This is a genomic window from Streptomyces atratus (genome assembly GCF_014648655.1).
GTDB classification, from domain to species: Bacteria; Actinomycetota; Actinomycetes; order Streptomycetales; family Streptomycetaceae; genus Streptomyces; species Streptomyces atratus.
In genome coordinates, this window is record NZ_BMRN01000010.1 from 228,007 (window position 1) to 272,436 (window position 44,430).

Annotated in this window: 40 protein-coding genes (1 of these 40 only partly in view); 18 read left to right on the plus strand and 22 right to left on the minus strand. The window is 70.2% G+C overall.

The window, feature by feature from the left end:
- A protein-coding gene (locus IEZ15_RS19565) for a DUF6973 domain-containing protein (RefSeq protein WP_189278455.1) crosses the window boundary here: on the plus strand, positions 1–50 show its end. 457 nt of this gene lie to the left of the window's left edge; only the last 50 of its 507 coding nucleotides appear in the window; the start codon falls outside the window, past its left edge; the stop codon is at positions 48–50.
- On the plus strand, positions 47–493 hold the full coding sequence (locus IEZ15_RS19570) for a hypothetical protein (protein WP_189278457.1): 447 nt from the start codon (positions 47–49) through the stop codon (positions 491–493). Before IEZ15_RS19565 ends, IEZ15_RS19570 begins: the two co-directional genes overlap by 4 nt.
- Before the next feature lie 231 nt (positions 494–724).
- Here IEZ15_RS19570 and IEZ15_RS19575 read toward each other — a convergent pair whose 3' ends face one another.
- Positions 725–3,307, minus strand: coding sequence for a bifunctional FO biosynthesis protein CofGH (locus tag IEZ15_RS19575; protein WP_189278458.1), 2,583 nt, complete (start codon positions 3,305–3,307; stop codon positions 725–727).
- A 71-nt stretch (positions 3,308–3,378) separates the two neighbouring features.
- Between IEZ15_RS19575 and IEZ15_RS19580 the strand changes: the two genes are divergently transcribed.
- Entirely contained in the window at positions 3,379–3,663 is a 285-nt protein-coding gene (locus tag IEZ15_RS19580) for a hypothetical protein (RefSeq protein ID WP_189278560.1), read from the plus strand.
- An 87-nt stretch (positions 3,664–3,750) separates the two neighbouring features.
- Here the strand turns inward: IEZ15_RS19580 and IEZ15_RS19585 are convergent, their stop codons facing one another.
- A complete protein-coding gene (locus tag IEZ15_RS19585) occupies positions 3,751–5,289 on the minus strand; it encodes an IPT/TIG domain-containing protein (RefSeq protein ID WP_229845979.1) in 1,539 nt (512 codons plus the stop codon).
- Positions 5,290–6,352: 1,063 nt separating this feature from the next.
- Here IEZ15_RS19585 and IEZ15_RS19590 point away from each other — a divergent pair.
- Complete coding sequence (locus tag IEZ15_RS19590) at positions 6,353–6,754, plus strand: RNHCP domain-containing protein (RefSeq protein ID WP_189278462.1); 402 nt, start codon at positions 6,353–6,355, stop codon at positions 6,752–6,754.
- A gap of 39 nt (positions 6,755–6,793) precedes the next feature.
- Entirely contained in the window at positions 6,794–7,210 is a 417-nt protein-coding gene (locus tag IEZ15_RS19595; RefSeq protein WP_189278464.1) for an RNHCP domain-containing protein, read from the plus strand.
- Between the two features lie 288 nt (positions 7,211–7,498).
- Here IEZ15_RS19595 and IEZ15_RS19600 read toward each other — a convergent pair whose 3' ends face one another.
- From IEZ15_RS19600 to IEZ15_RS19610, 3 genes are all read right to left on the minus strand, one after another.
- A complete protein-coding gene (locus tag IEZ15_RS19600) occupies positions 7,499–8,041 on the minus strand; it encodes a DUF4232 domain-containing protein (protein ID WP_189278466.1) in 543 nt (180 codons plus the stop codon).
- Positions 8,042–8,344: 303 nt separating this feature from the next.
- A complete protein-coding gene (locus IEZ15_RS19605; protein ID WP_189278468.1) occupies positions 8,345–9,070 on the minus strand; it encodes a class I SAM-dependent methyltransferase in 726 nt (241 codons plus the stop codon).
- Positions 9,071–9,513: 443 nt separating this feature from the next.
- The gene (locus tag IEZ15_RS19610; RefSeq protein WP_189278470.1) at positions 9,514–9,858 is read right to left on the minus strand and encodes a MerR family transcriptional regulator; all 345 of its coding nucleotides are present in this window, start codon (positions 9,856–9,858) and stop codon (positions 9,514–9,516) included.
- 192 nt (positions 9,859–10,050) lie between these two features.
- On the opposite strand from IEZ15_RS19610, the gene IEZ15_RS19615 reads away from it, so the two are divergent.
- Positions 10,051–11,151 carry an alkene reductase gene (locus IEZ15_RS19615; RefSeq protein ID WP_189278471.1) on the plus strand — a complete coding sequence of 367 codons (1,101 nt, stop codon included), beginning with the start codon at positions 10,051–10,053 and terminating at the stop codon, positions 11,149–11,151.
- A 40-nt stretch (positions 11,152–11,191) separates the two neighbouring features.
- Here IEZ15_RS19615 and IEZ15_RS19620 read toward each other — a convergent pair whose 3' ends face one another.
- Together IEZ15_RS19620 and IEZ15_RS19625 are read right to left on the minus strand one after the other, a co-directional pair.
- On the minus strand, positions 11,192–12,046 hold the full coding sequence (locus IEZ15_RS19620; protein WP_189278474.1) for an NmrA family NAD(P)-binding protein: 855 nt from the start codon (positions 12,044–12,046) through the stop codon (positions 11,192–11,194).
- A gap of 106 nt (positions 12,047–12,152) precedes the next feature.
- Complete coding sequence (locus tag IEZ15_RS19625) at positions 12,153–12,320, minus strand: ATP-binding protein (protein WP_373302586.1); 168 nt, start codon at positions 12,318–12,320, stop codon at positions 12,153–12,155.
- Here IEZ15_RS19625 and IEZ15_RS19630 point away from each other — a divergent pair.
- From IEZ15_RS19630 to IEZ15_RS19650, 5 genes are all read left to right on the plus strand, one after another.
- Entirely contained in the window at positions 12,301–12,492 is a 192-nt protein-coding gene (locus IEZ15_RS19630) for a hypothetical protein (protein ID WP_373302587.1), read from the plus strand. The two genes, IEZ15_RS19625 and IEZ15_RS19630, sit on opposite strands and share 20 nt — an antisense overlap.
- Before the next feature lie 330 nt (positions 12,493–12,822).
- Positions 12,823–13,776, plus strand: coding sequence for a helix-turn-helix domain-containing protein (locus tag IEZ15_RS19635; protein ID WP_189278477.1), 954 nt, complete (start codon positions 12,823–12,825; stop codon positions 13,774–13,776).
- A 66-nt stretch (positions 13,777–13,842) separates the two neighbouring features.
- A complete protein-coding gene (locus IEZ15_RS19640) occupies positions 13,843–14,610 on the plus strand; it encodes a CDP-alcohol phosphatidyltransferase family protein (protein WP_189278479.1) in 768 nt (255 codons plus the stop codon).
- Between the two features lie 26 nt (positions 14,611–14,636).
- Positions 14,637–15,284: an HAD family hydrolase gene (locus IEZ15_RS19645; protein ID WP_189278481.1), complete on the plus strand. Its 648-nt coding sequence runs from the start codon at positions 14,637–14,639 to the stop codon at positions 15,282–15,284.
- Between the two features lie 96 nt (positions 15,285–15,380).
- Positions 15,381–16,166 (plus strand): hypothetical protein, encoded by a 786-nt coding sequence (locus IEZ15_RS19650; RefSeq protein ID WP_114249096.1) that lies wholly within the window; start codon positions 15,381–15,383, stop codon positions 16,164–16,166.
- A gap of 103 nt (positions 16,167–16,269) precedes the next feature.
- Here IEZ15_RS19650 and IEZ15_RS19655 read toward each other — a convergent pair whose 3' ends face one another.
- Together IEZ15_RS19655 and IEZ15_RS19660 are read right to left on the minus strand one after the other, a co-directional pair.
- Entirely contained in the window at positions 16,270–19,770 is a 3,501-nt protein-coding gene (locus IEZ15_RS19655; protein WP_189278483.1) for a hypothetical protein, read from the minus strand.
- Between the two features lie 234 nt (positions 19,771–20,004).
- A complete protein-coding gene (locus IEZ15_RS19660) occupies positions 20,005–20,850 on the minus strand; it encodes an LLM class F420-dependent oxidoreductase (RefSeq protein ID WP_189278485.1) in 846 nt (281 codons plus the stop codon).
- Positions 20,851–21,066: 216 nt separating this feature from the next.
- Between IEZ15_RS19660 and IEZ15_RS19665 the strand changes: the two genes are divergently transcribed.
- Positions 21,067–22,560 carry a CehA/McbA family metallohydrolase gene (locus tag IEZ15_RS19665; RefSeq protein WP_373302588.1) on the plus strand — a complete coding sequence of 498 codons (1,494 nt, stop codon included), beginning with the start codon at positions 21,067–21,069 and terminating at the stop codon, positions 22,558–22,560.
- Between the two features lie 198 nt (positions 22,561–22,758).
- Here IEZ15_RS19665 and IEZ15_RS19670 read toward each other — a convergent pair whose 3' ends face one another.
- On the minus strand, positions 22,759–24,324 hold the full coding sequence (locus IEZ15_RS19670; protein ID WP_189278489.1) for a serine protease: 1,566 nt from the start codon (positions 24,322–24,324) through the stop codon (positions 22,759–22,761).
- A gap of 142 nt (positions 24,325–24,466) precedes the next feature.
- Here IEZ15_RS19670 and IEZ15_RS19675 point away from each other — a divergent pair, with 142 nt between their 5' ends.
- From IEZ15_RS19675 to IEZ15_RS19690, 4 genes are all read left to right on the plus strand, one after another.
- A complete protein-coding gene (locus IEZ15_RS19675; protein WP_229845980.1) occupies positions 24,467–25,117 on the plus strand; it encodes an RNA polymerase sigma factor in 651 nt (216 codons plus the stop codon).
- 16 nt (positions 25,118–25,133) lie between these two features.
- A complete protein-coding gene (locus IEZ15_RS19680; RefSeq protein WP_189278491.1) occupies positions 25,134–26,228 on the plus strand; it encodes a CU044_5270 family protein in 1,095 nt (364 codons plus the stop codon).
- 269 nt (positions 26,229–26,497) lie between these two features.
- The gene (locus tag IEZ15_RS19685; protein WP_189278493.1) at positions 26,498–27,142 is read left to right on the plus strand and encodes a DNA polymerase ligase N-terminal domain-containing protein; all 645 of its coding nucleotides are present in this window, start codon (positions 26,498–26,500) and stop codon (positions 27,140–27,142) included.
- Positions 27,139–27,807 (plus strand): endonuclease, encoded by a 669-nt coding sequence (locus tag IEZ15_RS19690; protein ID WP_189278495.1) that lies wholly within the window; start codon positions 27,139–27,141, stop codon positions 27,805–27,807. Before IEZ15_RS19685 ends, IEZ15_RS19690 begins: the two co-directional genes overlap by 4 nt.
- 53 nt (positions 27,808–27,860) lie before the next feature.
- Here IEZ15_RS19690 and IEZ15_RS19695 read toward each other — a convergent pair whose 3' ends face one another.
- Complete coding sequence (locus IEZ15_RS19695; RefSeq protein ID WP_189278497.1) at positions 27,861–30,581, minus strand: GNAT family N-acetyltransferase; 2,721 nt, start codon at positions 30,579–30,581, stop codon at positions 27,861–27,863.
- A gap of 99 nt (positions 30,582–30,680) precedes the next feature.
- On the opposite strand from IEZ15_RS19695, the gene IEZ15_RS19700 reads away from it, so the two are divergent.
- Positions 30,681–31,412 carry a siderophore-interacting protein gene (locus IEZ15_RS19700; RefSeq protein ID WP_189278499.1) on the plus strand — a complete coding sequence of 244 codons (732 nt, stop codon included), beginning with the start codon at positions 30,681–30,683 and terminating at the stop codon, positions 31,410–31,412.
- A 269-nt stretch (positions 31,413–31,681) separates the two neighbouring features.
- On the opposite strand, the gene IEZ15_RS19705 is transcribed toward IEZ15_RS19700, so the two are convergent.
- From IEZ15_RS19705 to IEZ15_RS19745, 9 genes are all read right to left on the minus strand, one after another.
- Complete coding sequence (locus IEZ15_RS19705; RefSeq protein ID WP_189278501.1) at positions 31,682–33,247, minus strand: APC family permease; 1,566 nt, start codon at positions 33,245–33,247, stop codon at positions 31,682–31,684.
- A 247-nt stretch (positions 33,248–33,494) separates the two neighbouring features.
- Positions 33,495–34,958 (minus strand): aldehyde dehydrogenase family protein, encoded by a 1,464-nt coding sequence (locus IEZ15_RS19710; RefSeq protein ID WP_189278503.1) that lies wholly within the window; start codon positions 34,956–34,958, stop codon positions 33,495–33,497.
- Positions 34,955–36,694, minus strand: a complete 1,740-nt coding sequence (locus IEZ15_RS19715; protein ID WP_189278505.1) for an N-acyl-D-amino-acid deacylase family protein — start codon at positions 36,692–36,694, stop codon at positions 34,955–34,957. The genes IEZ15_RS19710 and IEZ15_RS19715 overlap by 4 nt, the downstream gene beginning before the upstream one ends.
- Positions 36,695–36,993: 299 nt before the next feature.
- Complete coding sequence (locus tag IEZ15_RS19720) at positions 36,994–38,121, minus strand: LLM class flavin-dependent oxidoreductase (RefSeq protein ID WP_189278508.1); 1,128 nt, start codon at positions 38,119–38,121, stop codon at positions 36,994–36,996.
- A gap of 108 nt (positions 38,122–38,229) precedes the next feature.
- Complete coding sequence (locus tag IEZ15_RS19725; protein WP_189278510.1) at positions 38,230–39,015, minus strand: SDR family NAD(P)-dependent oxidoreductase; 786 nt, start codon at positions 39,013–39,015, stop codon at positions 38,230–38,232.
- Between the two features lie 10 nt (positions 39,016–39,025).
- Positions 39,026–39,970 (minus strand): TIGR03619 family F420-dependent LLM class oxidoreductase, encoded by a 945-nt coding sequence (locus IEZ15_RS19730; RefSeq protein WP_229845981.1) that lies wholly within the window; start codon positions 39,968–39,970, stop codon positions 39,026–39,028.
- 74 nt (positions 39,971–40,044) lie between these two features.
- Positions 40,045–40,278 (minus strand): hypothetical protein, encoded by a 234-nt coding sequence (locus IEZ15_RS19735; RefSeq protein WP_189278512.1) that lies wholly within the window; start codon positions 40,276–40,278, stop codon positions 40,045–40,047.
- A gap of 206 nt (positions 40,279–40,484) precedes the next feature.
- A complete protein-coding gene (locus IEZ15_RS19740; RefSeq protein WP_189278514.1) occupies positions 40,485–41,348 on the minus strand; it encodes an isocitrate lyase/PEP mutase family protein in 864 nt (287 codons plus the stop codon).
- A 484-nt stretch (positions 41,349–41,832) separates the two neighbouring features.
- A complete protein-coding gene (locus tag IEZ15_RS19745; RefSeq protein WP_189278562.1) occupies positions 41,833–41,976 on the minus strand; it encodes a hypothetical protein in 144 nt (47 codons plus the stop codon).
- A 195-nt stretch (positions 41,977–42,171) separates the two neighbouring features.
- Here IEZ15_RS19745 and IEZ15_RS19750 point away from each other — a divergent pair, with 195 nt between their 5' ends.
- Positions 42,172–42,663 carry a hypothetical protein gene (locus tag IEZ15_RS19750; RefSeq protein ID WP_189278558.1) on the plus strand — a complete coding sequence of 164 codons (492 nt, stop codon included), beginning with the start codon at positions 42,172–42,174 and terminating at the stop codon, positions 42,661–42,663.
- A gap of 155 nt (positions 42,664–42,818) precedes the next feature.
- Here IEZ15_RS19750 and IEZ15_RS19755 read toward each other — a convergent pair whose 3' ends face one another.
- Together IEZ15_RS19755 and IEZ15_RS44845 are read right to left on the minus strand one after the other, a co-directional pair.
- The gene (locus IEZ15_RS19755) at positions 42,819–43,640 is read right to left on the minus strand and encodes a M23 family metallopeptidase (protein WP_189278515.1); all 822 of its coding nucleotides are present in this window, start codon (positions 43,638–43,640) and stop codon (positions 42,819–42,821) included.
- A gap of 326 nt (positions 43,641–43,966) precedes the next feature.
- Complete coding sequence (locus tag IEZ15_RS44845) at positions 43,967–44,119, minus strand: hypothetical protein (protein ID WP_229845982.1); 153 nt, start codon at positions 44,117–44,119, stop codon at positions 43,967–43,969.
- Between the last annotated feature and the right edge of the window lie 311 nt (positions 44,120–44,430).

A 44,430-nucleotide genomic window follows, 5' to 3' on the forward strand; every position in this document is an offset into this window, starting at 1 on the left:
GGAAGCTGTGGATCACCAAGAGCGGCAAGCTCGTGAGGAGCAACGCATGACATCCGCGCTCAGCCGGCGAGTAGTGCCCGTCCTTCTCCTCCTCCAGGTCACCTACCTCGCCCTGATGAACGTAGCGTTCACCGTTCTCCCGCCGGACACGGCGGAACTCGACCACACCGACGCCCCGGCCGTGGACGCGATGCTCTACGTCGCCGTCACGCTCGGAGTCGTGGTCGCGCTGGCGGGTGCGGCGGCGCTGCTCGGGCTGGAGAAGGCACGCACCCGCAGCCCGCGGGCCCTGCGCGTCGTCTGGCTGACGGTCGTCGGACTGGGACAGGTCGCCATCGCCGCGAAGGCGCTGGTCACCGTCCTCGGCCAGAATCCCGGCCCGGACACCGTGATCGGCTCGGGCATGGTGGCGGTCGCCTTGTGCGTCGCCGCGGCCTGCGCGGTCGAGGTGCGCAGTGCGTTCCACGTGATGGGACGCAACGCGCACGCCTGAGGCTGCCGGCCTGAGGAGCGTGGCGCCCCCTGGTACGACCGGGGGCGCCACATCTCGTTGTTCTCCCCCGCGGCTGAGCGGCCATCCATTTTCCGGACACCGGTTGTGGGTGTTTTCCATGCCGCGAGCTTCATCTCCACGTATTCGGCATGAACTTCGGCCGGGGACTTGTAGCCGAGGCCCGCTGGGCCCGCGGACCGTACGCATGGCCGGTCGGTGAGGGCAGACGGCTCAGTCCGGCAGCACGGGAAGCAGCTCCGGAAGGTGTCCGTCGGACGCGGCAGCCGCCGCCACCCGCTCCTGCGGCACTTCCCCGTACAGCGTCGTACGCGGCTTCGCCGGGCGGCCCGCGAGTTCCGCGATCGCCACGAGGTCCTGGATGGAACGGTACGAGCCGTAACCGGAGCCCGCCATCCGGGAGATGGTCTCCTCCATCAGCGTGCCGCCCAGGTCGTTGGCGCCCGAGCGCAGCATCTCGGCCGCGCCCTCCGTGCCGAGCTTCACCCAGCTGGTCTGGATGTTGGTGATGTGCGGGTGGAGCAGGAGCCGGGCCATGGCGGTGACGGCGCGGTTGTCGCGGTCGGTCGGGCCGGGGCGGGCGATGCCTGCCAGGTAGACCGGGGCGTTGGTGTGGATGAAGGGAAGGGTGACGAACTCCGTGAAGCCGCCGGTCTCCTGCTGGAGGTTCGCCAGGGTCCTCAGGTGGCCGAGCCAGTGGCGGGGCTGGTCGACGTGGCCGTACATCATCGTCGACGACGATCGCAGGCCCACCTCGTGGGCGGTCCTGATGACCTCCAGCCAGGTCGCCGTGGGCAGCTTGCCCTTGGTGAGGACCCAGCGGACCTCGTCGTCCAGGATCTCGGCCGCCGTACCGGGGATCGAACCGAGCCCGGCCTCCTTCGCGGCGATCAGCCAGTCGCGGATGGACATGCCGGTGCGGGTCGCCCCGTTGACGACCTCCATCGGGGAGAAGGCGTGCACATGCATGCCGGGTACGCGTTCCTTCACCGCCCGCGCGATGTCGAAATACGCGGTGCCGGGCAGGTCCGGGTGGATGCCGCCCTGCATGCAGACCTCGACCGCGCCGACGTCCCACGCCTGCGCGGCCCGGTCGGCGACCTGGTCCAGGGAGAGGGTGTACGCGTCGGCGTCGGTGCGCCGCTGGGCGAAGGCGCAGAAGCGGCAGCCGGTGTAGCAGACGTTGGTGAAGTTGATGTTCCTGGTGACGATGTACGTGACGTCGTCACCGACCACGTCGCGGCGCAGCGTGTCCGCGATCCGGCACAGTTCGTCGAGCGCCGGGCCGTCCGCGTGGAGCAGGGCGAGCGCCTGGTCGTCGGTGAGTCCCGTCGGATCGTCGGCGGCCTGGCCGAGCGCCTGGCGTACGTCGGCGTCGATGCGGGACGGGACCATGCCGGGGGCCGCCGCCTCACGCAGCGCCTCCCAGTCCCCGTACACCTCGTCGAAGTCCTCGCGGCGGTCGCCGGTGCGGCCCTCCGTGTCGATGGTGCGGTGCAGATCGGTGCGGCCGGTGGCGCCGAACTCCTCGTCGGGCTCCTGCCAGGGCAGGCCGACGGGGATCGCGCCCTCCTTCGCGAGACCCGTCTCCGGGTCGGCGAGGGCGCGGACGTGCGGGAGCAGGCGGGGGTCGAGCCAGGGCTCGCCGCGCTGGATGAACTCCGGGTAGATGGTGAGGCGTTCGCGGAGCGTGAAGCCGGACTCGGCTGTCCTGGCGGCCAGTTCGTCGATGTGGGGCCAGGGGCGTTCGGGGTTCACATGGTCGGGGGTGAGCGGGGAGACGCCGCCCCAGTCGTCGATGCCCGCGCCGATGAGCAGCGCGTACTCGGCGTCGACGAGGTTCGGCGGGGCCTGGATGCGGGCGGACGGGCCGAGGATGTGCCGGGCCACGGCGATGGCCGCGGCCAGTTCCTCCAGCTCGGCGTCCGGCATGCCGCGCATCGCGGTGTCCGGCTTGGCACGGAAGTTCTGGACGATGACTTCCTGGATGCCGTGGTAGGCGCGGGCGGTCTTGCGCAGCTCGAAGAGGGAGTCGGCGCGCTCCTCGTACGATTCGCCGATCCCGATCAGGATGCCGGTCGTGAACGGGACGTTGGAGCGGCCCGCGTCTTCGAGGACGCGCAGGCGTACGGCCGGTTCCTTGTCCGGGGAGCCGTGGTGCGGGCCGCCCGGTTCGGACCACAGGCGGGTCGCCGTCGTCTCCAGCATCATGCCCATGGAGGGGGCGACGGGCTTGAGCCGCTGGAGGTCGGTCCAGGTCAGCACGCCCGGGTTGAGGTGCGGGAGGAGGCCGGTCTCCTCCAGGACGCGGATCGCCATGGCGCGTACGTACGCGAGGGTGTCGTCGTACCCCTCGGCCTCCAGCCACTCCCGCGCCTCGGGCCAGCGGTCCTCGGGCCGGTCGCCGAGGGTGAACAGCGCTTCCTTGCAGCCCATGGCCGCGCCCTTGCGGGCGATGTCCAGCACCTCGTCGGGCGACAGGAACATCCCGTGGCCCGCGCGCCGGAGCTTGCCGGGGACGGTGACGAAGGTGCAGTAGTGGCACTTGTCGCGGCAGAGCCGGGTCAGCGGGATGAAGACCTTGCGGGAGTACGTGATGACACCAGGCCGGCCGGCGGCTTCGAGGCCGGCGTCACGCACCCGGGCGGCCGAGGCTGCGAGATCCGTCAGATCGTCACCTCGCGCCTGGAGCAGCACGGCGGCCTCGGTCACATCGAGAGCGACACCGTCGCGGGCCCGCTTGAGGGCGCGCCGCATGGAATTGGTGGTCGGACGTCCGCGCTGAGGATCGGTCATGAAGCGAGCATACGAGCGAGGCGCACGCCCCGGACCAGGGCCTCCGCCAGGCGTGACCGTGGCCGCCGGGCATGACCGGGGCCGGGGGAAACCGTCGCCGCCCATACGGGCGCCCCGCACGAGGCAGCTGGCGGTCCACCGGTCGGCGCGGCCGCGAACTGACCGACGGTGCCGAGGCCGCCGCACAGGCCGGCGTCGTGATCCTCACCGTGCCGGACGTCGTCGTCACCCACGACCGCCGCATGCGAGCCCGCTTCACCGGCAACCACCTGGAGCTGAGCGCAGGGCGCATCACACAGCCGGTCACTCGCCAGGAGACTGACCCGCGGCTGCCCGTCGCGCGCGACCGGCTGTGACGGCGGCCTCGCTCAGGTCGGCAGCCTGACAATCCCGTCCGCGCCGGACGTCGTCCCGGACCGACTGCTGCCGGGCAGCCGTGGGTGTCAGATGGCGGGGCCGTCTTCGTAGGTGTAGATGCTCCAGGGGTAGCTGCCGCCGAGGGTGTTGACCGCGATGGTGATGCCCTGTCCGGCGGGGTGGGGCGGGGCGGTGGCGCTGATCTGCTGGTCGGAGATGGCGGTGAAAGGGACGGGGGTGCCGTCGAAGGTGACCTCGTGGGTGGTGGCGAGGTTGGTGCCGGTGATGGTGACGTCGGTGCCGCCGCCGGTGGGTCCGGCGGCGGGGCTGACACCGGTCAGGGCGGGTACGTTGAGGTAGGTGAAGGTGAGGCCGCCTGCGCTGCCGCCGGGGGTGAGGACGGTGACTGGTACCGGGCCGGGGGCCGGGACGCCGGGGATGCCGAGGGTGATGGCGGTGTCGGTCACCGACTGGATGACGGCCTGCCTTGTCGGGCCGAAGCGCACCGCCGTGGCGCCGGAAAGGTTGACTCCGGTGATGACCGCGGTGCCTCCACCTCCGAGCGGGCCCATGGCGGGGCCCGCGCCGCCGTAGGGGTTGCTGATGGTGGTGATGCCGGTCAGGAGGGGGGCGGGGCGGTAGTAGAAGGTGCCGAGAACGCCGGTGCCCCCGGGAGTGGTGGCCGTGACCGGAACCGCGCCCGATCCGGGTGGGATTCTCACGGTGACCGAGGTCGCGGTGCTGGCCAGGATGGTGGCGGCGGTGTCGCCGAATCGCACGGCGGTGACCGGGGCCAGGTTGTGGCCCCGGATGGTCAGGATGATGCCGCCGGCGGCGGGGCCTTGGTCGGGTACGAGGGTCAGGGGGACCACGCTGACGGTGTTGTCGGTGGTGTTCGTTACGTACAGGCGGGTCCCGTCCGGGGAGATGGCTGCACCCGTGGGACCGTTGCCCACGGGGATGGTGCCGGCGGCGGTGTTGGTGGTGACGTCGAGCACGGTGACGGTGTCGGCGCTCAAGTCGGCCACGTAGGCGGTAACCCCGTCCGGGCTCATGGCCACGACGCGGGGTGTGATGACAGGGATGGTGGCGGTCACCGTGTTACTGGCCGTGTCGATCACGTTGACGGCGTTCTCGCCGGCAGTGCTGACGTAGGCGCGGGAGCCGTCCGGGGTGAAGGCGACCAGCACCGGTACGTCGCCGACGAGGATGCTGCCGGTCACGGTGTTGGTGACGGTGTCGATCACGCTGACGGTGCCGTCGCCGGTGTTGGCAACATAGCCGCGGGTGCCGTCGGGGGAGATGGCGACGCCGACAGGACCGGCGCCGACCGTCAAGGTGGCGGTGACGGTGTCGGTGGCCGTGTTGATCACGCTGAGGGTGTTGACGTTCTGGCTGGTGACGTAGGCGCGGTTGCCGTCCGGGCCGACCGCGACGCCGACAGCTCCGGCGCCAACCGCGATGGTTGCCGTGATGGTGCCGGCGGCGGTGTCGATCACGTCGACAGCGCCGTCGTCGAACAGGGTCAGGTAGGCGCGCGTACCGTCCGGCGAGAAGGCCAGAAGTGTCGGCCCGCCGGCGGCGGCTATGGTCGCGGTGACGGTCTCGGTGGCGGTGTCGATCACACTGACGGTGTTTGACGCGCGGTTCGCAACGTAGGCACGTGCCCCGTCCGGGGTCAGTGTCACTCCGAGCGGGGAGCCGCCGACGGGGATGGTGGCTCCTGATGGCGGCAGTAGCAGAGCTGCGCTTTGCCGCGACACGGTTTCGGTTGCCAGAAGCGGATGGGGCCGGGGCAGAACGGGCATGGGGATGCCTTTCTGAGCACGTATCGGGGAACCAGAGGCCAGGCTCCGGGCGCAGAGCAGGGCCCAAGGCACGAGTGATGCCGCTGTGGGCTTCGCCTGCTGCAGTGCGGCCGGCTGCTGCAAGGCGGGCTGGTGTTGTCTCGGCGGTCCCCGGAAGCTCCCGCTACAACGCAAGAGAACCGATGCAACCCGCCCTCCAGCACGATTTCCCCGGCACGGGATGGGCGGCCCACCGGTTCCACTACTCAGAGTGATGCATAATGTCAAATAGGTGACAAGGAACGGCCTCGCAGAATCACCCATTCAGCCCAGCGAACGACGTTGGCGTTCGACAGCCTCGGCCGGCCACCGGCTTTCACCCCCATCTCACCGCCGGGCATCGGCTGGACCGCGATCACCGCCGCGGTTGATATTGGCGGTGTGCGTTGCTTTTCGGCGAGAACCACCAGGACCCCCCTGAACACGCCCCTTCCCCTGCCCGGGGTGGCCCGGCCCGCTCCACGGCCGGGCCACCCCATCCGTATCCGCGCGGCCCGATAATCGCTGGATCCGGCCCGGGCGCATTGTTACGGTCACCTCGACCACGGTGTCGACCGTCGCCGAACCATGGGCGCCTGCCCTGGAAAGAAGTTGATGTATGCCCCGGCCAGTAGTTCCGAGCTTCCCTCGTCGCGCCTCCATCCGCGCCGGGGCCATCGGAGCTGCGTGCATGCGCACGCCCGCGGCATCGCGCTGACCCGCGTTCCCTGACCGGTACGCGTTTCCGTCTCGTCAATACGTGATCCCGGCTGACGACTCACGCCTCTGAGGCCCCGCCCCCGAGGGCTGCTCGGTACTTCCCTGCTGCATTGCTCATCCTCTTCGGCAAGGAGAAAACCGGGTGTCCACCGACAACCCCAAGAACCGTTCGACCAAGTCCTCCGCCAACGGCGCCGGCGCCTGTCTGAGGACCGACACCTTCACCTGCCTGCGGTGCGGGCTGACCGTCGCCACGCTCGCGCCCGACGGCAGCCGTCGCAACCACTGCCCCAGTTGCCTGCACTCGCAGCACTGCCTCGACCACGTCGAGGGCGGACCGTCCGACTGCGGGGCGCGTATGACCCCGATCTCCATCGCGGTGCTCCGCACCGGTGGCTGGATGGTCATCCACCGCTGCACCCGCTGCGACGAGCTGACCTCGAACCCGGTCTGCGGAGACGACAACCAGCTGATCCTGATGCGGATGGCCGTACGTCCTCTGGCTCAACCGCCCTTCCCGCTCGAAGCGTTCGGTGACCTGTGAATCGCCGACGACGACCGCGGGACGGACGGAGATCCGAACATGCCACGACGTAGACCCCGGCGATCAACACACCGCCCACAGAGACGAAAGGATGTCCTGCACGGACCGGGCGGCGCTCACGGCGATGCGTTCCGTTGTGTCGGCTGCCGGCTCGACGTGCCGCTGACCGCACCGGGCACCGCCCATCGCAATCACTGCCCGCACTGCCTGACCAGCCTCCACGTGGACCAGCGGATACCGGGTGACCGGGCGTCCGGCTGCCGCGGGCGGATGACGGCGCTGAGCCTGTCCGTCCGGCAGGACGGGGAGTGGTTGATCATCCATGAGTGCCTGACCTGCGGCGAGCTCAGCGCCAACCGCATCGCGGGGGACGACAACGCCCTCGCACTGCTGCGGATGGCCGTACGCCCGTTGTCGGACACCTTCATCCCCGTACGAGCACTGCTCACGCTGTGACACGGGGCGGCCGGTCCTCGCCGCGTGCGCGGCAGGGACCGGCCGCCGGGATGCCGCCGCTCCGCGCCCCTCGTCGGGCACGAAGCCCCCGTTCCCCGGAGCAGATCGCGCGGGCTGTCACGCGATGGCCGGGGGGTGAGGAACATCGGAACGAAAACCGTCGACGACGTCGAGGCCCTCCTGGATCTCCCGCTGGAGGTCGCGGCACCCGGAGGCTTCACCTCATTCCGGGAGTCCTGCGGTGGCCACCAGCGACGCCGAAGGGAAGCTCAGAGGCTGTCCAGTTGGTTACAGCCCGACCGGGTTGAGGTAGGTGGCCGGGTGGGTGGCGCCGTCCTGCTTGAGGATCTGGCCGCCAAACGGCCACTTCAGGGTGAAGTGCTCCGTCTCGTTCGGCGGGGTGACCAGGAACTCCGCCGGAACGAACTTCTCCTTCTGCGGCGTGGACTTGGCCACCGGGAGCAGGATGATGCTGAAGTCCACCGTGTCCCCCTGCTTCAGGATCATCTTTTCGGGCTTTTTGGAGGAGCGCACCAGCGACCAGGTGCCGTCGGTCTTCTGAGCGCCGATCATGTCGACACCGGCGAAGCCGGACAGGGTGCAGGTGCGCTTGCTCCGGTTGGTGAACCAGACGTACGCCTGGGTCTGCTTCTCGGTCTGCTCCATCTCCGGCTTCGCGTCATCCCCCATGGCGAAGCCGGCCTTCAGGTCGGCGGTGTGGCAGCGGGTCGGCTCGGCCCCGGCGGGGGCGGCCGAGGCCGGGATGGCGGTAGCGGCAGTGCCGGCGACGACGACGGCGGCAAGGGCTACGGCGGTCAGCTTGCTCTTCATGAAGTTCCGGGTTCCCCTCGAATACGAATCGGCGCGCGAAGTCAGCGCGCGCCTACGCACCTGAAGATGTGCAATGCCCGGGAGTGGTTCGGTGTGCCGGAGAACCTTTTTCCGACAGCCAGGCTCCCAACTGTGGCCGCGTACGAGAACTCATGCGGTGCGGGCCGTTGCAGCGTCGTGGGGAGGACCCCGCAACGGCCCGCGACCTCGCTCAGCGTCCAATCCAGCACAGCGGGACCGATGGCAGCGTGCGATGTCCGTACCCGACCTGAGCATCACGCTGAGCTACGTGAGGCCGGTGCCCTACGGACGTCGCGCGACGAAGACGAACTCCCTGCCCGGCCTGTCAGGAGCGTCGCGTACGTCCTCGACCACGTATCCCTGCGCGGTCAGCTCGGCCTCGACCTCCTGTTGCCCACGGAAACGCAACGTGGAATCCGACGTCAGCACCTGCCCGTCCGCGCCGAATACATACGTCCAGCGGAACGTCACCAGCGGCTCGCTCACCTCGATCAACTGCACCCAGCTCTCGACGTCGCCGACGTCCGGGATCTCCGTCACTGTGTACGAAGCCTCACGGTTCCACTCTTCCCAGGCGCGTCTGGCCGGGTCCCGGGTCTCGAAGACCAGATGCCCGCCGGGCCGCAGTGCTTCGTAAGCCCCTCGCAGGGTCTTCCGCCACGTCTGTGGATCGGCGATGGCCTGGGCAACGTTCGCTGTCATGGTCACCAGGTCAACCCTCAGCGGCGGGAGCGTCGTCGCATCACCACAGATCCAGCGCACGCGCTCGCTGCCTGGCTTGCCGCGCGCCACGCCGACGGATGCCTGGGCGGGATCGACGCCAACTACCTCGACCCCGCGATCGGCCAGCAGGAGCGCGAACACGCCTGTCCCGCAGCCGATGTCCAGCACCCGACGCGCTTCGAACTCATCCGTCATGTGGACGTACGCGTCGAGATCGCTGCGGTCAGGGTCGAGTGGGTCATAGATCGCGGCGAGGCGTGGATGCCCGAAACACTCGTCAGCCATGCGGCCGAACGTATGGGCAGCTGGGTGTGGACGCTACGCAATTTCCAGCAGTGCCGGTATCCCCATCAGTGACGTTCTCCGGTCGATCACCTGGATGGAGCGAGTTCAGATGACGGACCTCAGCCGTCTGGTCGACGACCCAGCCGCGTGAGCCCCGATCCACAAGCTCGCGGGGACGACGTGCCCTCGGACACCCGATCCGGCGTCGGACGGCACCGCCCCCACACGACCGGAGAGATTGTGCGGGGCATCGGACCGCCCAGGCCGGGCCAGGCACCCGAGGGCGCGAGGGAACCCGCCCACCCGCAACGGACCACGCCCCCGGAGACGTGCCGCCGAACGGGACGAGAAAGCGGCAACCCAGCGCATCCAACACCGTTCGGGATGCGCCCAGTACACATCGGTGGGTCCAGGACTCACTCATGCACACTGGCTAGGAACGGTCAGGGCTGCGCCAGGTAACCCGCGAGGGTGCCACGGGTACGCCGAAGGTCGTCGAGTCGCTCGTCCATGGCGGCCACCTCCCCTTCCAGGATGGCCCGCAGGTCCGCACACCAGTCGAATCCCGGCTGCTCGCCCCTGGTGCACGGCAGCACGGAACGAATCACCTCGGTGGAAAGTCCCGCGTTCAGCAAGGCCCGAACCTGCCGCACCGTGACCACCGACTCCTCGTCGTAGTCGCGGTACCCGTTCGCACCGCGCCTGGCATCGAGCAGGCCCTGCGCCTCGTAGTACCGCAGCAACCGCGCGCTGACCCCGGTACGCCGGGACAACTCCCCGATCAGCATGCGCCTTCCCCCGTCTCAGCTTGACCTTGCCATCGATGTGAAGCCTTAACGTCACCCCAAGAGCCGGCATTCCGCGCGATCGCCGGGGCCGTGGCCGTGGCCGGATAGCTGCGCCAAGGGTGCGCCCGCCCCAGGTTGTTTCAGGCGGTGCCCGCGCTGTTCACGCATGTCACTGCGATCCGAGGGAAAGCCATGAACTCCCCCCTGCTCACGCCCTACCGCAGCACCGCGCTCCACCTGCCCAACCGGACAGCCATGGCGCCGATGACCCGCGCCCGCGCCGACGACACCACCGGCGTCCCGACACCGATCATGACGGAGTACTACACCCAGCGTGCCGCCGCCGGCCTCATCGTCAGCGAAGGCATCTGGCCGCACCCCCTCGGCAAGGGAGGCCCCGGCGTCCCCGGCCTGACCGAGTCGGCTCATGTCGAAGGCTGGCGTCGGCTGACTCGGGCCGTGCACGCCGCCGGCGGCCGCATCTTCGCCCAGTTGTGGCACGTGGGCCGCGTCAGCCACCCCGACCTCCTCGGCGGCGAGCAGCCGGTCGCTCCGTCAGCCGTGGCGATCTCGCACGGCCAGATCTTCACCGCCGCCGGCCCGAAGGATTACGTCGCCCCCCATGAACTGTCCGCAGCCGAGACCGCCGAGACCGTCCGGTCCCACGCGACGGCCGCACGCAACGCGATCGACGCCGGTTTCGACGGGGTCGAGATCAACGGCGCCTACGGCTACCTCATCGCCCAGTTCCTGTCCGACAACGCAAACCTGCGCACCGACGGCTACTCCGACCGGGTCCGCTTCGCGATCGAGGTGGTCGAAGCCGTCGCAGCCACGATCGGAGCGGACCGCACCGGGCTGCGCATCTCCCCCGGCAACCCGCTCCTCGACATCGTCGAGTCCGATCCGGCCCCGCGCTACCACCGGCTGCTGGACGCGCTGGACGGAATGGGACTGGCGTACCTGCACGTGGTGCAGTCCGGAAAGTACGCCGCCCTGGAGGACCTGCGCCCCCGCTGGAACGGAACCGTCGTGGCCACCTGCGACGGCCCCGAGCCCGGAGGCCGGGGACAGGCCGAAAGGACGCTGCGTGCCGGTCTTGCCGACGTCTACGCCTTCGGGCGGCTGTTCCTGGCCAATCCGGACCTGCCACAACGCATCGCCTCGGACGCCCCGCTCAATCCGATGCGCACGACCGGCATGTACGGAGGCGGCGCGGAAGGGTATGTGGACTACCCCCGCCTCAGCGACGGGGCGGGACGCGGCCGAACCGGGGTCTCGCCCGCGCGGTGATCGGTACCCCCGGTGCGCCGGCAGGAACGGGACACGGGGGTCACGGGCGAGGTGTCGGCCAGTCCTGGGTGTCCGCCCACGCCGCGTACGAGGTCCAGGGGACGGTGGGGAACTGCGTACGCAATGCCTCCAGGTCCACCTGGTAACCGGTGTCCGCCAGAAAGCTGTACATGGCGAACATGTCGGGGCTGGTGGTGCACAGGTCCGCCAGCGGCGTCTGCCGGAACGCGACCTTTCCGCCCGCGGCCCGTCCGATCTCCTCCGCCATCCGGACCGGCGTGGGATCGTCGCCCGCCACCTCGATCCGCTGCCCGATCCAGCGGTCCGGATCGGCCACGACCGCGGCCACGACCCGGCCCAGGTCCTGCCGTGCCACCTGCTGGAGCGGGGTGTCGCCGGGAAGCGGCATGGTGAGGAGACCGGCGGCGACCTCGTCCAGCGCGCCCAGCGCGTTGTCGTAGAAGTAGGTCGGTGCCACCACCGTCGCCGGAAGTCCGGAGCCTGCGAGCAGTTCCTCGGTCCTGGCCTTGGTCTCGAAGTGCGGGATGCCGGTGGCGCGGTCCGCACTGGCGACGGAGGCCAGCACCAGATGCGGCAGTGCGGCGTCCTCGGCGGCCCGCACGATTGCCGCTCCCTGGGCCACCTCCGCTTCCAGACCGTCCTGGAACGGCGTGGTCACGGCGAACGCGGCCGTCGTGCCCCGGAACGCCTCGGCGAGCGAGCCCGCGTCGAACAGGTTGCCGGGGACGACCTCCGCTCCGGCCGCCGCCAACGCCCTGGCACGCCCGCTGCCGGGATCACGCACCACGGCGCGCACGGCACGCCCCGCCTCCAACAGAGCGGCGGCCACCGCGCCGCCCTGGCCACCGGTCGCTCCGAGTACCGCGATGGACATGAGGTCTCCCTGGTCGACGGATATGGGTCCATGCTGAGCAGCGGCGGCCGGACCCGCCACCGGGAGGGTCCCGGGTGGTGGGCGTCGGCCCTGCCGCGTATCCGTCTCAATGATGACCGGCAAACAACTCGGCCCGGACCGTCTTGCCCACGACCCGGTCGGTGATTCCCCAGGACGTGGCCAGCGCCTCGACCAGGTGCAGGCCGTACCCGGACTCCGCGTCGGCCCGGAGGCGGCGCTGCTCCGAGGAACAGTTGCGGAAGCTCCTGCACATTGGTCGCCTCCGGACGGCACAAATTCAGCTGATGCCGCTTGATCGCACCGAACAGCCAAGCCTGGACGGCCCGGTCACACCGGTCACGCCCAAGGGCAAGCAGCACGTGGCCCACCTGGAGATCCACACGCATCCAAGGCTGATCAACGATCTCGAGGCGCGCCAGGGCTGAGCGCGGCCCGATCCGCCTGGCACACCTGGTCCCGCACCGGATCGCGACAGCCGCGACCCGGTGCGCCGCGACCCGGTCGACCGCGACGCGGCGGCCCCCGACGTAAAGGCTTTAAAGGCTTTGGGAAGAAGGAACTTCCCAACCAAACCCCTCCCCCGGCCTCAGCCAGAGGCCCGTCACCCACACGGGTGAGGTTTGCCAACTGAGCTGGATTTCACAGCGGTTGGCTGGCATATGCTCGCCGCGACAACCGCAAACATACGTCGGCCCCCGGCCGGGACTCGCAATCCCGATCGAGGGCCTGACCACCGAGGAAGTAAGGGCTTCCCGATGGATACCCAGCAGATTAGCGCGCCCTCGCGCGCCCCGTCTCCCGTTCGCGGGGACGCCACGCCGTCATCCGGTGTCGTACACATCAACTCCCGCCACACCAGCCACTTCACGGTCGTCGGCAACCACCTCGCCCAGCACCGCGAGCTCTCCCTCCTCGCAATCGGCCTCGCCACGCACATCCAGTCGCTCCCCGCCGGGACGAAGGTCGGGATCAAACCCCTCACCGAACGCTTCCCGGACAGCGAGGCCCGCATCGCCGCCGCACTGCGCGAACTGGAAGTCCACGGCTACCTGCGCCGCACCCGCGAACGCCTCCCCGACGGCCGCGTCGTCACCCGCACCTGCTCGTACAACCAACCTGGCTCCATCGACGCCCGCCCCGTCCCGGCCCCCAAGCGACGCCCCAAGCGCAGCCACCCAGCCCCAATCGCTGCCCCTGCCCCCGCCCTGGCCCCGGTCGCCACTCCCGCACCACCGACCCCCGAGGCACCCGCACCGGCCCCCACAGCCGTAGCCCCCACACCTGCACCGCGCCCCACATCCCCCGCCGCACCCAAGCCCCCGCCACTCCCCCGACCCACCGAACCCCTCCCCCAACTCCTCGACGCCGCCACCGCGCTCCTCACCGACCTCCACCGCCGCGCACCCCACATCACCCTCACCGAACGCGACATCCACCACCTCGCCCCCGCCGTCGCCACCTGGTTCGAACGCGGCACCACGCCCGCCGCCGTCCGCCAGGCCCTCACCAGCGACCTCCCCCAGCCCCTCAGATTCCCGGCCAAATTCTTGAGGCACCGCCTCATCGCCCTCCTCCCACCCCCGACCACTCCCGCCCACCAGCCCGCCCCGCTCCAGAACTGCGACCGCTGCGACCGCGCTTTCCGCTCCCCCACCCCAGGAAATTGCCACGACTGCGCAGCCGACGAGCCGCACCTCCTGTCGGCCTGAACAAGTGGGGTCTCTACCCTGTGGTGATCACTGCTGGGCCACGGGACAGGTGGGTGAAGGAACGTCATGACGAGTGCTCCGGCATTGGCAGAGCTGCGTGAGGTCTGTCAGCCGAACGCGAAGCTTCAGAGCCGTAACGGGGAGCACTGGGCGGGCCGCCTGTACATGCGGCGGATCTCCCTGCGGACCACCCGGCAGCTGGTGCGTACGCGCGTGACGCCCGATCAGCTCACCTGGACGATGGTGGTGTGCGGGGTGGCCTCCGGCTTCGCGCTCCTCATACCCGGCCTGACAGGGGCCCTGCTCGCGGCGGTGCTCTTCCAGCTGTTCCTGCTCTTCGACTGTGTGGACGGCGAAGTGGCGCGCTGGAAGGGTCAGAACAGCGCGACGGGCATCTACGTCGACCGGCTCGGGGCCTACCTGGCGGACGCGGCGCTGATGATCGGGGCCGGGTTCCGGGCAGCGCGCGGCTCCTCGGACCTCTGGGTGTCGGTGGGACTCGCGGCGGCACTCGGAGTCGTACTGCTGAAGGCGTCCACGGACCTCGTGGATGTCGCACGTGCCCGCCGTGGCCTGCCGGTCGCGGACGACGAGGCGACCCGGCCCCGGTCGGCGGGGCTCGCCTCGGCGCGACGGCTGGCCTCGGCCTTCAAGATCCACCGGATCACCAACGGCATCGAGGCGTCCCTCGTCCTGCTGGCGGTTGCCGTGGTCGACCTGTTCATGGGCAGCATCGAGGCGACCCGGGTGACGGTGCTGGCCATCGCGGTCATCACCTGGGTCATGGTCGTGGCTCACCTGGCCTCGATCCTGTCCTCCTCGCGCCTTCGCTGAGGTGCGGGTTTCTCTATCCTGGCGGAATGACCACTCCCACTGAACTCGTGATATTCGACTGCGACGGCGTACTCGTCGACAGCGAACGAATCGCCGTGCGCGTCCAGGTCGAGGTGGGTATCGAGCTGGGGTGGCCACTGACGGCGGACGAAGTCGTCGAAAAGTTCGTGGGCCGGTCCAACGTGTCCATCGGCGAGCTGATCGACGCCCGCCTACCGGGCCGGTCCGCAGTCTGGCAGGAGCGCTTCGAGCAGCTCCACCGCGATGCCGTCGACGCCGAACTCGTCGCGGTCGACGGCATCCACGAGGCGCTGGCCGCCATCACGCTCCCCACCTGTGTGGCATCCAGCGGCAGCCACGAGAAGATGCGCCACACCCTCGGCCACACCGGACTCCACTCCCACTTCGAGGGCCGCATCTTCAGCGCCGGCGAGGTCGCGCACGGCAAGCCCGCCCCCGACCTCTTCCTCCACGCGGCCCGGCGGATGGGCGTGGATCCCTCGGCCTGCGTCGTCGTCGAGGACAGCAAGTACGGGGTGCAGGCCGCACGTTCGGCCGGGATGCGGTCGCTCGGCTACGCGGGCGGGCTGACCCCTGCGCACTGGCTGGAGGGCCCCGACACCGTGGTCTTCGACGACATGCGCAAACTGCCGACGCTCTTGATGGATATCTGACTCCTGGTCAGTTCTGGTTTCTCGCACGTAAGGCACGTCAGGGTGACCGCTACTCTGTCCTCCCCCTGCCACCGGGCGGGGAGAACAGGGGTGGACATGCGAAGAAGAATCATTGTGGCCTCCGTGGTCGCGGCAGTGGCCGCTGGGGTCGCGGTGGCGCCGGCCGCTCACGCGGAGGGGCGGGGTGACATCCGGGTCACCAAGACCGTCGTGAACGGTGGCAGCAATGTGATCGTCGGGGTCAAGAACGTCAAGCGTTTCCTGATCACCATGACAATCAAGGACAACTCGGGGGTGAAGGGGGTCGCCGATGTGTCCGCGTTCAACGCGACCAATGGCCATGGGCCGGTCGACCACCTCGGCACGACGTGCAAGAAGGTCAGCACGACGACGTCCGTGTGCACCGCGACGATGCAGATCGACCCGACGTGGATCGACTTCTACGGAAGCGGCAACGAGGGCTGGGACGCCAACTCGGTCGCGGGGACCTGGCAGGTCAACGCCACGGTTCAGGCGAATGACCGCGACTACTGGATCTCCGACCGCATCGCCCTGTTCAAGGTGAAGCGCGCCGCGACCCTGACCACGGACGCCACGCCCGAGCCGGTCAGGAAGGGGGGCACGCTGACCGTCACCGGAAAGCTGTCGCGGGCCAACTGGACGGACCTCAAGTACCACGCGTTCACCAAGCAGGTGGTGAAGCTGCAGTACAAGAAGCCCGGCGGCGCGTACAGCACCGTGAAGACGGCGACCACGGACAGCAAGGGCCACCTCCGCGCGACGGTGAAAGCCACCGCTTCGGGCAGCTGGCGCTGGGCGTTCCTCGGTACGACCACGACCATGAAGGTCGTCTCCACCGGCGACGCCGTCACGGTGAAGTGACCACGCGGCGGGCCGGGAAACGGCCCGCCGACTTCCGTACGCAAAAGGGCCGGGCACCCCACTCCCAGTGAGAGGCCCGGCCCTTTTGATCACACTGCCGATGTCAGCGCGCGACCGCCTTGGTCGCCTTGCTGGTGGCAAAACCGTTGGCGTGGCCGGTGCGGCGGGCGGTCACCTTCACGGTGATCTTCTTGCCGCGCTGGGCGGACTTGAGCGTCAGCGACGACTTGGTGGCCCCCTTGATCACCTTGCCGTTCTCGTACCACTGGTAGGCGTACGAGGTCGGGGCGGGCGTCCAGGTGCCATGGGCGGCCTTGAGCGTGCGGCCCACCTTCGCCGTGCCGGAGATCGTGGGCTGCTTGGTGGCCTTGGGCGCACTGCCCGTGGCGATCTTCACCGGGGCGGTGGTCGCGGAGCCGTCGGCGTGGCCGGTGCGACGGGCCGTGACGGTGACGGTGACCTTCTTGCCGAGCAGCGATGCCGGGGCGGTGTACGTGGACGCGGTCGCGCCGGTCACCGCCTTGCCGTCCGCCTTCCACTGGTAGGCGTACGAGGTGGCGGACGGTGTCCAACTGCCCGCCGCGGCGGTCAGCTTGGCACCCACCTTCGCGGTTCCGGTGATCTTCGGGGCCGTGGTGGCCCTGGGCGCCGTCCCCCGGGAGGGCGTGACCGTCGCCGAGGTGGCCTGGACGTCCGGGGTGCCGGTGCGCTGGGCCGTGACGGTGACGGTGACCTTCTTGCCGAGCAGCGCGGCGGGGACGGTGTACGTGGACGCGGTCGCGCCGGTCACCGCCTTGCCGTCGGCGTTCCACTGGTAGGTGTACGAGGCCGGGGCGGGCGTCCAGGTGCCGGTGGTCGCGGTGAGCCGGTCACCGACCTTGGCGGTGCCGGTGATCGCCGGGGGCGTGGTGTTCTTGAGCGGGGCCCCGGTGACGGTGAAACTGCCGCGCTGGTACCCCCACCCGTTGTGGGTGCTGACGCCGACGTTCCAGGTGCCGACGGCGGCCCCGGTCAGGTCGAGTACGGCCGTCAACGTCCGCCGGTCCGCCGAGACCGCGGTGGTGGTCGAAGTGATCTGCTTGCCGTTGAGCGACAGCACGACCTCGTCGTCCTTGTGCAGGGACGTGCCGGTCAGCTGGACCGTCACCTTGGTGCCGGTGATCCCGGTGGCCGGGGTGATCTGCCCGATGGTCACCTGCTCCGTGCCGCAGAGGACGGACGTGCAGACCGCCTCGGCCTCGTACGAGGTCTTCGATGCCTTCTCCGGCAGCGAGAGGACGAGGATGCTCGGGGTGGTCTCCTTGGTGTACGGCTCGTTCACGGCGCAGTCGTAGCCGGTCGGGATGAAGCGCATACAGCCGTTGTCGAGGCTCGGGTCGTACAGCGCGGGTACCGCCGTCTCGGTGGCGCCCGTCGTGTCGCTGATCTCCATCTTGAAGTAGTCGCGGTACGCGGTGGGCAGTGCGGCACAGACGGCGGTGTGCTGCTCGTCGAGGGTGCCGGTGACCGGGCCGTACCCGAAGGCGACGTTGGGGACCTTCTCGCACTCGGCGGCCGGTCCTTCCGCGCCGGCGATGCGCAGGGCGTCGAAGCGGTACGAGTCGGCGGCCTTCAGCCCCGATCGGACGGTGACCAGGACCTGGTAGTGGGTGGAGCCGGTGACGGCGCACGCCTGGTTCTTGTTGCACAGGGCGGTGCCGTCGGCGTCGTACACCACCACGTTCGCGGTGCCGAGCGAGTCGCGGACATTGATGTGCAGGGTGTCCTTGACGTCGGCGGTGGTGACCTGGCGGCAGCGCAGCTCGCCGGGGGCGCCCATCGTGCCGCCGGTGGACGGACCACCGACCTTCGTCGCCGGGTTCGGGGTACAGCCCTTCGCGGTCGCGGTGACATCGCGACGGGTCAGGGTGTAGTCGGCGGCGGTGTCACGGCCGGTGACGAGAACGGTGTGGGCCACGCCGGGCGCCAGTTCGCAGGTCGTCCAGGTGGAGAGGGACGAGTAGATCGAGCAGACCTGCTTGCCGTGCGGGTCCAGGACGGTGAAGGCGGCGGTGGACGTGGTGCCGGGGGCCGCCTGGAGCTGAAGGTTCTCGTAAGCGCTGTGGTCGCCGGCCGGGATGGTCAGGCAGTGCGAGAAGACACCGTCGCCGGTGGAGAACCGGGCCGCCGGGCTCGTCGCGGTGAAGTCGCCCGCCGGGATGGCCGCGCAGTCGCTCGCCGTGTCGGTGCGGTGCAGGGCGAGGGCGTACGGACCGGTCGGATTCGACTGGCTGTCGGTGGAGACCAGGGCTCGGAACGGGGCCTTGCCGGTGAGTGCGCACGTACCTGCCGAGAGGTCGGTCCAGTCGCACCGCTGTACGCCGTCGGCGTCGACGACGGTCACTTCGGGGCGTGGCCCGGACCCGCTGAGGTCCTTCAGCACGGCCAGGCGGGCGTCCGCGGGGAGTGGCAGGGACAGGCAGTCGATCTCACCGGGCGCAGTGAACGCGGAACGATACAGACCGAGCTCGACGGGCTCGCAGCCGGTGGTGGCGGAGCCGTCGAGGATGAGGGTCGGGTCGTCGGTGAAGACGGTGTAGTCACCGGCAGCGGGAAGGTCGCAGCCGTTCCAGGTGGTGCAGACGGTCTTGCCGTCCCGGTCGTACACGGCGAGCACCGAACGGGCGTCGTCGTGGACGCCGTACACGTTGTAGCGTCCGGCGGCCGGGGCGGTGAAGGTCTTGCAGCCGCTGGCCGGGACCGCGGTCGTGGGCGCGGAGTTGTATCCGTTCAGGGGTACATGGGTGCAGCCGGCCGGGTCGGAGATACGGCGGACGGTGAGGGTGTACTCGGCCGGGAAGCCTCGCTCCGCGTAGCTGACCTGGGAGAGGACCCGGTACGGGCCGTCGCCGGGCAGTACGCAGCCATCGCTGTCGTCCTCGTTGAAGTGCGGGCAGATCCGGGCACCGGTCTCGTCGGTGATCCAGGACAGGCTCTCGCCGTACACGGTCGTCTTAATCTTGTTGGTGATCCGCTCACCGGGCCTGCCCGTGAACGGCTGGCACTGGATGGCGTTCGCCCCGGTCGCCGAGCCGACGACGGGCGTGGTGTCCCAGGCCGTGCTGATCTCCGGTGCGCAGCCCTTGGTGGTGCCGAGGGGAACGACGGCAACGGTGGGATTGCTCGGCTCGGGCCAGTTGTTCGTCAGCCGGAGCGTGAAGTCCCCCGTGCGGGGCAGCCGACACCAGCCGGCACCCCACTCGGGGTCGTAGCAGTCGATCTCCGTCTCGCCGTCGAAGACATCGGCGTACGTGTTCCCGGCGTTGCCTCCGATCAGCACGACCTTGTGGAGGCCGGGCGCTTCGGCCGTGATGGTGAGGCAGGCCGTCCCGTCCGCGGGGATGGTCACGGTGCCTTCCGCCGGGGCGGCTTCACCGAAGGCGGAGAGCGGCAGCGCGTCACAGTTCTCGTCGGCCGGAGCGGCAGCCGCTGATGCGGGGGCCGCCTCGGCGGCGTACGCCGGGCCGGTACCCGCGGGGATCAGTAGTGAGAGCAGGACCGACAATGTGAGCAGCAGAGCGGTGTACGCCGCGGATCTCGCGGCCGTACATGAGCGGTTGGGCATTCCGTTCCCCCCGGACCGGTGAAGTGAGTTATTTTCGCCGGGACTTCACGAACGCCGCGTGAACGCGGTACGGCCCGGGACGCACGCAACATGTGTGCGATTTGTAAAGAACGCACATGATGATTGCACACACGCACCGCCGAACGGGCGTGTATTCCGGCCGGATGAGGATGCCCGGAGCAGCGCCCCACCACGGGGCGATCGACAGAGCGCCTTCCCTCCGTCAGCGGGTCGCTACAGATACTCCGCGTACGCGTCCAGCGCCCGCAGCACCTCCGCCTCTGCGGCCGGAGGCAGCTGCAGGACGACCTCCTCGATGCCCAGTTCCGCGTAGTGCGCCAGCTTCCCCGGGCTCGGGAGTACCGCGTAGGGGACCACCTGGAGCTGCTTCGGGTCGCGGCCGGCCGACTCCCAGGCCTCGCGCAGCTTCGGTACGGACTCCGTCAGGCCGCGGCCGCCGATCGGGAGCCAGCCGTCGGCGTACTGCGCGATGTGCGCGAACAGCTTCGGGCCTGCCGCGCCGCCGATCAGGGTGCGGGGGCCGTTCACCGGGCCGCGGGGCGCCCGGACCGGTTTCGGGTAGGCGTGGCTGGCCCGCACCGAGCCGAACTCGCCGTCGTACGGCGTCGGTTCGTCCGACCACAGGGCACGCATCAGAGCCATGCGGTCGCGGACGAGGTCCCGGCGCGTCGACCAGTTCACCCCGTGGTCCGCGGCTTCCTCGACGTTCCAGCCGTAGCCGAGGCCCAGCGTGAACCGGCCGCCGGAGAGATGGTCGAGGGTGGCGATCTGCTTCGCCAGGTCGATCGGATCGTGCTGGGCGACGAGCGTGATGCCGGTACCGAGGGCGAGGCGTTCGGTGACGGCGGCGGCCTGGGCGAGGGCGACGAAGGGGTCGAGGGTGCGGCCGTACTCGGGAGGCAGTTCGCCGCCCGCCGGGTAGGGGGTGTCCCTGCTCACCGGGATGTGGGTGTGCTCGGGTAGGTAGAGCCCGGCGAACCCGCGCTGTTCGAGCTCGCGGGCGAGCCGCAGCGGCGTGATCGTCTCATCGGTGAGGAAGATCGTTGTCGCGATCCGCATATGAGGAAACCTCCGTCGTGATCCGCTGAGGGCCTCAACGTATGCGGTGCGGTGTGGAAAGCCGAGTGTCCGGGACACCGGGCCCCGGTCGTGCCTCCCGCCGTTTCCCCGGAGTTCATGGCTCCCGGCCAGGGTCGGGTACGTCACCCCTCGCCAGTCACAACACCCCGGGGAGCCACTCGTATGTCCGCATCGCAATCCGCCCACGGCCGCCCGATGGCCAGGCGCGGCCTTCTCGTCGGTACGGCCGCCACCGCTCTAACGTTGGGCACTGTGAGCTTCGCCGACGCCGCGACCGGGGACGACGCCCCGGACCGGACCAGGACCGTGCGCGGCACTCTGCCGACCGGGTCGCCCGACTATGTGTATCTGCCGGTCGAAGTACCGCGCGGGGTACGGGAGATCGCCGTCTCGTACACGTACGGGAAGACGCCCGTCCCGGCCGGGACCCAGGGCAACGCCCTGGACATCGGCATCTTCGACGAGCGCGGCACGGAACTGGGCGGGCGCGGGTTTCGGGGGTGGTCCGGCGGGGCGCGCAGCAGCTTCTTCATCCGGGCGGACGAGGCGACGCCCGGCTACATCGCGGGGCCGGTACGGGCCGGGACCTGGAACATCGCCCTCGGGCCGTACACCGTCGCCCCGGAAGGGCTTCCGTACGAGGTGACGATCACCCTGCGCTTCGGGCCCACCGGGTCCACGCCGAAGCCGGTGTACCCGCCGGAGCGGGCGAAGGGGCGCGGGCGCGCCTGGTACCGCGGAGACTGCCATCTCCACTCCGTCCACTCGGACGGCAAGCGCACCCCGGCCGAGATCGCCGCCGCCGCGCGCGCGGCCGGGCTCGACTTCATCAACAGCAGCGAGCACAACACGTACTCCGCGCACAGCGCGTGGGACGGGCTGTGGGGTGACGATCTGCTCGTCCTCACGGGCGAGGAGGTCACCACCCGCAACGGGCATGTGATCGCGCTCGGCACCGACCCGGGTACGTTCGTCGACTGGCGCTACCGGGCACGTGACAACCGGTTCGGGCACTACGCGAAGGCCGTGCGCCGGGCCGGTGGCCTGGTCGTTCCCGCTCATCCGCACGCCACCTGCATCGGCTGCCACTGGAAGTTCGGCTTCGGCGAGGCGGACGCGGTGGAGGTGTGGAACGGGGCGTACACCCCGGAGGACGAGATCGCCCTCGCCGAGTGGGACAACTCGCTCGTGGCGGCCGTCCGTACGTCGAAGCCGTGGGTTGCGGCGATGGGCAACAGCGACGCGCACCGGGAGCCGGACAAGGTGGGGCTGCCGCAGACCGTCGTCCTCGCCGACGAGCTGTCGCGCGAGGCGATCACGGCCGGAATCCGGGCCGGGCGCTCCTACATCGCCGAGTCGTCCGCCGTCACCCTGTCCTTCGGGGCCTCGGGCGGGCGCGGCCTGCACGCGGGGATCGGTGAACGGCTGCGGGTGGACGGGGACGACACCCCGGTCACCGTACGGCTGGAGGTGACCGGGGCACCCGGCTGCACCGCGCACTTCGTCACCGACCAGGGCACGCTGTTGACGGCCACGCTGCCGGAGTCGGGGACGGGGACGGTCCAGTGGCGTACGACGCCGGTGTACGCGGCCTATGTGCGGGCCGAGGTCCGGCACCCGGCGACGGTGCCGGGGCTGCCGGGGGCACTGGCGGCGCTCACCAATCCGGTGTTCCTGGAGGGTTGGTAACTGCTCGCCGGGGAGTGCGCATGACGTCGGTTCAGCTTACTTGGACCACGTCCCACGTCGTCCAGGCTTCCCCTCGCCCGAGGCCGCGTACCCGCCGGCCTCGGGCCCGCCGTCCGCCGTGCGCTGTTCGTTCATGCGTCGACGAACGTGCCGGAAGCCGAAGGTCTCACGCGCCGTTCGTCTGCCCGGATCACGGGGTCACTGCGTGCGGTAGGCGTCGACGATGGTCTGCGTGAGGGTGTTCCCGGCAGTGTCGGTCAGCTCTGCGCGCAGGGAGACTCCGGTGCCCGCGCGTGGGTTGCGGATCGTCACGGCACCGTTCTCGACCGGGACCCGGGTCCAGGAGGAGCCGCCGTTCACGGATACCGAGACGGCCAGCGAGCGTGTGCGTCCGTCCGCGGCGGCTCCCTGCACGGTGACGGGGACACGGAGTGCCGTGTCCGCCGCTGCGGTGCCGGTCGGGCTGAGCGCGGGCGAGAATCGCACGGCGCTCACCGGCACCGGGGCCGGGCCGGCCGTGGTGTCCGAGGTGAAGGTCCACGACGCGGTCACACGGGTGGCGGTGCCGGGCGCACCGCCGCGCTTCACCGTGCTGGTGACGCGGTACGCCGCGCGCCCCGGTGGCACGGTGAACTCGGCTCGTCCGGGGGCGCCGGACTGCGTCCCGACGAGCACCCCGTTGCGGTGCAGAGTGGTCGAGGCCGCGCCGTACGGCGGTGACGACGGAACGTGGCCGTCGCCGTCGGCGAGCAGCGGGACATCGACGGTGACACTGTCGCCGTCGCGCACGACGCCGGGGCGGCCGGTGAGATGGGGACCGAAGACGGCGTTGTCGAAGGTGTGCGTGGTCGTGGCCCCGGCGCGCACGGCTATGCCGTCGGCGCTGTAGCGGTTCGCTGCCGTGCCCGGCTCAGCGGGGGCCCAGTAGGTGACGTCCCAGGTGCCGCGTTCGGGTGTCACGAGGTAGGTGGCGGTGCCGGGGGTCGTCAGTTTCTGCGTGACGCCGATGGTCGGTCCGGCACTCGGTGCCAGGTCGATGGTCGCGGCGCCCTCGGTGCCCGGCCGGGCCGCGCCGCGGATCTGCACGGTGGCCAGGTCCTTCGGGGAGGGGTGCCGGGTGAGTCCGGTCAGGGCACGGGTGCCGGTGAAGGTGTAGCCGAGCGAGTAACCGGTGGCCTCGGTCGTCCAGTGCGAGTCGTACCACTGCTTCACCGAGCCGGGTTCGGCGGCGGGGCCCAGGTGGGCGACGCGCAGGTTCGCAGCGGCGATGACCTGGTTGATGAAGCGGGTGGTGCCGCCGTGTGTGACCTCGACGAACATCCCGCCGCTCAGGAAGCCCGCGGCGCGGTCGGGCGGAGTCACGTCGACGGGGGCGGTGGTCCGCGCGTCGACGGTGACGGTGGTGTCGTGGTCGAGGTCGAGGCGCGGTTGGACGATCCAGTCCTTCCCGTCCGCGCCCTTGCCACCGGTCAGGAGACTGTCCAGCAGGTACCGGCCCTTGGGCAGGCGCACGGTGGTTGTGCCGGAGGCGTCGTGCGGCTTGACGGACTCGTCGGCACCCGGGCCGGAGATCCCGGTGACGGTGGTTTCGTACTCCCCCGTCGAGCGGCCGGCGCGGTCGAGGTGGTTGATCGTGAGGGTGTACGTCTGCGGCTCTGCGGCGAAGGCCGTGGTGTCCCAGGCGGGCGTCGCGCTGCCGACCAGGGCGACGGCGATAGCCAGAGTCCGCAGGGCACTCCGGCGGGATACGGAAGAACTGTTCATGACCTGCACTGCGCTGCCGCGCGCCGGCGTTCCCGTGAGCCGCGTCACACCGCGCACGAGGTCGCGGCCCCGGCCGGCATATGTGGCGCACGTCACCGGAACCGGCACAACGGACGCGGCAGAGCAGAGTGTGGAGTCACTCATGAGGAATCGCTTCCGCCGCGGAGACCGCGACGCCCTGGGAGAGCTGTACGACGAGCACGCCCAGGTGCTGTACCGCTATGCGCTGCGGGTGACGGGCGACTGGGCGGAGGCCGAGGACGTCGCCTCGGCGACGTTCCTGGAGGCATGGCGCAGCCGGGAGAAGCTGCGCCCCGACGGGGACAGTCTGCGCCCATGGCTGCTGGGAATCGCCACCAACATCATGCGCCGCAACGCACGCGCACGCCGACGCCGCGAGATCGCGCTCGCCCGCGTCCCCGAACGCGGCTCCATTCCGGACTTCACCGACGATCTCGTCACGCACCTCGCGGATGCCGAGCAACTGCGTGCCGCGCACACCGCGCTCGCCCGCCTGCGGCGGCGCGACCGGGAGGTCTTCACCCTCGTGGTGTGGGCCGGCCTGGACTACGCGGCCGCGGCCGAGGCACTCGGCGTGCCGATCGGCACCGTCCGCTCACGCCTGTCCCGCGCCCGTGCCCGACTGCGCGAACTCACCGACGCAGAAGCCCGCGCCACACGCTCAGGGGCCACGCGGGCCGGAGCCGAACGCCCCTCGCGGCGGGAAACGGGGAACCCGCCGCCACCCCCGACAAGCCAGTACCGGGCCGCTTCCCCGCGGCCCGGTCGTTGACCCAGGAGAACCACGGATGAACACCACCCCGCGACGCCGTACGCACCACCGGTCCGAGGAGACCGAACGCCTCGGCCTCACCGGCCTGCTGCCCCCACCGCCGGTCCCCGGCCTGGGCCCCGACCGTGAACTGCTGCTGAAGGAAGCACTGCTGCACAAGGCCACCCCCGTCGAACCGCCCGGCAGCCTCGTCACCCGGGCCCCGCGCCCGCGCCGGCGTCTGGTCCGGTTCGCGGCGCCGGCTGTCGCCTGCGCCTTGGCGGTCGGCGGCGTCATGGCGGTGAACCTCGCGGACACCCCCGGGCACGGCACCACCGCGGTCAAGGATGGCAGCGCCACCGGCGCACCCGAGGCGGCACAGCTCCTCGACCGCATCGCACTCGCCGCCGCCGGGACGAAGCAACCGGCGGTCCGCGCCGACCAGTTCCTGTACATCGAGAGCAAGGTCGCCTACGCCGCGCAGAGCGCCGCAGGAGGCCCCGTGACCATGGCCCTGGCGCACACGCGGCAGGTGTGGTCGTCCGCCGACGGCAGTCGCCCCGGCCTGCTGCGCGAGGCGGGCGAGCCCGACAGCCGGCTCGACGACGACGCACCCGTTTACCACCTCGACGGCCCGGGGGCGACACCCCGGCCGAGCACCCCGGACAAGAAGGGCCCGTCGATCAGCGACCCGACCCACGAGTACGTCGCGTCGCTGCCCACCGACCCCGACGCCCTGCTGAAGCTGATCCGGGACGAGACCCGCGGACAGGGCCAGGACCCGGACCAGCGAGCATTCACCGCGATCGGCGACCTGCTGGCCGAGACCTGGGCACCACCGAAGGTCGGTGCCGCGCTCTACAGGGCCGCCGCGAAGATCCCCGGAGTCACCGTGATCCAAAAGGCCGCCGACGCCACGGGACGCGAAGGCGTTGCCGTCGCCCGTACGGCACACGGGCAGCAAACGCAGTGGGTCTTCGACCGGACCACGTACGCATTCCTCGGTGAACGCACGGTCCTCACCGAAGCCGGCGACGCCGGCCCGGCCGGAACCGTTGTCGGCACCTCCGCGATCCTCACCAAGGCCGCAGTCGACCGCGTCGGCGAGACTCCCGCGCCGACGACGACGTAGCGCGGCAGCCATACGCATCGTCCGCCCCGGGTCACGGTCCCACCGGGGCGGCCGATGCGCCGCATCGCACGCCCCCTCCGAGATGTCTCGACATCAAGAGCTCAATGGATCAAAAGGGAAGCCTGGGGAGATTTGTCTCGATAACAAGATATTTGACATCGATATACCTGCCGTCCGTGCCGACGTGCCCCGTCCCTGTGCGCTTCACGGCCGGGAGCGTCACAGTGGAAGGGGGGACATGGGGCGGGCCTGCCGGAGGAGGTGTCCGGATGGATGTGACCGGCGAAAACGACGACCGGCTCCGCGACTACCACAGCAAACGGCACTTCGACGCGACGGCGGAGCCGCGCGGCGACGGCGGGCGGACGGGTGCGGCGCCCTGTTTCGTCGTACAGATCCACCAGGCGCGGCGCATGCACTTCGACTTCCGGCTGGAGGTCGGCGGCGTGCTGAAGTCATGGGCGGTGCCGCGCGGACCTTCGGAGAACCCGCGCGAGAGGCGGCTGGCCGTCCCCACGGAGGACCATCCGCTGGAGTACCGCACGTTCGAGGGAGTCATCGCGAAGGGCAAGTCCGGCGGCGGCACGGTGATCGTCTGGGACCAGGGCACCTACCGGCCGCTCAGCCACGACCGCTGGGGTGCGCCCGTGCCGTTCGCGCAGTCCCTTGAGGACGGGCACGCGACCTTCTGGCTCGACGGCACCAAGCTGCACGGCGAGTTCGCCCTCACCCGCTTCAAGGGAGGCGGTGCGGACGACGCCCCGGGCGGGGAGATATGGCTGCTGATCAAGGCCAAGGACGGGCGCGCCACCCATGACGGGCCGGACGCACCGGACCCGTACCGGGCACGTTCGGCCCGTACGGGGCGCACCCTGCAACAGGTCGCCGCCGAGGAAGGGGGCGGACTTCCGTGACCGCTCGCAGGACCGTTGAGGTCCTTCTCAGCCGCTACGGCACCACCTACGCCGCCGAGGCCGGCATCCGGCTGCGGAACACACCGCAGCCCCTCTACCAACTCCTCGTGCTCAGCGATCTGTTGAGTGCCCGCATCCGGGCGTCCGTGGCGGTGGCGGCGGCACGCGCGCTGTTCGCCCACGGCATGCGGTCCCCGGACCGGATGATCGGGTCGACATGGCAGCAGCGTGTCGACGCGCTGGGCGAGGGCGGCTACCGGCGCTACGACGAACGCACCGCCACCCAGCTCGGCGACGGGGCGGAGCTCCTGCTGGTCGAGTACGGGGGCGATCTGCGGCGGCTGCGCAAGGAGGCCGACGGCGACCTGGGCATCCTGCGGTCCGGGCTGCGCAGAACCCCGGGCATGGGCCCGGCCGGTACGGACATCTTCATACGCGAGGTGCAGGCAGTGTGGCCGGAGACGGCACCGTTCCTGGACGGAAAGGCTCTCCAGGGCGCCGAGAAGCTGGGACTGCCCGCCTCACCGGCGAAGCTCGCACAGCTGGCGGAGCAGGCCGAGCAAGCAGAGCAGGCCGACGACCGCGGGCCTGCCGTACTCGCGGCGGCCCTGGTGCGCGCCGCGCTGGACAAGCACGTCGTGGACGACGTCGCGGCGCGGGCCTGAGGAAGCGGCCCACCGCCCCGGCCCACCGCCCCGGCCCGTCGGCCGGGCCCTCGCTACACCCCCGCGGCGGCAGTCCGGCTCAGGAACGCCAGCCGGGCCCGCTTCTCCGGCTTGTCGATCTCCGGGCCGAGTTCGAAGCCCGCCCGGACCATCCGTGCGACGGCCTTCTCGTTGCGGGCGTCCGGCTCGACGACGATCCGCAGGTGCGCCGGGTCGCTGAAGACGTAGCCGATGAGCACCGAGAGCAGGGCGGCCGTGAAGCCGCGTTCGGTGGTGTCGCCCGGACCGATCAGGAGGTGGACGCCGAAGTCGCCGGGCCGGACGTCGTAGCAGTCGGCCAGCGGGTCGGCGGCCGGTTCGTACGTCTGGAAGAGGGCGACCGGGACGCCGTCGCGCAGGGCCAGATAGGCGTGGTGCGTGGTGAGCGAGTCCAGGAACTCGTAGGTCTCCAGGACCTCTTCACGGCTCGCGTCACCCATGCCCCAGAAGCGGGCGCGCTCCTCGGTGACCCAGCCGTGGATCAGGTCGAGGTCCGCGGCGGGGTCCACGGGGACGAGGCGGACGGTCCCGAAGCCGGGGGCCTCCTGCTCGTGGACGGGGGTGCGCACCGCGCTCGCGGCGGGGTCGGCGGTCATCTCGGCTCTCTTCTCTGTTCGGTGCAGCTTGTTCCAGTCCATGACCACGGGCGCGAGGTCGCCCCTTGCCCACAACGGCAGTTGGTCACGGTGGTGGGCGTCACCGCGGACCCCGGACGCCCCGAACGGGACCACCCACAGGCTGTCCTCGCGCCGGGCCAGGTCCCAGACGTAGCGGGCGGCGGGGCCGCGGGCGAACCGGTCGGTGATGCCGGGAACGCTTGAGGTGGACAGCACGCAGTCGTGGTCACCGGCGAGGCCCGACCGGTCCGCGTCGGGGTCCGCACCGGGCAACGCCTGCCAGGGGGCCAGTCGGTGCACCTCGCCCCAGGGCCGCGGCGAGGCGCCCTCCGGGTACCGGGCCGCCACCGCCTCGGCCGCCGCGGCGACGGCCGCCAGCCGGTCGGTGCGCGGCAGCGGTCCGTGTGTCAGCAGGTTCTCCAGGGCGTACGCGATTCTCGGCACGGCGGCCAGCCAGGGGCGGAACAACGCCGGGTACGCGGGCGATCGGGCCGGGTCGGCGGAGCCGGTGAGTGCGGCCAGGGCGGGGTGGGCGGCCAGCCGGTGCACGACGTCCGCGCGCACGGCCGCATACAGCGTGGCGTCCGTGCTGTCGGCCTCCATGTGCCGGTCCCAGCACAGGAGTCGGTCACGCAGACGGGCGGCCCCGTGGCTGAGACCGGTCGCCCCGGCCAGCAGCTCCAGCAGCGGGCGGGCGGAGGCGAGACGGGTGTCGGTGTGGATGTCCACCATGCCCTTGGTGGTCCAGTCGCCGGACCGGCCGATCAGTTCCCGGATGCGTTCCGCCCGGTGCGGGGGCGCGAACTCGACGCCGAGCGGGGCGGCGAGGCCGCGCGCGTTGGCCATCACCGCCGCACCGTCGACCTCGGTGCGCGGCATCGGCGCATGACGGCCGCGCCAGGCGTACGCCGGGTCGTTGGCCGGTACGACGCGCAGCCGGTTCTCGCGCGGGCGCAGCGGGACGTGCCCGGCGACCCGGTGCAGGGTGGCGCCCGTGGTGTCGGCAGCGAGGACGACGTTGACCGGCTCCGCCCAGTGGTCCAGGGCGGCATCGAGATCGGCGACGGTACGGGCCCGGAGCAGGGCGGGCAGCACCTCGAAGCCCAGCTCGTGGGTGACACGGGGCGGATGGCGGAGGCTGATGCCGCCCGCCGGGCCGCCGTTCACACCATTCTCCGCGCCGACGCCGTCGTCACCGTCCGGCCCACCGATGATCACCGGCCCGCGCCCGGTCTCGATGATCTCGGCCGTGACCGGGTCGGCGCCCGCCACCTCGATCGTCTCGGTGTGGGAGGCGGCCGCCTCCCAGCCCCCGGGGCCCAGTGCCTCGACCCCGCCCGTCGCCGTACGCCGCAACCGCTCCCGGTACAGGTCCTGGTAGTCGGCCATCGCGTTGGTGATCGCCCATGCGACGCCGCCGGTGTGCCCGAAGTGCGCGATGCCGGGTACGCCGGGGACGGCGAGGCCCACCACGTCGAAGTCGGGGCAGGCGAGCCGGATCTGCTGGTAGACGCCCGGGTCCTCGATGAAGCGGTGCGGGTCGCCCGCGACGATCGCCGCCCCGGTGGCGGTGCGGTCGCCGGTCAGCAGCCAGCCGTTGGAGCCGGAGGTGCCGGGGCCGTCGGTGGCGAAGAGCTCGATCGCTTCGTCGCCGAGCCGGCGGGCCACCTCCTCGCGCCAGAGTTTGGTGGGGAAGCCCGCGAACAGGATGTGGGTGGAGAGCCAGACGCCCAGCGGGGTCCAGGGCTCCCACCGTCCCGGGGCGACCCCGGCAGCCGTGAACTCCGGGGCGAGGCACGCCCCTTCGGCCAGGCCCTCATTGACGCCTTCGACGTACGAGGCAACCCATGCGGCGGTCTGCGGCGCGACGAGCTCCAGACGTTCGAAGCAGCGTTGCGCGGTGTCGGCGAGCCGGGCCTGCCGGGCGAACCGGTCCCAGTCGACGGCGTCCGCACCGAGGAACGCGGCGGTGGTTCCCTGGACCCGGTGGCGTTCGATCTCGATCTGCCAGGCGCGGTCCAGGCCGGCGTTACGGCCCTGGGCGTGGGCGAGTTCGAGGGTGCTGCCCGCTCGTACATGGGGGATGCCCCAGTCGTCCCGGTAGACGTCTCCACGCATGCCGCATCCCGCCCCTTGCCAGATCGTTCGACTTCCCAAGCCCCCAAAATTTAGGTTAGCCTAACCTAAAGTAATTCTTCGGCGCGGGGAGGGACAGCTGTGGGCCACGGCTGGGAGGGCGTTGTCCTCAAGCTCATGCGGGGACGGGACTTCACGTTCACCGTGACCGGGGCCGAGCAGGTCACCGAGGACTTCCGCCGGGTACACCTCACCGACGGCGGGCTGCTCGCCGCGACCGGCGGAGCACACCCGACCATGTGGGTCAGGATCTGGTTCGAGCAGGGCGGCAAACCGCACCAGCGCGCCTACACGCTGGTCGACCCCGACCCGGCGGCCGGGACGTTCAGCCTGGAGTTCGCCCTGCACAACGGCGCCGCGAGCGACTGGGCCCGCAGGGCCGAGCCGGGTGACACGATCGAGGCGACCCTGCAGGGCACCGGCTTCACCCTGCCCGAACCGCCACCCGCCCGGCTCTTCGTGATCGGCGACCCGGCCTCGCTGCCCGCCGTCAACTCCCTGCTGGACGCGGTCCCGCGGACCCCGGCCACCATCTGGTTCGAGACCACGCACGCCTCGGACGAGAAGCTGCCGTTCCGCCTGGACCCGGACCACCACACCCTGCACCTGGTGCCGCGCCGCGACGGGGGCGCCGGGCTGGTCGCCGAGGTGAAGGCCGCGCTACCGGAGCTGCTGGGGGCCGACCCGTCCGATGCGTACGTCTGGATCGCCTGCGACACGGCGACGACCAGGTCCCTGTCCTCGTACGTACGCAAGGACCTGGCCGTCGCCAAGGAGCGGTTGAACGCGCTGGGTTACTGGCGCGCGGGCTGAGCGGACTCCGGCTCCCCGGGTCTCCGGTCCAACCCGAACGCCAACCCGTCGAAACGAATCGGCGACCCTGCTCCTGAGTGGGATGACGCGACCCGTCACCACCATCCGCCCCGCCCGGGAGGCGTTCGCCTCCCGGGCCGCGCGGCCCTGGTCCCACCGGAGTGTCGAGCGCAGGCCGCCGGGTCCCGAGCCGGCCGGCAGTCCGTGTGGGCGGGCAGCCGTACGCACGCTCCGCGGCTTGTACGGGTCTCAGCCAAAAGCCCCGGCCGTCAGTCCTCCACAACCAGCGCCGGAGTCTCCTTCGTCAGCACCTCGCCGCGGAAGAACGCCGGGCTGCGGCGCTGCATCACCAGCATCAGCACCAAACCGAGCAGCAGCAGCCCGACACCGATCACGAACACCGAGCCGACCCCGAAGACCGACGAGCCGGAGCCGTACGCCGGATCCCACATGTCGTAGAGGGTCTTGCCGAAGACCGCGGTGAGCAGGATTCCGCCGACGACCGGGAAGAGGCCCTTGAAGACCAGGTCGCGGACGGAGCGGGTCAGGTCGGCGCGGAAGTACCAGGCGCAGGCGAACGCCGTCAGCGCGTAGTAGAAGCAGATCATCAGGCCGAGCGCGTAGATCGTGTCGACCAGGACGTGCTCGCTGACCAGGGTCATGACCGTGTAGAAGACGCCGGTCGCCACACCCGCCGTGACGGTGGCCTTCCCCGGGGTCCTGAAGCGCGGGTGGACACGGGCGTACGAGGCGGGCAGGGCCTCGTACGTGGACATCGCCAGGACCGTGCGGGCCACCGGGATGAAGGTGGTCTGCAGGCTCGCGGCGGCGGAGGCGAGCACGGCGATGAAGAGCAGGACGCCGAGGCCCGGGCCCATGACCGGGCCGGCGAGTGCGGCGAAGACGTTGTCGGAGGTGTCCGGGTTGGCAAGGCCGAGACCCGAGTCGCCGGAGCCGACGGCCATCTGGGCGGCGACACCGGTCGCCAGGTAGGAGCCGACGAGCACGACCATCGCGATGAGGGCGGCGCGCCCGGGGGTCTTCTCGCTGCCGACGGTCTCCTCATTGGCGGTCAGACAGGCGTCCCATCCCCAGAACATGAAGATCGACAGCGACAGACCCGCCGTGAACGTCGCGAACGACTGCACCGCGAACGGGTTCAGCCAGGACCAGGAGAAGTCCACCGACGAGGCGAACTCCCCACTGTTCGCCTTCTGTACGGCCATCGCCACGAACAGCGCGAGGACGACGAGCTGAAGGCCCACCAGGGCGTACTGGACACCCTTGGTGGCCGTCATCCCCCGGTAGCTGATCGCCGTGGCGATCGCGATCAGGATCAGACAGGTGAGGATGTGGACGGGTTTGCTGTCGTCCAGGGCGGCGATCGAATCGCTGCCCGTGATCTCGCCCGCGAGGAGCCAGAAGTACGAGGTGGCGACGCCCGCCAGGTTCGACAGGACGATGATCGTCGCGATGACCAGGCCCCAGCCGCACATCCAGCCGACGCGCGGGCCGAATGCCTTCACCGTCCAGGTGAAGGAGGTACCGCAGTCCGGCATGGCCTTGTTGAGTTCGCGGTACGCGAATGCGACGAGCAGCATCGGCAGGAAGCCGGCCAGGAAGACGGCGGGCATCTGCACGCCGACCTCGCCCGCGGTGGAGCCGAGGGTGGAGGTGAGGCAGTAGACGGGGGCGACGGTGGAGATGCCGATGACGGCACTGCCCATCAGGCCGACGGAGTTCCCGCCCAGGCCCTTGCCGCGTACACCGCCGTCGGCCGGGGCCGTGCCCCGTACCGGGTCTCCGGCCTGCGGCCGCGCGTCCAGCTGTGTCATGAAGAGGACGTTATGCGCTGCGATATCCATATTCGGAGGCTGAGACTCCGGAACCCCATCCTTGAATTTCAAGTGACAGAACGGGCACATGGAAATTAATTGAAGGCGATCGATGAGTACGACCTGCCAATGAGAGGTCAACGCTCGATCGCAGCGCCGTACGAGAATCGCAGCACTGCCCGTTTTGTGGTGGTTCAAAATTTTCCCGTGGGTGTCCGCTCAGCGGACACCCACGGGGTATGCCGGTTCAGCCCGGCCAGACGATCGCCTGGAGTTCGCTGTATGCGTGCAGGGCGTACGAGCCGACATCGCGCCCGACTCCGCTCTTCTTGAACCCGCCGAACGGGGCCTCCATGTTCCGCCCGATGGTGTTCACGCCGACCCCGCCGGCGCGCAGCTGCCGGGCCACCCGGAAGGCGCGTGCCACGTCCGAGGACCAGACGTAGTCGATCAGTCCGTAGTCGCTGTCGTTGGCGAGTGCGATGCCCTCGTCCTCGTCGTCGAAGGGGACGACCACGACCACGGGGCCGAAGATCTCCTCGCGGACGACGCGCATGTCGTTGGTGCAGTCGGCGAGGAGGGTGGGGGCGACGTAGAAGCCCCGGTCGAGTCCGGCCGGGCGTTCGCCGCCCGTGACGATCCTCGCCCCCTCCTTCCGGCCGAGTTCGACGTACGACTCGATGCGGTCGCGGTGGGCGGCGGAGATGACCGGGCCGACGACCGTGCCCCGGTCCGTCGGGTCACCCACCTTCAGGTGACCCGCGTACGCGGTGAGTTTCTCGATCAGGGCGTCGTGGGCCGCGCGCTGTACGAGGACGCGGGTCGGGGCCGTACAGATCTGGCCGCTGTAGAAGGAGAACGTGGTGCCGATGCCCGCCGCCGCGGAGTCGAGGTCCGCGTCGTCGAGGACGACGGCGGCCCCCTTCCCGCCCAGCTCCATCAGCTGCCGCTTCATGGAGCGCCCGCACACCTCTGCGATGCGCTGTCCGACGGCCGTGGAGCCGGTGAAGCTGACCATGTCGATGTCCGGCGAGTCGACGGCGGCCTCGCCCGCCCCGGGGCCCGATGCGGTGACGACATTGACGACGCCCGCCGGAACGCCCGCCTCGTCGAGCGCCTCGGCCATCCGGTAGACGGAGAGCGGGTCCTGCGGTGCGGGTTTCACGACGACCGTGTTGCCCATGGCGAGTGCGGGGGCGACCTTGCCGGCCGGGTTGGCCCAGGGGTTGTTGTACGAGGTGATGCAGGTGACGACGCCGACCGGCTGGCGTACGGCGAGCGCCCCGAAGACACCGGCCCGCCCCATCGGCCCGGCCTCGTTGATCTGCGGTGCGATCGGCTCCTCCACCGGTTCCAGTGCGCCCCTGGCGTACCGGCGGAAGCGGGCGGCGCCGACAGCGGCCTGCATGGCCCTGGCCGTCGACGTGGTGGCGCCGCTCTCCGCCTGGGCGAGTGCGGCGTTCCCGGTGAAGTCGCGCTGCATCAGGTCGGCGGCGCGGTCGAGGATCGCGGCGCGCTCCTCGGGGCGGGTGCGGGACCAGGTGGCGAAGGCCTCGCGGGCCGCGGCCGCCGCCGCGTACACCTGCTCGCGGCTCGCCTCGGGGGCGAGGCCGACGACCTCCTCGGTGGCCGGGTTGATCACCTCGTAGTGGCCGTGGTCGGGTTCGGTCCACTCGCCGCCGATGAAGAGGCGCCGGTTTCTGTCGCTCATACGGTGCTCACCGTCCGGGTGTCACGGCCGGAGCGGAGCACCGTGCCGGGGACCGCGCCGGTCACCTTGTCGTCGCGCAGGGTCTCCACGCCGTTGACACGGACGGACACGATGCCGATGGCCTTGGAGTCGAGGCGGGGGCTGTCGCCGGGCAGATCGTGTACGAGGGTGGCGGGCCCGGCGTCGATGCGTTCGGGATCGAAGAGGACGAGGTCGGCGTGGAAGCCCTCCTCGATGCGCCCGCGGTCGCGGAGCCCGAACAGCCGGGCGGGGTCGTCGGTGAGCATCTTGACGGCCTGTTCGAGGGGGAGGAGTTTACGTCGGCGCAGGCAGTCGCCCAGGAAGCGGGTGGTGTACGGGGCGCCGCACATCCGGTCCAGGTGCGCGCCCGCGTCGGAACCGCCGAGCATGACGTCCTCGTGCTCCCAGGTCTGCCGTCGCAGCGCCCAGGAGTCGGGGTCGTTGTCGGTGGGCATGGGCCACAGCACCGTGCGCAGCCCGTCGTCGGCGCATATCTCGACGAGGCAGTGGAAGGCGTCCTGTCCGCGTTCGGCGGCTATGTCGCCCACGACGCGGCCGCTCAGCCCTTCGTTGGCCGCGCTGTACGTGTCCCCGATGACGTACCGGCCGAAGTCGGCGAGGCGGCGGAAGACGCCGGCCTCCTTGCTGTCGGCACGGCGGAGCATTTCGGCGCGGGTGCCGGCGTCGCGGAGCCGTTCGATGCGTTCGGGGACGGGGAGGGCGAGGATGTCGCCCCAGCCGGGGATGAGGTTGAGGGCGCAGAAGGTGCCGAGCGACATGTTCATGGGGGTGAGGATCGGCATGGTGAGCGCGACGATCCGGCCGCCGGCCCGGCGGGCCCGTTCGCTGGGGACGAGCTGGCGGGGTACGCGTTCGGGGACGGCGGCGTCGATGGTGAGGACGTTCCAGTTCAGCGGGCGGCCCGCGGTGGCGGTCATGTCGACGAGGAGCTCGATCTCCTCGTCGGAGAACTGATCGAGGCAGCCCGCCACGATCGCTTCGAGCTGGGTGCCTTCGTGTTCGCCGACGGCGCGGGAGAGGGCGAGGAGCTCCTCGGGGAGCGCGTGCCGGGAGGCGACGGGCTGTCCGTCACCGTCGGAGTGGGTGGAGGACTGGGTGGTGGACAGCCCCCAGGCTCCGGCGTCCATCGCGTCGTGGAACAGCGCGAGCATGGCGTCGAGCTGTTCGGGGGTGGGCTGCCCGCCGATCGCGTCGGCACCCATGACGTGTCTGCGCAGGGCGCAGTGGCCGACCATGAAACCGGCGTTGACGGCGATCCGTCCTTCGAGGGCGTCGAGGTATTCGCGGAAGCTGGACCAGGTCCAGTCGACGCCCTCCTCCAGTGCCTTGAGGGCCATGCCCTCCACCCGCGACATCATGCGGCGGGTGTAGTCGGCGTCCTCGGGGCGTTCGGGGTGGAGCGGGGCAAGGGTGAATCCGCAGTTGCCTCCGGCGACGGTGGTGACGCCGTGGTTCATGGAGGGTGTGGCGTACGGGTCCCAGAAGAGCTGGGCGTCGTAGTGGGTGTGGGGGTCGACGAAGCCGGGGGCGAGGACGAGGCCGGTGGCGTCCTCGGTGGTGACGGCTTCCTCGGCGAGCGTGCCCGGTTCGGCGATGACGGCTATGCGGCCGTCGCGGATGCCGATGTCGGCGGGGTACGAGGGTCCGCCGGTGCCGTCCACGACGGTCGCTCCGCGGATGAGGTGGTCGAGCATGACGGGGGTTCCCTTCTGTGTTTCCCGCCGCGGGTACATGGGTGTGCAGCCGGGGTGCGCACGGCCGCGGTACGCACCCCGGCTCCACGGAGCGGCGGTCCGGGAAGACGCCGCTGGTCTCTTGAGCCCCTCCGGCTTTCGAGGAGCGGGAACAGCTTTCGGCCCCTTTGGCGATTGAGGAACGGGGGCCCGGGGGCGGAACCCCCGGGCACGGGAAGGGGCGGGCAGGGGGACAGACCCGCCGCAGGCGCACCCACACCCCTTGCGCACCCACACCGCAGGCGCGCCCCGCCCCGCCCCTACGCCCCCGCCGTCCCCCGGAACCGCGAGGTCCGGTGCACCGGGTCCGTATCGATCTTCGGGATCACGTGCTCACCGATCAGCTTGATCGAGTTCAGCGTGTCCTCGCGGCTCATCCCGATCGGCAGCCCGAAGCTCAGCTGATCCGCCCCCGCCTGCTCCCACCGCTTGCACTGCCGCAGCACCTCGTCCGGATCACCGCAGATCATCAGCTCCTCGGCGATCAACAGCTCGATGATCTCCTCGGAGTACTCCGGCAGCAGCTCGGGCCACTCCGGGATGCCCTCGGGCCGGGGGAACGTGTCGTGGTAGCGGAACAGCAGCGACTGCAGATAGTTCAGCCCGCCGCCCACCGCGATCTCGACGGCCTTCGCGTGCGTCTCGGCGCAGATGGCGGTGGAGGTGACCATGACGTTGTCGTTGACGAAGTCGCCGACGGGTTCGGCCTCCTTGACGGCCGTCTTGTAGGACTCGACGACCCACTCCATGTCGGAGACCTTCTGCACGCTGAAGCCCAGCACGCCGAGCCCCTTCTTGCCCGCCATCGCGTACGAGGACGGCGATCCGGCCGCGTACCACATCGCCGGGTGCGACTTCCCGTACGGCTTGGGCAGGATCTTGCGCGGCGGCAGCGACCAGTGCTTGCCCTGGAAGCCGACGTACTCGTCCTGGAGCCACATCTTGGGGAACTCGGCGATGGTCTCTTCCCAGAGTTCCTTGGTGTGGTTCATGTCGGTGATGCCCGGCATGAACCCCAGGATCTCGTGACTGCCGGCCCCGCGCCCGGAGCCGAATTCGAAGCGGCCCTCGGAGAGGTGGTCGAGCATGGCGACCTTCTCGGCCACCTTCACCGGGTGGTTGACGGGGGCGAGCGGGTTGAAGATGCCGGATCCGAGGTGGATGCGGTCGGTGGCGTGTGCGAGGTAGCCCAGGTACACATCGTTGGCCGAGAGATGCGAGTACTCCTCCAGGAAGTGGTGCTCGGAGGCCCAGGCGTACTTGAAGCCGGACTTGTCCGCCTGGATGACGTACTCGGTCTCCTCGATCAGCGCCTTGTGCTCTGCCCCGGGGTCGATCTTGGCCCGTGCGGCTGGCACGTACCCCTGTACAAAGAGCCCGAATTCCAAGGGGGTTCACCGTCCTCATTCATTTCTGACACACCGTCAGATTCCGATGCGTCCGACTGTTCCACCGGCACCCGCACCCGTCAATACCTGACGCATCGTCAGACCCGCTCAGAACAGGCTGACACCCGCCAGCCAGCCCCCGTCGATGACGAACGGCTGCCCCGTGATGTACGAGGAGTCGTCCGAGGTCAGGAAGAGCGCCAGTGCCGCCACCTCCTCCGGCTGCCCGATCCGCCCCAGCGGTACGAGTTTCCGGTACAGCTCGGCCACGGCCGCCCTGGACTCCTCCGGGTCCGCGGTCGGGTCCAGCGCCGCCGGATTGGTCATCGCGGTGTCCACAGCCCCGGGACAGACGGCGTTGACCCGTATCCCCTTCGCGGCCAGCTCCACCGCCGCCACCTTGGTCAGCCCGAGCACCGCATGCTTGGTGGCGGCGTACGCGCCCACGAACGCCATGCCCGTGAGCCCCGTGTACGAGGCGGTGTTGACGATGGTCCCGCCGCCCGCGGCCTCGATCTCGGGCGCGACGCTCTTGATCCCGAGAAACGCGCCCACCTGGTTGACCTGCACCACCTGCTGGAACTCCTCCAGCGGTGTGGTCACCAGCTCGTTGAAGCGGAGAATCCCCGCGTTGTTGACCAGTCCGTCGATCCTTCCGAAGGCGTCCTTCGCGGCGGCGACGGCGGCCTGCCACTCGCCCTCCCGGCTCACATCCAGATGGACGAACCGGGCGACGCCTTCCCCCAGCTCCTTGGCCAGCGCCTCGCCCTGCTCGTCGAGCACATCGGCGATCACCACCCGCGCGCCCTCCGCGGCGAAGAGCCGCGCCTCCTGCTCGCCCTGTCCGCGCGCCGCGCCGCTGATCAGCACGACCCGCCCGTCCAGCTTGCCCATGACCTGACTCCTACCTGTCGAGACGGGGTGCGACCTCGGCGGCGAACGCCGCCATCTGTTCGGTCAGTTCACTGCGGCTCCGACTGCGGAACCGCACCTGGATCTGATGGACGCCCATGACCCCGTACTCGCGCAGCGACTCGGCGAGGACCTCCGGCTTTCCGGTGAGGGTGCGCCGCCCGACGGACCAGTCCGGCTCACCGACGTACAGCGGCTCGGTGATCGCGCCGATGACGATCGGGGCCTCGATCCCGGCCGCCTCGCGCAGCTCCTTCACCCTGGCGATCTGTGCGGGCAGCTTCTCCCGCGGATCACCCTGCGGCAGCCAGCCGTCCCCCCGCACCGCGGCCCGGCGCACGGCGGCGGGCGAGGAGCCGCCCACCCAGACCGGCACCCGCTCCTGGGCCGGGCGCGGCAGCTGCCCGAGCCCGGCGAAGGAGAACCGTTCCCCCGCGAACTCCGGGTACTCCTCAGGGCCGAGCGCCGCCTTCAGTGCGTCGATGGTCTCGTCGAGGACCCCGCCCCGCCCCTCGAAATCCGCCCCGAGCGCCTGGAATTCCTCCGGTACGTGCCCGGCCCCGACCCCGAGGATCAGCCGGCCGCCGCAGAGGTGGTCGAGGGTGGCGTACTGCTTGGCGGTGGCCAGCGGGTGCCGCAGGCCGACGACGGCGACATGGCTCATCAGCAGGACCCGCTCGGTGATACCGGCGAGAAAGGCGAGAGTGGCGACCGGGTCGTACCAGACGGTGCTCATGACCCCGGCGAGCCGCCGCGGGATCGCGACATGGTCGCAGCTCGCTAGATAGGCGAAGCCGGTACGGTCGGCGATGCGGGCGATCTCGGCGAGGTCGGCGGGGGTGGCCGCGGCCTCCCACCCCTCCGCGTAGATGGTGCTCTGCGACTGGATCGGCAGCTGCATCCCGTACGACAGCGGCCCGGTGGGCAGTATCGGCACCGGACGGCCTCCTTCCCGAGGGAATCTGACGCATCGTCATATGACGCGTGCGGGGGCCATCGTCGTACCTGACGTCACATCAGACAAGAGGCGGGTGCGAACCGGGCGGCCCGTCGCCCGGGTCGAGCAGCGGCGTCCGGCGCCGACGAGCCCGTCGGACGGGTGGCATCGTCGGCATCGCCCTCGCCGTCGCCCCCTCCGGTCGCCGCACTCCCGGGCTTCACCGCCCCCTCGCCCTCTCCCTCCTCGGCCTCGTCCTCGCGTTCGTTCGCCGCGGCCCGGACGCCCATGCCCTGCGAACTCGACACGTTCCGGTCGATCGCGCCTTCGACGAGGTGAATCCCGTGATCCGGCTCTCTCCCGGCCGCACGGTCCGGTCCGGACACGGCCTGTTTCGCCGTGGTTCGCGTACGCCGGGGCCACGGTGGCGCGTGGGGGTGCGCCACCGGGGCCCCGGCGTTCGGGATGAACAGCGACGAGGCGGGCGTGGCCCGCTCCCGGCGCATCGTTCGCGTCAGACGGACACGGGCTCACGGACGGTGTGGTGCCTGCTGATGTTCTTCTCCAGCAGTTCCGTCGAACGCCGCACTCCGATTCCGCCGGAGGGCGCGAGCTCGGGGAGCCGTCCGTCGGACTGCTTGAGGTCCGTCAGTGCGGCGTCGATGGCGGCATGCGCGGCAAAGAGGCAGGGAGTGCTGTAGATGGCCACCTGGCACTCCAGCTCGGCCAGTTCGGAGAGCGAGAGCCTGGGTGACTTTCCGCCCGCGATCTGATTGAAGAGCAGCGGCTTGTCACCGACCACCTTCCGGATGCGCCGGATCCATTCGACGCTGCGCACCCCGTCGACCAGGACGACGTCGGCGTCCGTCTCGGCCAGCGCCTCGGCCCGGCGCAGGATGTCTTCCTCCTCCGTGGCGTCCGTTCGGGCGACGACCACCAGATCCTGCCTGCTCCCCAGCACGAGGTTGAGCTTCTCCAGATACTCCTCCAGCGGAAGCACCTGCTTGCCGTCCGCGTGACCACACCTGCGGGGGCGCTTCTGGTCCTCCAGGATGACGCCGGAGGCGCCGATCCTCTCCAGCCGCTGCACCACGTGGCAGGCGACCTCGGGATCGACGTAGCCGTCATCGATGTCGACCAGCAGGTGGTGGGAGGGGAAGGCCGGCCGCAGCCGCTCCACGAAGGCAACCATGTCGGGCCAGGCGATGAAGCCGATGTCGGGGAGCCCGTAGTAGGAGGCGGCAAAGCCGAATCCGGACACGAAGAATCCGTCGTAGTGCCGGGCCACGACGGACGCCGAATACATGTCGTAAATACCGATGAGAGGAGTCGTTCCCGGAGATCGGACTTCTTCCCTCAGCGCACTTCCGTATCGCACAGCGCCTCCTTGCCAATGAGTCATTGATTCGTGAATCGGTTTCCGGCACATCACCGATGCACCGAATTGCCGGTTCGGTGATTCCATTGCAAGAAAAAGATGTCGAGCGACGCCTTCTCAGGTAATGCCGAATCCGGCGCCACCGGTTCCGTGAGCCGCCGAGACACCGGTGGACGAATCGAGGGCATGCGGATCGGCGATTCAACAATTCAATGATGCGACGCATACGGAAACACCACGCGCAGCGCTCACTTGCGGAACAGAAGATGGCACTCATGCCACACAGGACGCGAAGAACTGCCCTCTTCGCGAAGACGCGTATATCTATACAGGCATGACCGCCCCTTTACCCCGGGACACGCCGCGTTTGACCTTGCGTACGAAACCGGAGGGTCGTTTTCCTTCGGATCACCGACGCATCGCCGGAAGGACCGCCGACTGCCTGACATCGACGCCGTGTCGGGGCGTTGTCAATGACCGCCGATCAGGCGAACCGGTCGAGCAGGCGCTCCACATAGCCCTCCGGGCGCGCCGTGAGCACCTCGGGCGCCGGAGCGGTCCGCCCCGGTTCCCGCCACGGGACCGCGGCCTTCTCCGCGTCCGGCGCAGTGGAGCGTACTGATCTCACTGATGCGGAGAACGGACTGATGAGGCTGCCGGGAGCGGGCGTCAGGCGGGACGGCGTCCACTTCGGCGCGTCCCTTTCACCTGAAGGGTGGATACGCAGGTCGTTCGCGGCTGGGCAGGCTTTCCCCGCTTGGAAGCAGCATCGCCAAGCAGCGTTCGAACTCGTAAGACAGACAAGGAGCACGTCTTGAAGCGCATGGGACTTCTGTCCGGCCGCATGGTGATCGCCGCTACCGCTTCGGTCCTGTTGGCGGCGGGCACCGCACAGGCCGCACCGGCGAAGTACGCGCGGCACGCGGATGCCGCCGCCCAGCTGAAGAAGGCGGGCATCACCTGGACGTCCAGCGGCAACTGCTCCGACTGGAACAAGAAGTCGTGTACGTCGTTCACCCAGATCAACAAGGCGACCATCGAGGGCACGATCGCCTTCAAGAAGGTCAGCGGCTGCAAGGTGATCGTCACCGGCGGCACCGAGAAGGGCCACAGCTCCGGCACCTACAGCCATCGCAACGGGTACAAGACGGATATCTCCACCAAGATCTCGTGCGTCAACAACTACATCACCCGCAAGTTCGCCAAGGCGGGGAAGCGCAGCGACGGGGCCGCTCTGTACAAGTCCCCCGCCGGCAATGTCTACGCACGGGAAGGCAGCCACTGGGACATCACGCACTACAACAGCAAGGCGTAGCGGACACTGCCGCTTCTGACGGGGGCTTCCGGCATCGGACAGCGGCACGCATGTGAAGGAAGCAGCCGCCTCCTTCACATGCGGCCGCGACGCCGGATGCCATTCCCGCCCGTCCTCGACCGGCGGACGGGAGTGGCATCGGCCGGGCGTGCCGGTCAGCAGTCCGGGATCACCGTCCCGTTGTTGTCCCGCGCCTCGTCGTTGCCCCAGCGGGACAGGTAGTACGCCGAGACATATGCGCCGCGCCCGTTCTTGCCCGCGTACACCGTGTCCAGGTCCGTCTTCAGCCACCAGTGGTTGTAGCTGGAGCCGGAGCCGGCCTGGGCGCCCCACACCTTGCAGTAGACGTAGTTCGTGCCCGCGTTGAGGACGCCCTGCGCGTCGCCCGTGCCGGCCGCCGCGTAGCCCGTGGCATCGGCGAAGGTGTCGACCCAGTACTTCCCGCCACCGCCACCACCGCAGCCGTTGTCACTGGTCAGGTACTTGCTGTAGTACGAGCCGGGGTACGGGGCGAGTGACTGGCCGTTGATCGCGATGGTCTGACCGACGCCGTTGTACAGCTGCTCGTAGTGGATATGGGCGCCGCTGCTGTTGCCGGTGGAGCCGGTGACGCCGATCTGCTGGCTCTGGGAGACGGAGGCGCCGTCGGCGACGGAGTACGAGGCGAGGTGGAAGTAGTAGGTCTGCCAGCCGCCGCCGTGGTCGATGGCGATGTAGTTGCCCGCACCGCTGGGCTGGGAGTAGCGGTGGGCTGTCCCGCCGGACGAGGCGAGGACGGGGGTGCCGGCCGTGGCGCCGCCGTCGGTGCGGACGAAGTCGAGGGCCTGTCTCACTTCCGCCGAGTGATGGCTGTAGGTCCAGGTCTGGCCGCAGGGGAACGGCGCCTTGAAGTTCGGGGCCGCGGCGGCGGGCGTCGCGGTCAGCAGTCCTGCGACGAGGGCCACCAGGCCCAGCAGAGCGATGCGTATCGAGCGCATGCGCGGTCAACCTCCGAGTCGAATCCGAGTGGAGTACCGGGGGTACGGGGACAGCAGTCCGGGTTGAACGGACTCAAGAGTGCCGGAAGTTCAGCTGCCCCAATAGACCCGACAGCCACCGAGAACCCGAGCCGACCGCTTCGGAGAAGTGCGGCCGGCGTGCGCCGGTGCGATGGCACCGGATGGGAACTCGGGGGCTGCGGAACCCGACGGAAACGACATGGAGCTGCCGCAGCAGAAGACCCTTCATCTGCTGCGGCAGCGATCACAGGGACTGTCCCGAACCCTGAGCGGGTTCCCGTCCGTTCCCCTTGGACCTAGTTACCTCACGGACCGACGTTGCCAGGAATGCAGACCGCGTACGACTGGACGGTCTGCGCGGTGGCGCCGTTGTTGTATGCGGAGACGTGCCAGGTGTTGGTGGCAGTGTCCGGGTAGCTCGCGGTCCAGATGATGTCCGGGTTCTGGAACTGGCTCACGGCGCCTCCCCCGGTCAGCACGGTTCCGGCGGGGCACACGGCCACGATGTCCGTGGTGCTGCCCCCAGCGGGCACAGACGTGACGTTGCTGTTGGCCTGCTGGGACGGGCCAACAGGTCCCGCCGGGCCGGTGGCGCCCGTCGGGCCGGTGGCACCGGTGGCACCATCAGCACCATTGGTACCGGCAGCACCCGTCGCACCCGTCGGACCCGCAGGACCGGTCGCACCATCAGCACCATTGGTACCGGCAGCACCCGTCGCACCCGTCGGACCCGCAGGACCGGTCGCACCATCAGCACCATTGGTACCGG

What these genes read in the sequence shown, in the direction of transcription:
- IEZ15_RS19675 (WP_229845980.1), top strand. Translation starts at nt 24,467, where the DNA reads ATGAGGAATCGCTTCCGCCGCGGAGACCGCGACGCCCTGGGAGAGCTG.
- IEZ15_RS19705 (WP_189278501.1), bottom strand. Translation starts at nt 33,247, where the DNA reads ATGACACAGCTGGACGCGCGGCCGCAGGCCGGAGACCCGGTACGGGGC.
- IEZ15_RS19650 (WP_114249096.1), top strand. Translation starts at nt 15,381, where the DNA reads ATGCGAAGAAGAATCATTGTGGCCTCCGTGGTCGCGGCAGTGGCCGCT.
- IEZ15_RS19680 (WP_189278491.1), top strand. Translation starts at nt 25,134, where the DNA reads ATGAACACCACCCCGCGACGCCGTACGCACCACCGGTCCGAGGAGACC.
- IEZ15_RS19635 (WP_189278477.1), top strand. Translation starts at nt 12,823, where the DNA reads ATGGATACCCAGCAGATTAGCGCGCCCTCGCGCGCCCCGTCTCCCGTT.
- IEZ15_RS19640 (WP_189278479.1), top strand. Translation starts at nt 13,843, where the DNA reads ATGACGAGTGCTCCGGCATTGGCAGAGCTGCGTGAGGTCTGTCAGCCG.
- IEZ15_RS19685 (WP_189278493.1), top strand. Translation starts at nt 26,498, where the DNA reads ATGGATGTGACCGGCGAAAACGACGACCGGCTCCGCGACTACCACAGC.
- IEZ15_RS19625 (WP_373302586.1), bottom strand. Translation starts at nt 12,320, where the DNA reads ATGTGCAGGAGCTTCCGCAACTGTTCCTCGGAGCAGCGCCGCCTCCGG.
- IEZ15_RS19755 (WP_189278515.1), bottom strand. Translation starts at nt 43,640, where the DNA reads ATGCGCTCGATACGCATCGCTCTGCTGGGCCTGGTGGCCCTCGTCGCA.
- IEZ15_RS19615 (WP_189278471.1), top strand. Translation starts at nt 10,051, where the DNA reads ATGAACTCCCCCCTGCTCACGCCCTACCGCAGCACCGCGCTCCACCTG.
- IEZ15_RS19710 (WP_189278503.1), bottom strand. Translation starts at nt 34,958, where the DNA reads ATGAGCGACAGAAACCGGCGCCTCTTCATCGGCGGCGAGTGGACCGAA.
- IEZ15_RS19695 (WP_189278497.1), bottom strand. Translation starts at nt 30,581, where the DNA reads ATGCGTGGAGACGTCTACCGGGACGACTGGGGCATCCCCCATGTACGA.
- IEZ15_RS19665 (WP_373302588.1), top strand. Translation starts at nt 21,067, where the DNA reads ATGGCCAGGCGCGGCCTTCTCGTCGGTACGGCCGCCACCGCTCTAACG.
- IEZ15_RS19605 (WP_189278468.1), bottom strand. Translation starts at nt 9,070, where the DNA reads ATGGCTGACGAGTGTTTCGGGCATCCACGCCTCGCCGCGATCTATGAC.
- IEZ15_RS19570 (WP_189278457.1), top strand. Translation starts at nt 47, where the DNA reads ATGACATCCGCGCTCAGCCGGCGAGTAGTGCCCGTCCTTCTCCTCCTC.
- IEZ15_RS19670 (WP_189278489.1), bottom strand. Translation starts at nt 24,324, where the DNA reads ATGAACAGTTCTTCCGTATCCCGCCGGAGTGCCCTGCGGACTCTGGCT.
- IEZ15_RS19725 (WP_189278510.1), bottom strand. Translation starts at nt 39,015, where the DNA reads ATGGGCAAGCTGGACGGGCGGGTCGTGCTGATCAGCGGCGCGGCGCGC.
- IEZ15_RS19620 (WP_189278474.1), bottom strand. Translation starts at nt 12,046, where the DNA reads ATGTCCATCGCGGTACTCGGAGCGACCGGTGGCCAGGGCGGCGCGGTG.
- IEZ15_RS19750 (WP_189278558.1), top strand. Translation starts at nt 42,172, where the DNA reads ATGGGACTTCTGTCCGGCCGCATGGTGATCGCCGCTACCGCTTCGGTC.
- IEZ15_RS19580 (WP_189278560.1), top strand. Translation starts at nt 3,379, where the DNA reads ATGACCGGGGCCGGGGGAAACCGTCGCCGCCCATACGGGCGCCCCGCA.
- IEZ15_RS19715 (WP_189278505.1), bottom strand. Translation starts at nt 36,694, where the DNA reads ATGCTCGACCACCTCATCCGCGGAGCGACCGTCGTGGACGGCACCGGC.
- IEZ15_RS19600 (WP_189278466.1), bottom strand. Translation starts at nt 8,041, where the DNA reads ATGAAGAGCAAGCTGACCGCCGTAGCCCTTGCCGCCGTCGTCGTCGCC.
- IEZ15_RS19645 (WP_189278481.1), top strand. Translation starts at nt 14,637, where the DNA reads ATGACCACTCCCACTGAACTCGTGATATTCGACTGCGACGGCGTACTC.
- IEZ15_RS19610 (WP_189278470.1), bottom strand. Translation starts at nt 9,858, where the DNA reads ATGCTGATCGGGGAGTTGTCCCGGCGTACCGGGGTCAGCGCGCGGTTG.
- IEZ15_RS19660 (WP_189278485.1), bottom strand. Translation starts at nt 20,850, where the DNA reads ATGCGGATCGCGACAACGATCTTCCTCACCGATGAGACGATCACGCCG.
- IEZ15_RS19595 (WP_189278464.1), top strand. Translation starts at nt 6,794, where the DNA reads ATGCCACGACGTAGACCCCGGCGATCAACACACCGCCCACAGAGACGA.
- IEZ15_RS19575 (WP_189278458.1), bottom strand. Translation starts at nt 3,307, where the DNA reads ATGACCGATCCTCAGCGCGGACGTCCGACCACCAATTCCATGCGGCGC.
- IEZ15_RS19655 (WP_189278483.1), bottom strand. Translation starts at nt 19,770, where the DNA reads ATGCCCAACCGCTCATGTACGGCCGCGAGATCCGCGGCGTACACCGCT.